General features: G+C 66.7%; 50 protein-coding genes and 1 pseudogene. 13 read left to right on the plus strand and 38 right to left on the minus strand.

Translation table 11 applies throughout. From position 1 onward, the window contains the following. Positions 1–906: pseudogene (locus tag ACP7AU_RS06445) on the plus strand (IS3 family transposase); the annotation flags it as partial. A 49-nt stretch (positions 907–955) separates the two neighbouring features. Here the strand turns inward: ACP7AU_RS06445 and ACP7AU_RS06450 are convergent. Next, positions 956–1,648, minus strand: a complete 693-nt coding sequence (locus ACP7AU_RS06450) for a hypothetical protein (protein WP_426050896.1) — start codon at positions 1,646–1,648, stop codon at positions 956–958. A 10-nt stretch (positions 1,649–1,658) separates the two neighbouring features. Further along, entirely contained in the window at positions 1,659–5,996 is a 4,338-nt protein-coding gene (locus ACP7AU_RS06455) for an RHS repeat domain-containing protein (protein WP_426050897.1), read from the minus strand. A gap of 58 nt (positions 5,997–6,054) precedes the next feature. Between ACP7AU_RS06455 and ACP7AU_RS06460 the strand changes: the two genes are divergently transcribed. The 5 genes from ACP7AU_RS06460 to trmB all read left to right on the plus strand — a co-directional run bounded on the left by ACP7AU_RS06460 (position 6,055) and on the right by trmB (position 10,739). Further along, positions 6,055–7,071: a hypothetical protein gene (locus ACP7AU_RS06460; RefSeq protein WP_426050898.1), complete on the plus strand. Its 1,017-nt coding sequence runs from the start codon at positions 6,055–6,057 to the stop codon at positions 7,069–7,071. A 418-nt stretch (positions 7,072–7,489) separates the two neighbouring features. Next, entirely contained in the window at positions 7,490–8,227 is a 738-nt protein-coding gene (locus ACP7AU_RS06465; RefSeq protein ID WP_426050899.1) for a carbonic anhydrase, read from the plus strand. Between the two features lie 99 nt (positions 8,228–8,326). After that, the gene (gene metK, locus ACP7AU_RS06470) at positions 8,327–9,526 is read left to right on the plus strand and encodes a methionine adenosyltransferase (protein WP_426038478.1); all 1,200 of its coding nucleotides are present in this window, start codon (positions 8,327–8,329) and stop codon (positions 9,524–9,526) included. A 99-nt stretch (positions 9,527–9,625) separates the two neighbouring features. After that, positions 9,626–9,991, plus strand: a complete 366-nt coding sequence (locus tag ACP7AU_RS06475; RefSeq protein ID WP_426038479.1) for a hypothetical protein — start codon at positions 9,626–9,628, stop codon at positions 9,989–9,991. Positions 9,992–10,037: 46 nt separating this feature from the next. Beyond that, complete coding sequence (gene trmB / locus ACP7AU_RS06480; RefSeq protein WP_426038480.1) at positions 10,038–10,739, plus strand: tRNA (guanosine(46)-N7)-methyltransferase TrmB; 702 nt, start codon at positions 10,038–10,040, stop codon at positions 10,737–10,739. 68 nt (positions 10,740–10,807) lie between these two features. Here trmB and dapB read toward each other — a convergent pair whose 3' ends face one another. From dapB to dnaK, 3 genes are all read right to left on the minus strand, one after another. Continuing rightward, positions 10,808–11,557, minus strand: a complete 750-nt coding sequence (gene dapB, locus ACP7AU_RS06485) for a 4-hydroxy-tetrahydrodipicolinate reductase (protein WP_426038481.1) — start codon at positions 11,555–11,557, stop codon at positions 10,808–10,810. Positions 11,558–11,579: 22 nt separating this feature from the next. After that, positions 11,580–12,773: a molecular chaperone DnaJ gene (dnaJ, locus tag ACP7AU_RS06490; protein WP_426050900.1), complete on the minus strand. Its 1,194-nt coding sequence runs from the start codon at positions 12,771–12,773 to the stop codon at positions 11,580–11,582. A gap of 162 nt (positions 12,774–12,935) precedes the next feature. Continuing rightward, positions 12,936–14,837: a molecular chaperone DnaK gene (gene dnaK, locus ACP7AU_RS06495; RefSeq protein ID WP_426050901.1), complete on the minus strand. Its 1,902-nt coding sequence runs from the start codon at positions 14,835–14,837 to the stop codon at positions 12,936–12,938. Between the two features lie 319 nt (positions 14,838–15,156). Between dnaK and ACP7AU_RS06500 the strand changes: the two genes are divergently transcribed. The 3 genes from ACP7AU_RS06500 to ACP7AU_RS06510 all read left to right on the plus strand — a co-directional run bounded on the left by ACP7AU_RS06500 (position 15,157) and on the right by ACP7AU_RS06510 (position 17,161). Then, positions 15,157–15,570, plus strand: coding sequence for a hypothetical protein (locus ACP7AU_RS06500; protein ID WP_426050902.1), 414 nt, complete (start codon positions 15,157–15,159; stop codon positions 15,568–15,570). Between the two features lie 9 nt (positions 15,571–15,579). Beyond that, positions 15,580–16,185, plus strand: coding sequence for an alpha-ketoglutarate-dependent dioxygenase AlkB family protein (locus tag ACP7AU_RS06505; RefSeq protein WP_426038485.1), 606 nt, complete (start codon positions 15,580–15,582; stop codon positions 16,183–16,185). Positions 16,186–16,261: 76 nt separating this feature from the next. Continuing rightward, positions 16,262–17,161 carry a dienelactone hydrolase family protein gene (locus tag ACP7AU_RS06510; protein WP_426050903.1) on the plus strand — a complete coding sequence of 300 codons (900 nt, stop codon included), beginning with the start codon at positions 16,262–16,264 and terminating at the stop codon, positions 17,159–17,161. Between the two features lie 133 nt (positions 17,162–17,294). Here ACP7AU_RS06510 and grpE read toward each other — a convergent pair whose 3' ends face one another. Together grpE and hrcA are read right to left on the minus strand one after the other, a co-directional pair. Beyond that, positions 17,295–17,924 carry a nucleotide exchange factor GrpE gene (grpE, locus tag ACP7AU_RS06515; RefSeq protein ID WP_426038487.1) on the minus strand — a complete coding sequence of 210 codons (630 nt, stop codon included), beginning with the start codon at positions 17,922–17,924 and terminating at the stop codon, positions 17,295–17,297. Next, positions 17,921–18,985, minus strand: coding sequence for a heat-inducible transcriptional repressor HrcA (gene hrcA, locus ACP7AU_RS06520; RefSeq protein ID WP_426050967.1), 1,065 nt, complete (start codon positions 18,983–18,985; stop codon positions 17,921–17,923). The genes grpE and hrcA overlap by 4 nt, the downstream gene beginning before the upstream one ends. Positions 18,986–19,119: 134 nt before the next feature. Here hrcA and rph point away from each other — a divergent pair, with 134 nt between their 5' ends. Both rph and ACP7AU_RS06530 read left to right on the plus strand, forming a co-directional pair. Then, positions 19,120–19,854, plus strand: coding sequence for a ribonuclease PH (rph, locus tag ACP7AU_RS06525; RefSeq protein ID WP_426038488.1), 735 nt, complete (start codon positions 19,120–19,122; stop codon positions 19,852–19,854). A gap of 293 nt (positions 19,855–20,147) precedes the next feature. Beyond that, the gene (locus tag ACP7AU_RS06530; RefSeq protein ID WP_426050904.1) at positions 20,148–20,534 is read left to right on the plus strand and encodes a hypothetical protein; all 387 of its coding nucleotides are present in this window, start codon (positions 20,148–20,150) and stop codon (positions 20,532–20,534) included. 65 nt (positions 20,535–20,599) lie between these two features. On the opposite strand, the gene pnp is transcribed toward ACP7AU_RS06530, so the two are convergent. The 13 genes from pnp to coaBC form a co-directional block, all read right to left on the minus strand. Beyond that, on the minus strand, positions 20,600–22,837 hold the full coding sequence (pnp, locus tag ACP7AU_RS06535) for a polyribonucleotide nucleotidyltransferase (protein ID WP_426050905.1): 2,238 nt from the start codon (positions 22,835–22,837) through the stop codon (positions 20,600–20,602). A gap of 245 nt (positions 22,838–23,082) precedes the next feature. Continuing rightward, positions 23,083–23,352, minus strand: a complete 270-nt coding sequence (gene rpsO / locus ACP7AU_RS06540; protein ID WP_077353982.1) for a 30S ribosomal protein S15 — start codon at positions 23,350–23,352, stop codon at positions 23,083–23,085. A 15-nt stretch (positions 23,353–23,367) separates the two neighbouring features. Next, the gene (gene truB / locus ACP7AU_RS06545; protein ID WP_426038491.1) at positions 23,368–24,297 is read right to left on the minus strand and encodes a tRNA pseudouridine(55) synthase TruB; all 930 of its coding nucleotides are present in this window, start codon (positions 24,295–24,297) and stop codon (positions 23,368–23,370) included. 43 nt (positions 24,298–24,340) lie between these two features. Further along, a complete protein-coding gene (gene rbfA / locus ACP7AU_RS06550; RefSeq protein WP_426038492.1) occupies positions 24,341–24,799 on the minus strand; it encodes a 30S ribosome-binding factor RbfA in 459 nt (152 codons plus the stop codon). Between the two features lie 96 nt (positions 24,800–24,895). After that, positions 24,896–25,582, minus strand: coding sequence for a DUF2459 domain-containing protein (locus ACP7AU_RS06555; RefSeq protein WP_426050906.1), 687 nt, complete (start codon positions 25,580–25,582; stop codon positions 24,896–24,898). Continuing rightward, positions 25,582–26,079: a hypothetical protein gene (locus ACP7AU_RS06560; protein ID WP_426050907.1), complete on the minus strand. Its 498-nt coding sequence runs from the start codon at positions 26,077–26,079 to the stop codon at positions 25,582–25,584. Before ACP7AU_RS06560 ends, ACP7AU_RS06555 begins: the two co-directional genes overlap by 1 nt. A 116-nt stretch (positions 26,080–26,195) precedes the next feature. After that, positions 26,196–29,234 (minus strand): translation initiation factor IF-2, encoded by a 3,039-nt coding sequence (gene infB / locus ACP7AU_RS06565; protein WP_426050908.1) that lies wholly within the window; start codon positions 29,232–29,234, stop codon positions 26,196–26,198. 128 nt (positions 29,235–29,362) lie between these two features. Further along, positions 29,363–30,043 (minus strand): RNA-binding protein, encoded by a 681-nt coding sequence (locus tag ACP7AU_RS06570; RefSeq protein WP_303696144.1) that lies wholly within the window; start codon positions 30,041–30,043, stop codon positions 29,363–29,365. Between the two features lie 15 nt (positions 30,044–30,058). Continuing rightward, entirely contained in the window at positions 30,059–31,813 is a 1,755-nt protein-coding gene (nusA, locus tag ACP7AU_RS06575) for a transcription termination factor NusA (RefSeq protein WP_426050909.1), read from the minus strand. Further along, a complete protein-coding gene (gene rimP / locus ACP7AU_RS06580) occupies positions 31,813–32,406 on the minus strand; it encodes a ribosome maturation factor RimP (RefSeq protein ID WP_425990419.1) in 594 nt (197 codons plus the stop codon). Before rimP ends, nusA begins: the two co-directional genes overlap by 1 nt. Positions 32,407–32,559: 153 nt before the next feature. Next, on the minus strand, positions 32,560–32,922 hold the full coding sequence (locus tag ACP7AU_RS06585; RefSeq protein ID WP_426050910.1) for a hypothetical protein: 363 nt from the start codon (positions 32,920–32,922) through the stop codon (positions 32,560–32,562). Between the two features lie 79 nt (positions 32,923–33,001). Then, entirely contained in the window at positions 33,002–33,451 is a 450-nt protein-coding gene (gene dut, locus ACP7AU_RS06590; protein WP_426050911.1) for a dUTP diphosphatase, read from the minus strand. A 9-nt stretch (positions 33,452–33,460) separates the two neighbouring features. Next, complete coding sequence (coaBC, locus tag ACP7AU_RS06595; RefSeq protein WP_426050912.1) at positions 33,461–34,690, minus strand: bifunctional phosphopantothenoylcysteine decarboxylase/phosphopantothenate--cysteine ligase CoaBC; 1,230 nt, start codon at positions 34,688–34,690, stop codon at positions 33,461–33,463. Positions 34,691–34,801: 111 nt separating this feature from the next. Between coaBC and ACP7AU_RS06600 the strand changes: the two genes are divergently transcribed. Further along, positions 34,802–35,311, plus strand: coding sequence for an S-type pyocin family protein (locus ACP7AU_RS06600; RefSeq protein WP_426050913.1), 510 nt, complete (start codon positions 34,802–34,804; stop codon positions 35,309–35,311). A gap of 48 nt (positions 35,312–35,359) precedes the next feature. Here ACP7AU_RS06600 and ACP7AU_RS06605 read toward each other — a convergent pair whose 3' ends face one another. The 15 genes from ACP7AU_RS06605 to ACP7AU_RS06675 all read right to left on the minus strand — a co-directional run bounded on the left by ACP7AU_RS06605 (position 35,360) and on the right by ACP7AU_RS06675 (position 52,356). Next, the gene (locus ACP7AU_RS06605; protein WP_425990409.1) at positions 35,360–35,773 is read right to left on the minus strand and encodes a helix-turn-helix domain-containing protein; all 414 of its coding nucleotides are present in this window, start codon (positions 35,771–35,773) and stop codon (positions 35,360–35,362) included. 264 nt (positions 35,774–36,037) lie between these two features. Beyond that, the gene (gene lnt / locus ACP7AU_RS06610; protein WP_426038501.1) at positions 36,038–37,642 is read right to left on the minus strand and encodes an apolipoprotein N-acyltransferase; all 1,605 of its coding nucleotides are present in this window, start codon (positions 37,640–37,642) and stop codon (positions 36,038–36,040) included. Further along, positions 37,632–38,099 carry an rRNA maturation RNase YbeY gene (gene ybeY / locus ACP7AU_RS06615; protein WP_426050914.1) on the minus strand — a complete coding sequence of 156 codons (468 nt, stop codon included), beginning with the start codon at positions 38,097–38,099 and terminating at the stop codon, positions 37,632–37,634. Before ybeY ends, lnt begins: the two co-directional genes overlap by 11 nt. After that, a complete protein-coding gene (locus ACP7AU_RS06620; protein WP_426050915.1) occupies positions 38,096–39,085 on the minus strand; it encodes a PhoH family protein in 990 nt (329 codons plus the stop codon). Before ACP7AU_RS06620 ends, ybeY begins: the two co-directional genes overlap by 4 nt. Beyond that, entirely contained in the window at positions 39,075–40,481 is a 1,407-nt protein-coding gene (miaB, locus tag ACP7AU_RS06625; RefSeq protein ID WP_426050916.1) for a tRNA (N6-isopentenyl adenosine(37)-C2)-methylthiotransferase MiaB, read from the minus strand. Before miaB ends, ACP7AU_RS06620 begins: the two co-directional genes overlap by 11 nt. Before the next feature lie 55 nt (positions 40,482–40,536). Then, positions 40,537–41,016 carry a Fur family transcriptional regulator gene (locus tag ACP7AU_RS06630; protein WP_426038504.1) on the minus strand — a complete coding sequence of 160 codons (480 nt, stop codon included), beginning with the start codon at positions 41,014–41,016 and terminating at the stop codon, positions 40,537–40,539. A 42-nt stretch (positions 41,017–41,058) separates the two neighbouring features. Next, positions 41,059–41,490, minus strand: a complete 432-nt coding sequence (rimI, locus tag ACP7AU_RS06635) for a ribosomal protein S18-alanine N-acetyltransferase (RefSeq protein ID WP_426038505.1) — start codon at positions 41,488–41,490, stop codon at positions 41,059–41,061. Beyond that, on the minus strand, positions 41,487–42,143 hold the full coding sequence (gene tsaB / locus ACP7AU_RS06640) for a tRNA (adenosine(37)-N6)-threonylcarbamoyltransferase complex dimerization subunit type 1 TsaB (RefSeq protein WP_426038506.1): 657 nt from the start codon (positions 42,141–42,143) through the stop codon (positions 41,487–41,489). Before tsaB ends, rimI begins: the two co-directional genes overlap by 4 nt. A gap of 13 nt (positions 42,144–42,156) precedes the next feature. After that, positions 42,157–42,528, minus strand: coding sequence for a helix-turn-helix domain-containing protein (locus tag ACP7AU_RS06645; RefSeq protein ID WP_426038507.1), 372 nt, complete (start codon positions 42,526–42,528; stop codon positions 42,157–42,159). 69 nt (positions 42,529–42,597) lie between these two features. After that, positions 42,598–43,191: a helix-turn-helix domain-containing protein gene (locus tag ACP7AU_RS06650; RefSeq protein ID WP_426038508.1), complete on the minus strand. Its 594-nt coding sequence runs from the start codon at positions 43,189–43,191 to the stop codon at positions 42,598–42,600. Between the two features lie 116 nt (positions 43,192–43,307). Then, positions 43,308–43,865 carry a NifU family protein gene (locus ACP7AU_RS06655; RefSeq protein WP_426038509.1) on the minus strand — a complete coding sequence of 186 codons (558 nt, stop codon included), beginning with the start codon at positions 43,863–43,865 and terminating at the stop codon, positions 43,308–43,310. A gap of 578 nt (positions 43,866–44,443) precedes the next feature. Then, the gene (locus tag ACP7AU_RS06660) at positions 44,444–44,911 is read right to left on the minus strand and encodes a universal stress protein (protein WP_426038510.1); all 468 of its coding nucleotides are present in this window, start codon (positions 44,909–44,911) and stop codon (positions 44,444–44,446) included. Further along, positions 44,911–49,818, minus strand: coding sequence for an NAD-glutamate dehydrogenase (locus ACP7AU_RS06665; protein ID WP_426050917.1), 4,908 nt, complete (start codon positions 49,816–49,818; stop codon positions 44,911–44,913). The genes ACP7AU_RS06660 and ACP7AU_RS06665 overlap by 1 nt, the downstream gene beginning before the upstream one ends. A gap of 211 nt (positions 49,819–50,029) precedes the next feature. Further along, positions 50,030–50,890: an outer membrane protein gene (locus tag ACP7AU_RS06670; protein WP_426038512.1), complete on the minus strand. Its 861-nt coding sequence runs from the start codon at positions 50,888–50,890 to the stop codon at positions 50,030–50,032. 317 nt (positions 50,891–51,207) lie between these two features. Next, positions 51,208–52,356 (minus strand): AI-2E family transporter, encoded by a 1,149-nt coding sequence (locus ACP7AU_RS06675; RefSeq protein ID WP_426038513.1) that lies wholly within the window; start codon positions 52,354–52,356, stop codon positions 51,208–51,210. A gap of 230 nt (positions 52,357–52,586) precedes the next feature. Between ACP7AU_RS06675 and ACP7AU_RS06680 the strand changes: the two genes are divergently transcribed. Continuing rightward, a complete protein-coding gene (locus tag ACP7AU_RS06680) occupies positions 52,587–54,110 on the plus strand; it encodes a helicase HerA-like domain-containing protein (RefSeq protein WP_426050918.1) in 1,524 nt (507 codons plus the stop codon). A 1-nt stretch (position 54,111) separates the two neighbouring features. On the opposite strand, the gene ACP7AU_RS06685 is transcribed toward ACP7AU_RS06680, so the two are convergent. The 3 genes from ACP7AU_RS06685 to timA form a co-directional block, all read right to left on the minus strand. Continuing rightward, positions 54,112–54,516 (minus strand): BLUF domain-containing protein, encoded by a 405-nt coding sequence (locus tag ACP7AU_RS06685; RefSeq protein WP_426050919.1) that lies wholly within the window; start codon positions 54,514–54,516, stop codon positions 54,112–54,114. A 131-nt stretch (positions 54,517–54,647) separates the two neighbouring features. Continuing rightward, complete coding sequence (locus tag ACP7AU_RS06690) at positions 54,648–55,712, minus strand: MltA domain-containing protein (RefSeq protein WP_426038516.1); 1,065 nt, start codon at positions 55,710–55,712, stop codon at positions 54,648–54,650. 37 nt (positions 55,713–55,749) lie between these two features. Further along, positions 55,750–56,400, minus strand: a complete 651-nt coding sequence (gene timA / locus ACP7AU_RS06695) for a TIM44-related membrane protein TimA (protein ID WP_426038517.1) — start codon at positions 56,398–56,400, stop codon at positions 55,750–55,752. Between the last annotated feature and the right edge of the window lie 197 nt (positions 56,401–56,597).

Consider the following 56,597-nt stretch of genomic DNA (forward strand, 5'->3'; position numbering starts at 1 on the left):
AGGCGGCGGCGCACTTGCAGTCGGTCTACGAGATGAGCGAGCGGCGGGCGTGCCGCGTGCTGGGCGTGGATCGGACGAGCGTGCGCTACCAGGCGACACGACCGGACGACGGCGCCTTGTGCGATCGGTTGAAGGCCCTGGCTCAGGAGCGTCGGCGGTTCGGCTATCGACGCCTGCACGTGATGCTCCGGCGCGAGGGGCATGCGGTCAACAGGAAGCGGGTCCAGCGGATCTACCGTGAGGAGAAGCTGGCGGTGCGCCGGCGCGGCGGGCGTAAACGGGCCATGGGCACGCGGCGTCCGCTTGAGAACCCTCTGGTCGCGAACCAGCGCTGGTCGCTGGACTTCGTGTCCGACCAGCTCACCGATGGCCGCCGCTTCCGCATCCTGACCGTGATCGACAACTGCACCCGCGAATGCCTGGCGCTGGTGGCCGATACCTCGCTGTCGGGCGCACGGGTCGCGCGCCGAGCTGGACCTCGTTATCCAGCAGCGCGGGCGTCCGGAGACAATCGTCAGCGACAACGGCACGGAGTTGACCTCGAACGCCATCCTGGCCTGGGCTGACGATGCGGCGGTCGGCTGACATTACATCGCGCCGGGCAAGCCTCAGCAGAACGGCTTCAACGAGAGCTTCAACGGCCGCCTACGCGACGAGCTGTTGAACGAGACGCTGTTCCGATCCCTACCGCACGCCCGGCTCGTGCTCGAAGCCTGGCGGCGCGACTACAACAAAACCCGGCCGCACTCGAAGCTGGGATGGCTGACGCCCGAGGCCTACGCCGAGGCGCTCACCGGACACATCGGCCGGCCTGCTGCGCGGGTTGATGGCTGCGCAGACCTGCCTCTTGCCACCCCAGCCAATCACGGCTCAGATCAACCTAGGACTCTCGTTATGGCTGGATGAGAGACGGGGGTCACGTCAGGGGCACTAAAATCGATGGCGAAGCAAGAGGTTACGGCGCCGCTTTTATGTTGCCCTCCGACGATCCCATGTCAGGTTTACAACCCTCAGCGAGCCTAAACGAGGCGTCACAAATTAAATGAGCTGCTTCGTTAGAAGTCCAGAACACCTCGTCCAATGTTCCATACCCAAGCTTGGATATGTATCGGTCGATTATTTCAGGTGTAAGGCGATCTCGCTTTCTCCGCGCCTTGTAAAAATCGATCTGCTCGAATGGTAAAATTCGTCCTTTTTCGAAGAATTCCCAAGAACTTGCATCTTTCATCGAGTAAACAACCCTGACCGCTTCCTGGCTTTTAATGGCCGTCAGTGCATTGCGGGGATACTCGATAGACAATCTGGAAATCTGTACTGACAGATGGAGGCCAGGCAGATTTCCCGAGATCGTATAGACCATTGATGAATAGCCGTCGGCTACGCTGCTAACAAAGAGCGTTTTCACTCCCTCGGGCCCGACCACCTCGCTTAACAAAATGGCTTTTCGCACCGCCGGTGGGTGAGCCGGGCCGTCCGGTGAGTCAAAAATCGGTCGAACATCCCGCACCGTTGCGCGATCGACTGCAAGAGGTTTCCCCCAAGCTGCCGATTGAGCGAGAATCGCGTCGCGGGCAACCCCCAGAGAGCAAGGAAGTATTGAGAAGGAAAAACGTTCGTAAAGCGATAGTATAGTCATCGCGGCAAGCACGTGCCTGTGGTTACGCAGCTAGGATCGTTCTGCCGGGCGCGATCCCCTTGGGCTTCCACTCGACCTTGATTGCGCCCCCCTCCTCGTTGTGTCGAACACCGTTAGAGTCCGTGTATCCGAGGTCGGGTCTGTTGTCACCAACGCGGTTTCCTTGAGCGTCGACCTGAGTTTGGTTCTTTCGAATGTCATCAGCGCCCTGACCCCGAACTTCGTCCGCGCGGTCATCGATGGCCTGATCGTGGTCTGGAGCGCCATGGGGTCGGGAAACACCATCATTGGCAGGAGGGGCCGGGCGAGGCTCTCCCGGTGCATCTGCGTCGTTATGAAGTGGTGCGGTCAGCCAGTCCCAAACAGCACCGGCCTTATCGCGGCAGCTCTGCGACTGCGTACAAGCGCCTACCGCAACGGTTGCGACGGTGCTTACGGTTACGCCAACCCCACAGCCTACCGGACCACCAAATGGTGCCCCGGCCAAGCAAGCCGCACCTTGGATCTGTCTACCATCCGGATCCGTCCCATTCACCGGATCATTCCCGACATAGGCATACAGATTGAGCCCCTGCCCATACCCGACCGGGTCGGTCTGCAGGAACCGTCCGAGATCCGGCCGGTAGGCGCGGGCCTTGTAGTGGTAGGCCGCGAAGTCCGGCATCCACATCTGGCCCGTGTACATGAACCGGCCTGCGTTGCCCGGCCGGGGCGCGCCGTAGTCGTCGTAGGCCAGGGTGTAGGGCGCCGTCCCGGCCGGGTCTGTGATGGCGATGCTGGACGACTGGTGGTCCTGCAGTGTCCACAGCGGAGAGGCCGCCGTCGTGCCGGCGTAGGAGACCGCCAGCTCGTCCGGCCAGGGGCCCCGGATCAATCGATCGCTGATCGTGCCGGACCCGGTCGCATAGACGGCCGCCACGCCCACACCATCGTATTGATAACGGGCGCCGAGCGTGCCGGTCATTTCGGCCAGCCGGTCCAGCGGGTCGTAGGTCAGGGTGGACGACCCCATGCCGGTCAGGCGGTTGGCGGCGTCGTAGCTGTAGCTGCGCGTCCCGTCTCCGGTCAGATTGCCCTGGGCGCTCCAGGTCAGGGTGGCGCCGCCCGCCGAGATCGACTGGTTCAGGCCGTTGACGCCATAGCCCACCGTGACCGGCGGAGGTGAGTAGAAATAGGTCGCGTTCGACCGCCCCAGGGTCTGGATCTGACTGGCCGGGGTGTAGCCGTAGCTGAACGTCACGTCCGAGGCCGTGCCGCCGAGATCGTGGCTGAGGCTCGTCAGGCGCGAGGCAGCGTCATAGCCATAGGTCGTGGACACGGCGTTTCCGCGTCCTACGGCCGTCCGTCGACCCAGGTCGTCGTAGGCATAGGCGACGATCGTGGTGACCCCGGCCTGCCTGATCGACCGCATCTGGTCGTCGAGGTCATAGGCATAGGTCACGGAGAACAGATCGGGCCATTTCAGCTCGATGCGCCGCCCGGCGATGTCCCAGGCGCTGGTCATCGTGCCCAGCGCCGTCGTCTCGGTCGTCTGCCGGCTCAGCCCGTCCCAGGTCGAGCAGACAGCCGTCGTCGAGCAACCCGGCGCGCCCGGGGCGTGCGACGCGGACAGGCGGCGGCCGAGATTGTCGTAGCTGTACCAGACGTCGTTGGAGCCGGACGGCGCATCGATGGAGGCGATGCGGTTGAGGGTGTCGAACGCCGTCGTGAACAGAAGGCCCGACCGCGTACGCTTGGTGGTTGGATTGTCGTTGGCGTCGTAGCCGTATTCCTCAAAATCGACGCTGTTGGCGGTATGAGAGCCGACCGTCGTGACCGGGAAGTAGAGGCGGTAAAGACGGTCCATGTCGTCATAGACATAGTCCGAGCGGTTGCCGGCTCCGTCTTCGATCCAGTCGACCTTGCCGTTCGCTGTCCAGCCTTGCACCCGCTCAGGGAGAGCGGCCGAAGTGCCGTAGTCGGTCTGGACCTGGATTAGACGACTGGCCAGATCGTAGCTGTTGAGGCTGATACGGTCCGGACCGAAGCGGCCGACGGTCGTTTGAGCGCACGCGTTCGTCGGCGGCGATGCGAAGTTGTCGGGATTCATCCGCTGGGCCGTGCACGTCAGACGACCCATGACGTCATAGGCATAGTCGGTCAGACTGGCGGCTGGCGTTCCCGGAGCCAACTGCTCCCGGAAGAGACGTCCCTGGCCGTTGTAGGAGGAAGTCGATGTCTGCAGCGCCGAGAAGGCGGCCCAGTCCAGGTTGGATTGACCCAGGGTCGTGCCGCGCTCGACGACCGTGACTTGACCGTCCGGGTTGTAGGTCGTCCGGCTGGCAGGGAACAGGCGCGCGCCGCCGGCATCAGGATCCGGACCTATAACGCCGACCTGTTGACGCATGGCGTCGTAGACATGGCGAGTGGTGTCCGCCGTGCCTGGCAGCGGGCCATCGACCGTAAGGGGATTGCCGACAGGGTCGTAGGTTGTCGTGACGGTGGCGACCAGACTGTTGTCACCTGCTTGGGTCGACATCGAGACAGGCAGGAGATTGGACGCTGCCGTACTACTGCCGATCTGGTAGGTCGCGGTCGTACGGATTTCATCGGCCGTTCCAATACAGGCCGCTGGAGTCGAGCCCGTCTGGCCCGCGAGCGTGGCGCATTGCGACTGTGTGACCTGAACCCAGATCGGGTTGGGATTCTGGGTGATCGAGGTCGAGCCGTTCTGGTGATACCAGGCGTTCTGCTGCTGATAGCTGAACCGGGTTTGAGGGCGGACGGCGCCCGCGACCGGAACCGGTGACGTTGCTGTCAGCACATTGCCGGCCGCATCATAAGTGTAGGTTGTCGCATTAAGACGCGGGTTGGTAACGACCGTCGCGCGACGGCAAGCCACAGGGTTCGACGTGCAGGCGGGGTATGTGTACTCGGTCACGGCAAGTGGACCGCTCGGCCCCGACTTGCCAAACTCCGTCACGGATTCGACGACGCCGGTCAGATAGTTTCGCGTGATCGTAACGCCGTTGTTGTCCGGATAGGTGGCTCCTTGAAAGCCTGCCCCCGTGATCCCCACGCCCGTCGTCTGGCTGAGCGCATTGGTCACGGACACGAGCTCGGACATCATGTGTCCGTTGCTGAAAGGCCTTTCGTACCAGTTGAATTTGTAGACCTTTGTAGCGCGTGGCGTTGATGGCGCGACCGGCGGCGAAGTGATCGTCGTCGTCAGGTCGTAGTCGTAGCCGGGCGGCGGGCAATCAGCGGGATCCGGGCTTGGAGTAAAACCGCAAGGGCGCGGTTGATACGCATAGGTCCAGGTACCTGCGCCGTCAGAGGCCCCGGTGACTCTCAAACCGAACGGGAATATCCGTTCGTTCACGTACGTCACCGAAGACCCCGAGGTGGTCGTCGGCGGCGCAACTCCAACGACATTGGCCAGTAGCGGATCGGCACTGTCAAAGATGATCCGCGTCGTTCGGTTCAGCGAGTCCGTGACATGCCGCTCCAGCCCGGATGCAGCCGTCGTGAACGTCAGGCTCGGCCAGGTTTGCGTGAAGGAGCAGATCGCGGCGGTCGGAGCGCACGGATCCACCGCATTGTTCAGCGCAGTAACTTTGTAGAGACTGCCGCCCGTGTAATCGAAGTGAATTTGATAGCCATAATTGTTGGTGACCGACGCTGGGCTCACACCGCCCAAGGCGTAGCTGATGATTTCGCCATTAGGCCTCGTGATTGTCTGAATGCGGGTCTGATCGACCAGCGCGCCGTTCACTACGACCCGCGACGTGCCCTGATAGACGGCCACACTTGCGTCTGGTGCTGTGTAGGTCCAGGTCCCCGACGCCTCCGTCAGCGTGCCGAGCCCATCGATCAGCTCATATCCGCCAGCGCACGTGTCGCGCTGAAAGAGGTTGGATTGGCCCATGTAAACAAGGGTTAAGTAGTTGTAGCAGTTGGGGTCTGAGCCGACCGGCTTGTTGATCGCGCCCCAGCTGCTGTATCGCCAGTCGCGGACGCTTGCGTCCCAGTTCGCGGTGAAACTCAGCCCGCCATTTGCGGGGTCTCCGACGCTGATGGTCGGCGAAGAGACCTGGACTGAGCCCGATGACAGCTCGACGCCGAATTGATCAACCGCTTCGACGGGGGATGGCGGCACGAGCGCGCTCTGGGCGCTGGCAGCGCTGGTCCAGGAGACCACCAGCATTGCGCAAACCACCAAAAGTGCAGCGCCGTGGCCCTGCGAGACGTTCATCATGCCGGAAGGCAGCGAACTGGACTGCACACGATCCCCCTTTGCCTCAAACGAATGTGCCCCCAGAGTGGAGCAATCTGCAACCTTCGCGATATTTTCACACCACAGGGTTGTTCGAAAGAGCATCTGCGGTCAAGCTTGTCGTCGAAAAGTTTGAGCAGGGTTGGGGGAAGCGATGCGATCGATGCGCAGCGATGTCGTTCGTCAGCGGCGAGGACTTGGTCATTGGTTTGGCGTCGCAAGCGCATTTGCAGCACTGGCAAGCGTCCAGCCAAGCCAGGCCCAGGTCACCGAGACTTTCATCTACGACGTCCACGGGCGACTGACCGGTACCACCGACGTAAACGCCGCTGGCGTTGCGGGGTGGTCCGGCTACAGCATCGATCCTGCAGACAATATCTCGACCAAATCGATCGCGGCCGTCGCATTTCCGAGCACTCCGTCGCGCCTGCTGGAAAACGAGTCTATCACTCTCCAACAGACGATCTATTCGCCGAACAACGCGGTCACCCTGGCCCTGCAGTCGGACGGAAATGTCGTTCTGCGCTGCGGAACGGCGGTAAAGTGGTCATCAGGGACAGCCGGCACCCAGGCTCAGTTTCTCGTCCTGCAAGGCGACGGCCACCTGGTTCTCTACGGCCCCAACTACACACCGGTCTGGTGGAACGGCGCCTATGGATTTACCGGCGCGTTCTTGCAGGCCCAGAATGACGGGAATCTCGTCGTTTACAGCGCGGGTGGCGTACCACGCTGGGCGACTGGAACCTCGTGTGGGGGTGGAGGCACAGAGGTTGTCCCGGTCAGCTTCTCCACCACGTCGAACTACGGAGGCTACACGGGTCTGACGACGTCGGGGGGAATGAGGGACGGCAATTTCAACAGTTCGAACTCGATCCATGGCACGAACTGGGGAGCCACTGAGATCATTCAGGCGAACCTCGGCACCAGCCAGTCCATCAGCCGCATCGACATCGCCTCGGCCGATGCCGGCGCGCCCGGCGGATGGGGCGCCTTCTACACAAACGGCGTGGTCGTCGAGTACTCCAACGACGGCTTCAACTGGACTTCCGCTGGCACGGTCAGCGGCTTCGTTGATGGTTCCTACACGTCGATAAGCCTTGGCGGCGCGACCATGCTCTACATCCGCCTCATTAGGACTTCCGGTTTCCTCGGGATGGGTGATTTCCGAATCTATCAGTAGCCCATTCGTCTTGCTCGCCATGCCTGCAAGGTTGAACCAACCCCCTGAAAAATCGGACGCTTATAGGCCCGAGACGAACATGGAGACACAGGCCGAAACGCGACCCTAAGGGACCGGGTTACTGATCCGCTTTGCAGGTATGGTGCAGGTCGGATTTCAGGTCGTTCCCACCGGAAGGCGCCTTAGCTTGGGAACGTCGAAATCACTCGCTTCGGCCCAGACTGGGAAGGGGTTGGGTCGGCCAACTTTCAATGCCGCAGGCGGCGCTCCAAACCCATGCAGGCACTTGGTTTGACCGGTCGGCTTGACTGGATTTCGTAATATGGGGGTCAGGTGTTCGATGCCCCTAAGCGCACCATTCTCTCGCTGTATCGCCGTTCGACCTGTAGGGTTCGGCGCGAACAGCGGGGGCTTGATCATGCGGTTTCACATCATCCTGACGGCGGCGCTTGCGCTCGCCGGTACGGCGTCGGCGCAGGAACACCCGCCCCATGCCCAGGCCTGGACCTACGGCGGGGCGACCGGTCCCGAGCGCTGGTCCGAACTGGAGCCGGCCAACGCCGCCTGCGCCACAGGACAACAGGAAAGCCCCATTGATCTGACCGGGGCGATCACGGCTGATCTGGGCGTGCTGGACATCGACTGGTCGCCCATGCCCGCCGCCGCTCGCGATACCGGCCACGCCATCCAGCTGGACGCCCCCGAGGGGTCGACCATGGCAGTGGGCGGACAGACCTATCGCCTGTTGCAGTTCCATGTGCACCAGCCGGCGGAGCACCTGCTGGACGGTCGCCGCTTCCCGCTGGAGATCCATTTCGTTCACGCCGGACCGGACGGCGTTCTCGGCGTGCTGGGCGTCTTCGCCGGGGTCGGCGCCACCAGCGCCCCGCTTCAGGCCGTCATCGACAGCCTGGGCGCCCCGACGGCCGGACCCGCGCTGGACCCGAACGGCTTGCTGCCCGCCGGCCGCGACTTCTTCCGATATGAAGGCTCACTCACCACCCCGCCGTGCAGCGAGACGGTGGACTGGGTCGTGCTGAGCGCTCCCATCACTGTGTCGCAAGACCAGGTCGATGCTTTCGAGCGACTGCATCCTGGCAATACCCGCCCGATGCAGCCGCTGCACCGCCGCTTCCTGCTACGTTCCGGACACTGAGCGACGCGACCGCCAGCCGTCCTCACTTGATCATATAAGCATATCTTTATATGTCTCCGGCCAACCCCGCCCGCACAGGGCTGCTCGGAGCGATCCCCTTTGTCCCGTTCTTCCTTCCTCTTCACCTCGGAAAGCGTTTCCGAGGGCCACCCCGACAAGGTCGCCGACCGTATCTCGGACACCGTCGTGGACCTGTTCCTGTCCAAGGATCCCTATGCCCGCGTGGCGTGCGAGACCCTGACGACGACGAACCTGGTGGTGCTGGCCGGCGAGATCCGCGGCCAGGGCATTATGGACACGGACGGAAACTGGGCCCCGGGCGTCGAGGCCGAGATCGAGGCCGCCGTGCGCGCCGCAGTCAAGGACATCGGCTATGAGCAGGCTGGCTTCCACTGGGAGAAGTTCGAGTTCATCAACCGCCTGCATGGCCAGTCGGCCGACATCGCCGTCGGCGTCGACGCCGCCGGCAACAAGGATGAGGGCGCGGGCGACCAGGGCATCATGTTCGGCTACGCCTCGAACGAGACGCCGGAGCTGATGCCGGCCACCCTGCAGTACAGCCACAACATCCTGAAGCGCCTCGCCGAGGTCCGCCATGGCGGCGACACCCGCCTGGAGCCCGACGCCAAGTCGCAGGTCACCATCCAGTATGTGGACGGTGTGCCCGTCCGCGCCACCTCCATCGTCCTGTCGACCCAACACGCCGCCGGCCTGTCGTCCGAACAGGTGGCCGAGATCGTCAAGCCCTACATCCTCGAAGTGCTGCCCGAAGGCTTCGCCGACGAGAACACCGTCTGGCACATCAATCCGACCGGCATCTTCGAGATCGGCGGCCCGGACGGCGACGCGGGCGTGACCGGCCGCAAGATCATCGTCGACACCTACGGCGGCGCGGCGCCGCACGGCGGCGGCGCCTTCTCCGGCAAGGACCCGACCAAGGTCGACCGGTCGGCCGCCTACGCCTGCCGCTACCTGGCCAAGAACGTCGTGGCCGCCGGCCTCGCCGACCGCTGCACGATCCAGATCTCCTACGCCATCGGCGTGGCCAAGCCCCAGTCGATCCACGTGGACCTGCACGGCACCGGCAAGGGTTCGGTCACGGAGGCCGTGCTGGAAGACAAGATCCTGGGCCTGATCGGCGGCGCCACGCCCCGTGCGATCCGCGAGCACCTGGGCCTGAACAAGCCGATCTACGCGCGCACCTCCGCCTACGGCCACTTCGGCCGCACGCCGGACGCGGACGGCGGCTTCAGCTGGGAAAAGACCGACCTGGTCGACCAGTTGAAGGCCCTGGCCTGATCCTATCTGACCGATCCCTTTCGGGATGTTGACGTGGTCCGGGCCTTGCACGCATTTCGCGCAAGGCCCGGCGATGTCCGCCTGGTCGGGGGAATGACTATGAAATCCATAATGATGGGCGCGTTCGCCGCCCTCGCTCTGCTCTGCGGCGCCGCTCCGGCCTCGGCTGCTCCGGTTCAGGACGGCGACTACTACACCTTCGACCTGGTCAACGGCACGCCATGGACCATCCTGACCTTCCAGACCGGCGAGCCGAACGGCACCTACAGCCAGGACTGGATGCCGAGCCGCATCCTGGCGTCTGGCGACACCGTCAACATGCGCTTCTACGATTCCGAAGACGCCTGCGAATATTACGTCAAGATCGTCTTCGAGGACGGCGACGCCTGGCAGCAGAAACTGAACTTCTGCGAGCTGGAATACGTCGTGGTCAATGAAGACGGCACCATCGAAGGCATCGAATAGGCCTCCGCGCCTTTCAACGGTCGTCGTCGCAGGCTACAGGCGCGCGATGACGACCGATCCTTCCGCCCGCTCGCCTGACGCCCCGCTCCGTTCCTTCGGACGGATCAAGTCGCGGGCGATCAAGCCGCGCCAGGCGGCTCTGTTCGATACATTGATGCCCTCGGTGACGCTTCCGGATCCAGCGGCGGGACCGATCGACGTTTCCGCTCTGATGCCAGGTGCCAAAGAGGTGTGGCTTGAGATCGGGTTTGGCGGTGGCGAGCACCTCGCCGCCCAGGCCGCGCGCAACCCGTCCGCCCTGATGATCGGCTGCGAGCCCTTCCTCAACGGCGTCGCCTCGGCGCTTCGGCATATCGAGGAAGGGGGCCTCAAGAACATTCGCCTGCATGCCGATGACGCGCGAGCCGTGGTCCAGGCCTTGCCGGACGGATCGCTGGACCGGATCATGATCCTGTTCCCTGACCCCTGGCACAAGGCGCGGCACAACAAGCGCCGCCTGATCCAGCCGGCCTTCGCCGCCGAACTCGGGCGCAAGCTCAAGCCCGGCGGTCGCCTGCGTTTCGTCACGGACTGGAAGGACTACGCCGGCTGGGCGCTGGAGCGGTTCCTGGCCACGCCAGGCCTGGTCTGGCTGGCCGACGAGACGGCAGACTGGAAGGTCGCGCCGGAGGATCACGTGGTGACCCGCTATGAGGAAAAACGCCTCGGCGACACCGACCCTCTGTTCCTGGAATTCGAGCGGGTCTGACCCGCCCGACCGCGCACCGACCGCGCTCAAGCAGCGAGCCGCCGCGCGGCGAGCGGTAGCGCCCTAAATCATGCCTGCCTGAAGCCCAGCACATCCTGCATGTCGTAGAGTCCCGGCCCGCGCGTCCGCACCCAGGCGGCGGCGGCGACCGCGCCCTTGGCGAACAGGGACCGGTCGATGGCCGAGTGGCTCAGGGTCAGGACCTCGTCGTCCGAGGCGAACAGCACCGTGTGTTCCCCGACGAGGCCGCCCGCGCGGATCGAGGAGAAGCCGATGGTCCCGGTCTTCCGTTCCTCGGAGATGCCGTCGTAGGGCGCGCTGCGCAACTCCGACAGGTCATGACCGCGACCGCGCGCGGCAGCCTCGCCCAGCATCAGTGCGGTACCGGACGGGGCGTCGATCTTCTTCCTGTGATGGGCCTCGGCGACCTCGATGTCCCAGTCGCGGGCGTCCAGCCGAAGGGCCGCATGCTCGACCAGGCCGATCAGGATGTTGACGCCGAGCGAGAAGTTGCCGCTGCGCACGATGGCGAATTTTTCAGCCGCAGCCTGGATGGCCGCGTCCTGCTCGGGAGTGAAGCCGGTCGAACCGATGACGAGGGCTGGACCGCCGCGCTCGGCGCAGGTCTGTGTCAGGGCGACCGAGGCCTCGGCGGTGGAGAAGTCGATGACCACGTCGCAAAGGCTCAGGTCCGGCGTCTCGCCCCAGTCGAAACGGACCGAAACCATGACGTCCTCGCGCGCGTCCAGGGCCTGGGACACGGCCCGACCCATCCGGCCGCGCGCGCCGGAAATCCCGACGTGAAACAGTTCGCTCAAGACGAGGCCCCTCCGGCGAAATTCACTGGGCGTTCTCGCGCGCCGACTTCGCGTCTTCTTCCGAGCCGAGGATGTCTGCCCAGAATCGCTTGGCCTTGCCGGCGAAGGACGAGTTTCGCGGATTCTGGCTGTCGCCGAACGAGGCGGCCAGTTCCTGCATCAACTCCTTCTGGCGGTGCGTCAGGTCGGTCGGTGTCTCGACGAACAGCTCGACCACCAGGTCGCCGCGCTGGCGGCCGTTCAGATGGGGCATGCCCTTGCCGCGGATGCGGACCGTCTTGCCGGTCTGGGCGCCGGCGGGAACGCTGACCGGAGCCTTGCACTTGCCGTCGCAGGCCTCGGATACCAGGCAGGGGGCATCGATCTCGCCGCCCAGGGCCGCGACCGTCATCGACACCGGCACGGTGCACAGCAGATCCAGGTTGTCGCGCTCGAACAGATCGTGCGGTGTCACCGACAGGAAGACATAGAGGTCGCCGCGCGGGCCGCCGCGCGTTCCGGCATCACCCTCGCCCGACAGGCGGATGCGCGAGCCGTCATCCACGCCGGCCGGAACCTTCAGCGACAGTTTGCGCGTCTTCCGCACCTGGCCGTGGCCGTGGCAGGTCCCGCAGGTGTCGGCCGCCGACAGCCGCTGTCCCTGACCGCCGCAGGAGGGGCAGGTGCGTTCGACCTGGAAAAAACCGTTGGCCTGACGCACGCGTCCCGCACCCTGGCAGGTAGAGCAGGTCGTCGGCTTGGCGCCGTTCCTGGCGCCCGAACCCTCGCAGGTCTCGCACGCCGCAGTCGTCGGCACGGAGATTTCCACCTCGGCGCCCTGATAGGCCTGCTCCAGGGTGATCTCGAGGTCGTAGCGCAGGTCCGAACCGCGACGCGGGCCGTTCGACTGGCGCCGCCCGCCACCGCCGAAAACGTCGCCGAACGCGTCGCCGAAGACCTGGGAAAAGATGTCGTTGACGTCGTGGAAGCCCTGCTGACCCCCGCCGCCTCCGCCGTTCACGCCCGCATGGCCGAACCGGTCATAGGCGGCGCGCTTCTGGTCGTCCGACAGGACCGTATAGGCCTCGGAGACTTCCTTGAACCTGGCCATGGACTCTTCGGAACCGCCGTTGCGGTCCGGGTGGTGCTCCATCGCCAGCTTGCGATAGGCGGACTTCAGGCCGGCGGCGTCGATGGTCCGCTCGACCGACAGCACCTCGTAATAATCACGCGCCATGCGCAGACGTCCTCAAACCAACCCCTGACAATCCGATCACGTCGCTTTTTCGAGCGTGCAAGCGGAATGGCGGCCCACGCAAGACATGGGCGCCGGGTGCGGTGATGCAAGTTTCATGAAAGCCACGGTCCTCCCCTGGGTCGCAGGGGAGGACCACGACGCTTAGGCGCTCTTCTTCTCTTCGTCGTCGCCCGAGACTTCCTCGAACTCCGCATCGACCACGCCGTCGTCGACGGGCGCGTCGTCACCGGACTGACCGGCGCTCTGGGCGTACATCGCCTCGCCCAGCTTCATCGAAGCCTGAACGAGCGTGTTCGTCTTGGTCCGGATATCTTCCGAATCGGCGCCGTCGCGAGCCGTCTTCAGTTCCGCCAGACCAGTCTCGATCGCCGCCTTTTCGTCGGCGCCGACCTTGTCGCCGTGTTCGGCCATGGCCTTCTCGGTCGAGTTGATCAGGCTGTCAGCGGCGTTTTGGGCCTCGACCAAGTCCTTGCGGATCTTGTCGGTGGCGGCGTTGGCCTCGGCTTCCTTGACCATCTTGTCGATGTCGGCGTCCGACAGGCCGCCGTTCGCCTGGATGCGGATCGACTGTTCCTTGTTCGTCGCCTTGTCCTTGGCCGAGACGTTGACGATGCCGTTGGCGTCGATGTCGAAGGCGACCTCGATCTGCGGCATGCCGCGCGGCGAAGGCGGAATCCCCATCAGGTCGAACTGGCCCAGCATCTTGTTGTCCTGGGCCATCGGACGCTCGCCCTGGAAGACCCGGATGGTCACGGCCGACTGGTTGTCGTCGGCGGTGGAGAACACCTGGCTCTTCTTGGTCGGGATGGTCGTATTGCGCTCAATCAGCGGGGTGAAGACGCCGCCCAGGGTCTCGATGCCCAGGGTCAGCGGGGTCACGTCCAACAGCAGCACGTCCTTGACGTCGCCTTGCAGAACACCGGCCTGAACGGCGGCGCCCAGGGCGACAACCTCGTCAGGGTTCACACCCTTGTGCGGCTCCTTGCCGAAGAAGGCCTTCACGGCCTCCTGCACCTTGGGCATGCGGGTCATGCCGCCGACCAGGACGACTTCGTCGATGTCGGAAGCCTTGAGGCCCGCGTCCTTCAGCGCCTTGGCGCAGGGTTCGATCGTGCGCTGGATCAGGTCGTCGACCAAGGCTTCCAGCTTGGCGCGCGACAGCTTGATGTTCAGGTGCAGAGGGCCCGACGCGTTCATGGTGATGAACGGCAGGTTGACCTCGTACTGGGTCACCGAGCTCAGTTCCTTCTTGGCCTTCTCGGCCTCTTCGCGCAGGCGCTGCAGGGCCAGCTTGTCCTGGCGCAGGTCGACGCCCTGCTCCTTCTTGAACTCGTCGGCCAAATAGTCGGCCAGACGGACGTCGAAGTCCTCGCCGCCCAGGAACGTGTCGCCGTTGGTCGACTTCACCTCGAAGACGCCGTCGCCGATCTCCAGGATCGAGACGTCGAAGGTGCCGCCGCCGAGGTCATAGACGGCGATCTTCTGGCCGTCGTTCTTGTCCAGGCCATAGGCCAGAGCGGCCGCGGTCGGCTCATTGATGATGCGCAGCACTTCCAGTCCGGCGATCTTGCCGGCGTCCTTGGTCGCCTGACGCTGGCTGTCGTTGAAATAGGCGGGCACGGTGATGACGGCCTGGGTGACTTTCTCGCCCAGATAGGCCTCGGCGGCCTCCTTCATCTTGATCAGGGTGAAGGCCGAGATTTGCTGCGGCGAGTAATCCTTTCCGTTGGCGCGCACCCAGGCGTCGCCGGTCGGACCCTTGACGATCTCATAGGGCACCATGGCCTTGTCCTTGGCCACGACGGGATCGTCGAAACTGCGGCCGATCAGGCGCTTGATGGCGAAGAAGGTGTTGGCGGGGTTGGTCACAGCCTGACGACGGGCGGGCTGGCCGACCAGGGTCTCGCCGCCGTCCTGGATCGCGACCACCGACGGGGTGGTGCGGTTGCCTTCGGCGTTTTCGATCACCTTGGGGTTCTTGCCGTCCATGACGGCCACGCACGAATTGGTGGTGCCGAGGTCGATACCGATAATCTTGGCCATGAGCCTGTCTTTTCTCCGTCTGGCGGGCGATGCGGCGGCCTTGTCAGAAAGCGCCGCGCGTGACCGCCCCCGTTTTGGTTGCGCCGCCTCTCGGGGGCGAGAGCGCGGCAGGTTGTCTGTTTTTCCGTGAAACCCCACGGATTGCGGGGTCTCTCGGGCTGGTCGGGATATGGGAAAGTCGTCATGCCCCGCAAGGCCTTGTTTCAGGACGAGGCCCGATTCAGGCGGAGTCAGGGGTCATCAGGTGCGTTCAGGCTCCCGTTCGGGCACTGTTGGACCTGGTTGCGGGTCACGGGCCCGCCAGTTGCAGGTCCCGATGATGCGCTCCCCGCCTCGCAAGCCCCGCCGGTTCACACCAGCCCTGATCCTGGGCCTGACACTGCTTGGCCTGTCGGGGGCCCAGGCGATGGCGGAATCGGCGTCAAAGCGGGTCGTGGCGGTCCATGCGGTCACTCCGGCGCATCCATCGCAGGACGCCTACAATCGCGATGTCCGCATCCATAACCAGACCGGCTGGTCGATGACCTATCTCTACGCCTCCAGCGGCGGGGACTGGGGCGACGACCTCCTGGGTTCGGGCACCCTGTCGCCGGGCCAGAGTGTGGTGGTGACCATCGACGACGGCTCCGGCGCCTGCCGCTACTCGCTGCGCGCAGAGTTCGACAACGGCCAGAGCCTGCAACGCAGCGGCATCAACGCCTGCCAGGTCGCGGACTATTATTTCACGCGCTAGACGAAGGCGATGGAGCCCTTCCCCGACCTTCCCGGATTTCACTACTGGCCCGGCCGATTGCAGGAGGCCGCGCAGGCCTCCCTTCTGGCCGAAATCGACACAGCCCTGGCCATCGCGCCCCTCTATCGACCGGTGACCCCGGGCGGGAAGCCGTTCTCGGTCAGGATGAGCAATCTTGGCGCGCTCGGCTGGGTCTCGGACCGTGCGGGCTACCGCTACCAGCCGACCCATCCCGAGACCGGCGCGCCCTGGCCGCCGATCCCGCCCGTCCTTCTGAACCTGTGGGCCGAGCTGACCGGCTGGCCCGGGCCGCCCGACGCCTGCCTTATCAATCTCTACCGTGAGGACGCCCGCATGGGGCTGCATCAGGACAGGGACGAGGCCGACCTCTGCGCCCCGGTCCTGTCGGTGTCGCTGGGCGACACCGCCGTCTTCCGCATCGGCCCGGCGGGCAAGGGGCCGACCCGGTCGTTGAAACTGGCGTCAGGCGACGTCTGCGCCCTGACCGGCCCCGCTCGACTGGCGCGCCATGGGATCGATCGACTGGTGGCCGGCTCGTCGCGGCTGATGCCCGGCGGCGGGCGGATCAACCTGACCCTTCGCCGGGCGGCGTAAGGTCACAGGGCGGTGACTCGACGGAACCGCGCGGTCTCGTCACAGTCCGCCACGGAAAATCCCGGAGGAAGCGCCCATGACCATCCTGATCCGCCCCGAAGGCCAGAACGCCGACGATTTCCGGTTCTCGCGCCGATCCCTCGGCGGGCTGACGGCGGGAGCCATGTTCACCGGCTATGCGGTCGCCGCCCTGGCCCAGGAAGCCCAGCCGATCACGACCGATTCCGAGGGCCTGGCGACGGCGATGGTCTCCTATCCCTCCGCCGACGACTTCGACCTGCCGGCCTATGTCGCCCGCCCCGAAGGCGATGGGCCCTTCCCCGTTGTGATCGTCGTGTCGGAAATCTTCGGCCTGCACGCCTATATCCAGGACGTCTGCCGCCGTCTGGCCAAGGCCGGTTACGTCGCCATCGCCCCGGCCTTCTTCGTCCGCGTCGAGGATCCGGCCCCGCTCGCCGACATGCAGCGCATCCAGGCCATCGTCGGCGCCGCTGGCTACGAACAGGTCATGGGCGACATCAACGCCACCCTGGAATGGGCCTCGGGCCAGCTGTGGGCCAATGTCGACAAGGTCGGGATCACCGGCTTCTGCTGGGGCGGCAAGGTCGTATGGCAGGCCGCCGCCCGCTTCGCCGCGATCGACGCCGGCGTCGCATGGTACGGCCGTCTGGCCCCCTCGCCGACCGCCACGCCCGAACAGGTCGCCGCGGGCCAGCCCTTCCCGGTCGATCTGGCCGACGACCTGAAGGGCGTCGTCATCGGCAACTACGGCGGCCAGGACCAGGGCATCCCCAACGATTCCATCGCCGCCATGCAGGCGGCGCTGGAGGCCGCGGGCGCCACCGAGAGCGGTATCAAACTCTACCCCGACGCCCCCCACGGATTCCACGCCGACTACCGGGCTTCCTATCGCGCGACCGAGGCCGCCGACGGTTGGGCCCGACTGCTGGCCTTGTTCGAGGCGAAGCTTAAGTAGAATTCCTCCCCGTTGGGGGAGGGGGACCGCGGAGCGGTGGAGGGGGCCGGCCGCAGACTCCGCATCTGAACCGGGGCCCCTCCGTCTCTACGCTTCGCTTCGAGCCACCTCCCCCATTGGGGGAGGATCGGGACTACGCCTTGCCGTCGAAGGACCCGCCGTTGGCCCCGGGCGCTGCGCCATAGGGATTGCCGCCTTGCGGACCCGACCCCTTGGCCGCCACCACGACCATGGCCGGACGCACGGTGCGGCCGAACAGTTCGTAGCCGGCCTGCATGGTCACGAGGATGCTGCCGCCCGGAACCTCGGCCGAGGGCTGTTCCATCATGGCCTGGTGCAGGTGCGGGTCGAAAGCCTCGCCCGGCCCCGGGGCGACGCGCTTCAGCCCGTTGGTCTCGAAGGCCTGCAACAGGGACTTCTGCGTCAGCTCCAGACCGGTCACCAGACCGGCCTCGCCGGCGTCGGCGTCCTTGGGCGCAGCCATCAGGGCGCGCTCCAGATTGTCGGCCACGCCCAGCAGGTCCTTGGCGAAGCGCTGGATCGCGAAGGCGCGGGCGTCGTTCATCTGGGTCTCGGTGCGGCGCTTGACGTTGTCCGCCTCAGCCGCCGCCCGCATGGCGCGATCCTTCCACTGGTCGCGCTCGGCGATCATGGCGTCCAGCGGGCCGAGATCGTCCGCCGGGCCAGAGTCCAGACCTGCCTCGGCGTTGGCCAGGGCTTCGTCCAGCTCGGCATCGTAGTTCGGGTCTTGGGTATCGGTCACGTGTCTTGTCCGTCCAGGATGCGCCCCAGCACCCGCGCGGTGTAGTCCACCAACGGGATGATGCGGGCATAGTTCAGTCTTGCGGGTCCGATCACGCCGATGGCGCCCAGAACCCGTTGTCGGCCCGTCATATAGGGCGCCGCGACGACGGCGGAACCCGAAAGCGAAAACAGTCGCGTTTCCGCCCCGATAAAAATCCGCACTCCCTGCGCCGCATCGACCCCGTCGAGCAGGCCGATCAGCTGTTCCTTCTGCTCCAGATCGTCGAACAGGACCCGGACCTTTTCCAGATCCTCAGCGGCGCCAGCGTCCTGCAACAGGTTGGCGCGCCCCCGCACGATCAGCGACCGCTGACGATCCGCCCCGCCCGACCAGGCCGCCAGCCCGTCCTCGACCAGACGGGCGGCGGTGGCGTCCAGTTCGCTGCGCGCGGCGGCCAGTTCCGCCCCCATCTCCAGACGCGCCTCGGACAGGAGCCTGCCCTTCATGCGGGCCGAAAGGAAGTTCGAGGCCTCTTGGAGGATCGACGGCGTCACGCCGGCGGCCAGCGGCATAAGCCGGTTCTCGACCGTCCCGTCATCGGCAACCAGTACCGCCAGCGCCTGACCCGAGCCCAGGGCCACGAACTCCACATGTTTGACGCCCGAGTCCCGCACCGGACTGGCGACGATGCCGGCCCCGCCCGCCAGACCCGACAGCAGGGCCGTGGCCTCGTTCAGCGCCTCCTCGAAGCCCTTGCCGCGCCCGAGCAGACGGGCGTCGATTTCGCGTCGCTCCTCGGTCCCGACGTCGCCGATCTCCAGCAGGCCCTCCACGAACAGGCGCAGGCCGGCATGGGTCGGGATTCGCCCCGCCGAGGTGTGCGGCGCCGCCAGCAACCCCGCCAGAGTGAGATCCTGCATCGTGTTGCGGATCGAGGCGGGCGACAGATGCACCCCGCCTTTCGACACAGTTCGCGACCCCACCGGCTCCCCGGTCTCGAGATAGGTCTCCACCACGCTCCTGAAGATATCCCGCGCCCGCTGGTCCAGCGCGGCCAAGCCGGCGTAGTGGGGCGTCATCAGGGGGCTGAGCGGCGGCCTCACGGGCGGCGACCCGATCGCACGGGGAGGTTGGGGGGATACAGGCTCACCCTTTCAGGATAAGCACCGCCGCTCGATACGCCAATGCAATACCGACCTTCAGGATACCCGTCATGCGACCCTCCGAACGCACCCCAGACCAGCTCCGCGCCGTGACGCTGGAGACCGGCGTAAACCGTTACGCCGAGGGCTCCTGCCTGGTCTCGTTCGGCCATACCAAGGTCCTGGTCACCGCCTCGATCGAGGAAAAAGTGCCCGGCTGGATGCGCAACACTGGTCAGGGCTGGGTCACCGCCGAATACGGCATGCTGCCTCGCGCCACCCACACGCGCGGCAAGCGTGAGGCCGCCGCCGGCAAGCAGTCGGGCCGCACGCAGGAAATCCAGCGGCTGATCGGCCGCTCCCTGCGCGCCGTCGTCGACCTCAAGGCGCTGGGCGAGCGTCAGGTGCTGATCGACTGCGACGTCATCCAGGCCGACGGCGGCACCCGCACCGCCTCGATCACCGGTGCCTGGGTCGCGATGGCCTCGGCGCTGGGCTACCTGCGGGCCGAAGGCGTGCTGAAGGCCGATCCGATTCTCGATCAGGTCGCGGCCATTTCCTGCGGCATCTTCGCTGATACGCCCGTGGCCGACCTCGACTACGAGGAGGATTCCAACGCCGAAGCCGACGGCAACTTCGTCCTGACCGGCTCGGGAACCATCGTCGAGATCCAGGCGACCGGCGAGAAGCGCGGCTTCTCACGCCCCGAATTCGACCGTCTTTTCGAACTGGCCGAGGCGGGCTGCAACGACCTGTTCAAGCTGCAGAAGGCCGCGGTGGACGAGGCGCTCGCCCGCCAGCGCTGAGCTTCCACCCCGGGTGTGAATTTATTCTTGTCCACGCCTTGCGGATGCGCGGTCGTATCCCAGATCTGAGGGGGGTCTTTGACGATCCAGCGCCGTTTCGTCCGCCCTGTCGGAGAACCCTCCGGGGAGTGACAAGGCTCGAAACAGCAACCTTCTGATTCTGTTGAGAAAGACCAAAGGTTTCGTCCGTTAGGTCCGTTTCGTCAGGGTGTTTTTCGCGGACGAGAACGGGCTTTCCAGCAACGGAGAACAGCGTCATCGTCGCGCCTTCCAGATCGCCCGGAGACGCCGCCATGGTTCGTGTGCCCGCCGCCCTTGCCCTTGCGTTCGGCCTGTCGCTCGCCGCCTGCGGCTCGCCCGAGACGGCTCCGGCCGCAGAAGAGACCGCGACCGCGGAAGCCACCGTCGAACAGACGCCGGTCATGCCAGACGACGCTCCGCCCCAGGAAGAAGCCTCGTCGCCCGAGGGCGAGCTGTTGGGCGCCGCCGATCGGACCTGCGCGGACAGCATCGGCGAGGCCGCCGCTGTCAGGCTGGCGGAGCGCTGCACCATGGTCAGCCCGGCCAGCCACCCGCCATGCAATCCCGCCAACTCCTGCACCCTGATCCAGGACGAGATCGACCGCTCCTGCGGCCAATACGGTCCGGGCGAGGCCCGGCCCGCCGAGTGCTCGGCCTGACCCCATAGAAAAAGGCCCCGCCGTTGCCAGCGGGGCCTCGTTCATTTCAGGGCTAACGCCGACGTTTAGTCGCGACGCGGACGGCTGCGACCGCGATCGCCTCCACCGCCTTCACGCTTCTTGCCGCCGCCGCCGGTGTCCTCGGTCAGGGCAGGCTCGCCGCGTTCGGCGCGTTCGGCATTGATCTTGTCCGTCAGGTCTTCACCCGTCGACTGGTCGACGACCTTCATCGAGAGCTTGGTCTTGCCGCGATCGTCGAAGCCGAGGAACTTGACCTTGACCTCTTGACCCTCGGACAGGACGTCGGCCGGGTTGGCGACGCGTTCCAGCGAGATCTGGGACACGTGGACCAGGCCGTCCTTGGCGCCGAAGAAGTTCACGAAGGCGCCGAAGTCGACGACCTTCACGACCTTGCCGGAGTAGATCATGCCGGGCTCGGGCTCGGACACGATCGACGAGATCCAGTTCTTGGCGGCGTCGATCTTCTCTTGATCCGAGGCAGCGATCTTCACCGTGCCGTCGTCCTCGATGTTGATCTTGGCGCCGGTCTTTTCGACGATCTCGCGGATGATCTTGCCGCCGGTGCCGATGATGTCGCGGATCTTGTCGACCGGAACCTTGATGGATTCGATCTTCGGCGCGTATTCGCCCAGTTCGGTGCGGGCGCCGTCGATGGCCTTGTCCATCTCATCGAGGATGTGAAGACGACCGGCCGACGCCTGGGCGATGGCCTTCTTCATGATCTCTTCGGTGATGCCGGCGACCTTGATGTCCATCTGCAGCGAGGTGATGCCGTCACGCGTGCCGGCGACCTTGAAGTCCATGTCGCCCAGGTGATCTTCGTCACCCAGGATGTCCGACAGGATGGCGAACTCGCCCGACGGCTCCAGGATCAGGCCCATGGCGATGCCCGAGACGGGCTTCTTCAGGGGTACGCCCGCGTCCATCAGCGCCAGCGAGGCGCCGCAGACCGAAGCCATGGAGGACGAACCGTTGGACTCGGTGATCTCCGACACGATGCGGATCGTATAGGGGAACTCTTCCGCGGTCGGCAGCATCGGACGGATCGCCCGCCAGGCCAGCTTGCCGTGACCGATTTCCCGACGGCCCGCGCCGCCCATACGTCCGGTCTCGCCGACCGAATAGGGAGGGAAGTTGTAGTGCAGGAGGAACTTCTCCTTGTAGGTGCCGGCCAGCGAGTCGACGTATTGCTCGTCTTCGCCGGTGCCCAGGGTGGCGACCACGATGGCCTGGGTCTCACCGCGGGTGAACAGGGCCGAACCGTGGGTGCGCGGGAAGATGCCGACTTCTGAAACGATGTCGCGGACCTTGTCGAGTGCACGCCCGTCGACGCGGTGGGCGTTGTCGATGATGTCGCGACGCAGGACGTGGGCTTCGCATTCCTTCCAGGCGACGCCGAACTTGGCGGAATCGACGCCGTCCGGGTTCTCGGCGGTCTTCACCAGAGCGGCCGAGGCCTTCTTCTTGGCGGCGCCGACGGCTTCATGACGGGCATGCTTGCCGGGATGGGTGTAGGCGGCCTTGATGTCCTCGCCGACCAGCGACTGGATCTGGGTGACGACGCCCGAGTGGTCCTCAGGCGAGAAGTCGAACGGATCCTTGGCGGCGTGCTCAGCCATCTCGATGATGGCGTCGATGACCGGCTGCATGCCGCGATGGGCGAACATCAGGGCGTCCAGCATGATCTGCTCGGACAGTTCCTTGGCTTCGGACTCGACCATCATCAGGGCGTCCTTGGTGCCGGCAACGACAAGGTCCAGCTGCGAGTCGGGCAGTTGGTCCAGCGTCGGGTTCAGCACGAACTCGCCGTCGATATAGCCGACGCGCGCGGCGCCGATCGGGCCCATGAAGGGCACGCCCGACAGGGTCAGGGCGGCGGAGGTGGCGACCATGCCGACGATGTCGGGATCGTTCTCGAGATCGTGCTGCAGCACGGTGATGACGACCTGGGTCTCGTTCTTGAAGCCCTTGACGAACAGCGGGCGGATCGGACGGTCGATCAGGCGAGAGACCAGGGTCTCCTTCTCGGTCGGACGGCCTTCACGCTTGAAATAGCCGCCCGGGATCTTGCCGGCGGCGAAGGTCTTTTCCTGGTAGTTGACGGTCAGCGGGAAGAAATCCAGGCCCGGCTTGGGCGCGCGACCGTAGACGACAGTGGCGAGGACGATGGTCTCGCCATAGGTGGCCAGAACGGCGCCGTCGGCCTGGCGGGCGATACGGCCCGTTTCCAGGGTCAGCGGGCGGCCGGCCCAGTCGATCGTCTTGCGTTTGATATCGAACATGTTTCGTCTTTCGTAGCCCGGGCGGCGTATTCCGCGCGGGTTCCCATCAGTGGGGCTGGATGCGTCGGGCGTTCAGTCCTTCGATCCATGGACCGCCGCGCCATCGCGATCGATCCGGGAGTTAAAGAGGACCGCTCTGGCCCTCGCGTCTGCACCAGTAAAAACCGTGGTGCGCGGCTGGTCTCTGGATGCGGAAAGAGGCGCGGACGTGGCCCGCGCCTCGAAACTGTTCCGCAGAACTGCGCTTAGCGGCGCAGGTTCAGCTTGGTGATCAGGGCGGTGTAACGCTCCTTATCGACCTTGGTCAGGTGGTCCAGAAGGCGACGACGCTGCGAGACCATCTTGAGCAGGCCGCGGCGCGAGTGGTTGTCCTTCTTGTGCGTCTTGAAGTGCTCGGTGAGGTTGGCGATGCGTTCCGAAAGGATCGCGACCTGGACCTCGGCCGAACCGGTATCGCCTGCAGTGCGGGCGTTCTCGGCGATGACTTCGTTCTTACGCTCTGGCGTAATCGACATCGTGTTTCTCCAGAATTAGAGATTGAATACGCGGTCGGGTTCTAGCCGGCCGGCCCGCATCTGACCGAGAGCGACGAGGGTCTGGCCCTGAAAGGCGGAAACGGTGCGAGAGCCGTCCCGGAGGCGGCTCTTGAGCGTCTCGACCTGTCGGGGGAGCAGAACGATCGGTCGTCCCTGACGAAGCGAGAAGGCGTCCTGTTCCGTGACGGCCAGTTCCGGGATGTCGTCCAGGGCGGTCGAAACGGGCAGTAGGCCTTCCAAGGCGGCGTCCCTATGCACCAGATCGGTCAGGAAATCCAGCGTGACGCTGTTCTCGACTGAAAACGGCCCTACCCGCTCGCGTCGGAGGGCCGAGACATGCCCCTCGGCGCCCAGCATGACCGCCAGATCGCGGGCCAGCGAGCGGACGTAGACGCCCTTGCCGGTGCGAATGGTCAGTTCGACATGGTCGGCGTCTGGCGCATCAGTGACCTCGGCCTCGTGGATGGTGACCCGGCGGCTCTCCAGCTCGAAGTCCGCGCCCTCGCGGGCCAGGTCATAGGCTCGCTGGCCGTCGACCTTGATGGCGCTGAACCGGGGCGGGGTCTGGTCGATCTCGCCGACGATGGTCGGCAAAACCGCGCGGACCGCCTCGGCTGTCGGGCGCACATCGGAACGGGCAACGATCTCGCCCTCGCGGTCCACACTATCGGTCGATACGCCCCAGTTGATGGTGAAGCGATAGACCTTCTCCGCCTCCATCATGAAGGGCACTGTCTTGGTCGCCTCGCCCAGGGCGATCGGCAGGATACCGTTGGCAAGAGGGTCCAGCGTCCCGGCATGCCCGGCCTTCTGGGCATCGAACAGGCGGCGGACCTTCGACACGGCGTCGGTCGAGCCCATCTCGAACGGCTTGTCCAGACACACCCAGCCGTTGACGACCAGGCCCTTTTTGCGCCGGCCCATCAGGCCTGGCCTGCCGCGCCTTGCGCTGCTTGACGCCGGACCATCAATCCTCGTCCTCGTCTTCAACAGGCGGCACAAAGGAGTCGGCGCGGACGCGGGGGTCGTCCAGCAGCCGGTTCAGGCGTTCGGCGGCGGCGAAGCTCTCGTCGTGGCGGAAGCGCAGGTCCGGCGTGAAACGCATGTCGATATGGCGGCCCAGGGCGCCGCGCAAGAATTTAGCGTGTTCGTTCAACGCCTTGATGATCTCGTCGATGTGGCCGGCGGTGTCCGATGTCTCGATCCCGGCGCCCAGCGGCTCGACGAAACAGGTGGCGTGCTTCAAGTCCGGCGACAGACGCACCTCGGTGACCGTCACGGAGACGCCGATCAGGGCGGGATCGCGGATCTCGTTCTCGCGCATCACCTCGACGAGGGCGTGGCGGATCATTTCCGAGGCGCGCAGCTGGCGCTGGCTCACGGTTCCGGCCTTGGCGGCGGGTTTGGAGGATTTTCGGTTGCTCATGGCGTTCGTCCTGTTCGCCGCCGGGGATCGGACCCGGCCGGGAAGCGACGCCGCGTCGGAGCCTTCTGACAGCGGCGAAACAAAAAGAGGCGCGGTCTAGTCCCGTCTGGCGCCGGTGTCCAATTCAGCGCGATCCACGGCGGCGATGACCTCTCCCGCCGTCACTGAACGCAATGGACGGACGGGCAGTCCCGCCGCATTCAACACCCGCACCGTCCAGTTGTTGCACAAGTAGCCGATCGAGAAATGCTCCCGGCTGGCGAAGAAATGCGCGCCGTCGCCGTCCCGCGCCGTGGACAGGCGGGGGTGGCCCTCGACGAGCGTCAGCGAATCCTGGACCCGCCCGCGCAATCCGGCGAAGGCCTCAGGCGACAGGACAAGCGTGCGGCGGTTGTCGGGCGTGAAACGCCCTGCGGGGTTGCCCTTCTCCGGGTCCAGCATGACGACCGAGGCATTGCCAGGCCAGAAAAAGGCCCGCAGGCCGTCGGGGAGCCGCTCTTCCATCGGAGACGTGTCGACGAAGAATTTCGCGTCGCCCCAGCCGATCAGTATCCAGTCGCCCGGTCCGATCGAGCGGGACGCCTCGGCCAGGGGCCCGCCGCCGGCCTCCAGCACCGCCCGGGGCACGGCGAGATCAGTGTGGAACCCATTGTTGAGAACGTGGACGGTGACGCCGGCTTCGGTATGGGAGAGCAAGGCCGGATCACCCGGACGGGTCCAGGTCCACAGGGCGAAGGCCAGTCCCAGCGCTCCAGCCAGGAGCATCGCCCCCACGATCCGCATCAGTCCGTCTCGGCTGCCGAGGCGCGGGGCGGCAGGCTCCATTCGCCCCGGTAGTCGTAGGACAGGGTTACGCAGTGCCGGAACGCCCCGTCCGGCCAGCGTCCTGCACCGTGCATGACGATCGGCCGCCCGGCGCGCACGCGCCCGAGCACGAGGAAGGCGGCGTCGGCCCCGGGGCAAAGGGCACGGGCCAGGCCTCGCCCGTCGCCTTCCTGTGCAAGAGAATAGACTGTACTCTCGGAGGCACCCTCGGGCAGGACCCGTCTCGCCTCATCCGGGCCGCCGCGCGCGACGGTCGCGGAACCGCGCGCCGTTGTGGAGATGATCCGCCGGACGCTGACTGCGCCGAACCAGCCGCGCTCCACCTCCAGCGTCACGCCGCGCGTCAGGGCGGTCGTGACCCGGTCGGACGGGTCGAAAGCGAGATAGCGAGTATCTGCCGCCGCCGGCGTAGCGATGGCGACGAGCGTCAGAACGGCGAGCATACGGTGTAGCATGGCATCACTTCAAACCGCGACTTGCGGCGGAAGGGAGGCCGACGCTGTCGACCTCCCAATCACACCAACCTCGCGCTCAAGCAGCGAGCAACCGCGTCGCGAGCGGTAGTGCCCTGCTAGAGAGTGCGCTGGATCTCTTCGACGGTGAAGCACTCGATGTAGTCGCCGACCTTGATGTCGTGGAAGCCCTGGAAATGCATGCCGCACTCCTGGCCCGACGGCACTTCGTTGACCTCATCCTTGAAGCGCTTGAGCGTGGCGAGCGTGCCCAGTTCCAGCACGACGATGTCGTCGCGGATAATTCGGACCTTGGCGCCCTTGCGGACGACGCCCTCGGACACCCGGCAACCGGCGATTTTGCCAGTCTTGGAGATGTCGAACACCTGCAGCACGGCTGCGTTGCCCAGGAAGGTTTCGCGTTGCAGCGGGGCCAGCATCCCCGAGAGCACGCCCTTCATGTCGTCCAGCAGGTCGTAGATGATCGCATAGTAGCGGATCTCCACGCCTTCACGCTCGGCAAGATCCTTGGCCTGTTTCGAGGCACGGACGTTGAAGCCCAGGATCGGCGCGCCGGCCGACTTGGCCAACTGCACGTCCGACTCGGTGATGCCGCCGGCGCCGGAATAGATGACCCGGGCGCGGACTTCGTCGTTGCCCATCTTCTCGAGCGAGCCCTGAATGGCCTCGCCCGAGCCCTGGACGTCCGACTTGATGAGGACCGGCAGCTCCGAAATCTTCTTGGATCCCAGCTTGGCCATCATATCGACCAGGCTGACCTGGTTGATGCCGCCGGTCGCCTTCTCGCGTTTGATGCGGGCGCGGTACTCGGTCAGCTCGCGAGCGCGGGCCTCGTTCTCGACCACGGCCAGGGGTTCGCCGGGGCTCGGAGCCTCGTCCAGACCCAGGATCGCGACCGGCACGGACGGACCGGCCTCGGTCAGCTGTTCCCCGCGCTCGTTGAGCAGGGCGCGGACGCGGCCGAAGCTGGAACCGGCGACAACCAGGTCGCCCTTCCTCAGCGTGCCGCGCTTGACGAGGATAGTCGCGACCGGGCCACGACCCTTGTCCAGCTTGGCCTCGATGACCACGCCTTCGGCCGAGCGTTCCGGATCTGCCTTGAGGTCCATGACCTCGGCCTGCAGCAGGATGGCCTCGAGCAGGCCGTCCAGATTGGTGCGCGCCTTGGCCGAGATCTCGACGATCTGGGTGTCGCCGCCCAGAGCTTCGCCGATGATCTCGTACTGCAGCAGTTCGTTGATGACCTTCTGGGGATCGGCGTCCGGCTTGTCGATCTTGTTGACAGCCACGATGATCGGAGCACCGGCGGCTTTCGCGTGCTGGATGCTCTCGATCGTCTGCGGCATGACGCCGTCATCGGCCGCCACCACCAGGATGACGATGTCGGTGACGTTGGCGCCGCGTGTACGCATGGCGCTGAACGCCGCGTGGCCCGGGGTGTCCAGGAAGGTCACAGCGTCGCCGTTCGGCGTCTTCACCTGGTAGGCGCCGATGTGCTGGGTGATGCCGCCGGCCTCGCCCGCCGCCACATCGGTGGTGCGCAGCGCGTCCAGAAGCGATGTCTTGCCGTGGTCCACGTGGCCCATGATGGCCACGACCGGCGCGCGGGGCGTCGTCGCCTCGTCGTCGATGTCGTCGGACAGGAAGCCGGCCTCGACGTCCGACTCGGACACGCGACGCACGGTCATGCCGAATTCGTCGGCCACCAGTTCGGCGGTGTCGGTATCGATGACGTCGTTGATCTTCATCATCAGGCCCTGCTTCATCAGGAACTTGATGATGTCGACGCCGCGCACAGCCATCCGGTTGGACAGCTCCTGTACGGTGATGACATCAGGAATGATGACTTCGCGCGGGCGGTTCGGCGCGTCGGTGGACCCGCCCTTGCGCTTCTCTTTCTCACGTTCGCGGGCGCGGCGGACCGACGCCAGCGAACGCATGCGCTCGGCCGTATCGCCGTCGCCGGCCACGGACTGGATGGTCAGACGGCCTTCACGGCGCTTGGGCTCGCCACGCGTGCGGCTTACAGCCTTGCCGGCGTCGGAGAAACGCTTGTCGCGATCGTCCTCGGGCTTCAACGGTTTGGCGAAACCGCCGCCGGGCGCGCGGGCCGGGCGCAGAACATTGGCCTCTGCCGGAGGCGCGTTCGGGGCGGGACGACCGCCGGGACCGGTGCGCGGACCTCCCGGTCGGGCGGCGCCGGGGGCCGGACGCGGGTTCAGCGCAGAATAGCGAACGGGCTCGGCCGGACGCGCGGGGGCCCCGGTCGGACGGGCATTGGCCGGACGGTCGGAGTAGGATTTCTCACCACCCCCCATGGCTTCTTCGCGCGCCGAGCGAGCGCCGAAGGCAGGACGGTCGATGGGCGCTCGGGCCGGGTTCGGGGCCTTGGGTACACGCTGGCCGAAATTGACCACAGGACGCGCCGGCGGGGCCGGGCGAGCGGGGGCAACCGGCGCCGGAGCGGCCGGAGCCGGTTCGGGCGCGGCGGTGACCGGAGCGACGGGCTCCGGGGCCGGCGGCGGCGGCGCGGCGGCGGGCTTGGGAGCCAGCGGCGCACGAGCGGCAGGCTTGCCAGTCGGGGCGGGTGCGGCGGCGGTCAGCTTGGAGGCTTCGGCGCGTGCAGCCTCCGCGGCGGCGCGGGCGGCGGCGGCCTCGGCCTGGGCGGCGCTGGCGGCGGCGGCCGTAGCGGCGGCCTGATCACGAGCGGCGGCGTCGCGACGCGCCTGTTCGGCGGCCTGCGCGGCGGCGCGTTCGGCCTGGGCCTGGGTCGCCGTCTCGATGGCGCGACGACGGGCTTCCTGTTCCTCGTTGGACAGTCGGCCGCCAGCGGGCTGTTGCATTTGCGGACGCGGCGCGGAGGTCTGCGGAGCGGGAGCGTCGGAACGCGGACGCGCGACGTCGAAGCCCTGCGGGCGCTGATGCCCGCCGACCGGAGCGCCTGGACGACGTTTGATTTCGACCGCCACCGTCTTGGTGCGGCCATGGCTGAAGCTCTGGCGCACGGTGCCGGTCGGGACCGATCCCACGGCACGCGGCTTCAGGCTCAGAGGCGCCCGTGGTCCCGTCGTCGACGGGGTTCCGGTGGGGGCCTGCGGAGTCTGGCCGTCGTTGGTCTTGTCGTTCTCGTCGCTCATCCGGTCGCTTTACTCGAGGGCGGAGAATTCCGCCGCGTCTTAGTCAAAAGTCGTCTCGTCACGCCAAAACCTGGAAACGCAAAAAGCCGTGCGGCGTCCGCCTCTCGAAAGAGGCATGACCCCGCCCGTCAATCCGCCCGTTCAGGCTCGTCCTTCGGGTCCTCGTTCGACCCGTTCCCGCTTGAGGAACCCGGATGGTCCGTGTCCCAGGCCGCAGGCCGAAGCGATCGAAATCCCGCCAGTCGTTCGACCTCGATGGTCCAGCGATCGGCTCTGCCGCCATGCAGCAGGACGGCGTGTATCGCATTTTCCAGCCCGAGGGCCAAACTCAAATCGTCCGCACTGAAAGCGCCGCAGACCTTGGTCGTCTGATGTCGTGCCAGGGCGACGAGCTTTCCGCGCCCGTCGGACGATCCGTCGGCGGCCTCGATCAGCCACGCGGCCTTGCCCGAGCGGATCGCTGCGGCGGATTTCTCGAAGCCGGAGATAAGCACGCCTTCGCGCCGGGCAAGACCCAGCTGATCCAGACAGCGCCGGATCAGCAGGGTTTCGACCGTGTCGGCGAGATCGGCCGACGGCTTCAGTTGGGCCTTGGCCGAGCGTGAGAACAAATTTTTCTTCACGGCGGCGTCAATCGAGGCCCGCGAGGCCTCCACCCACATGCCGCGACCGGGAAGTTTCCTTCCAAGGTCGGGGGCGACGGCGCCGTCCGGTCCGGCGACGAAACGGATCAGTCGAGATTCATCCATGGCCTGGTGGGTCACCAGGTCCCGGCGCTCTCTATCGATCGTCGCGTCGCGAAGGCTCATGAACGGCGCACCCCATCACGCGTCTGGGGTCGGCGCGAGGTCGTCTTCGACCTCGGCGTCATCAGCGGTGACCTCGGCTTCGGCGTCGTCCTCCGGGGCGGAGTCGAACACGGCTTCAGGATCGAAGTCGCCTTCGGCGTACTCGCCGCCTTCCTGGTACTCAGGCTCCGGCGGCTGCGGCAGTTCCGAGGCATCGATCCAGCCGGCGGCCACGCGGGCCTGGAGGATCAGCAGTTCTGCGTCTTCCTGGGCCAGGTTGAAGCTCTCCAGAACACCGGCGACCTTGGTTCGCTCGCCGTTCTTCATCTCGTAGCCGCCGCGGATTTCGTCGGTGGCCAGATCGGCCAGGTCCTCGACCGTCTTGACGCCGCCCTCGCCCAGGGCGACGGCGATCGGCAGGGTCACACCCGGAACGGCCATGACCTCGTCCAGCACGCCCAGGGCGACGCGTTTGGCGTCCAGAATGGCGGATTGCTTCTCGAGATAGTCGCGGGCGCGGGCCTGCAGTTCCTCGGCGGTATCCTCGTCGAAGCCTTCGATCTCGGCGACTTCGTAGTTCTCGACGAAAGCCAGGTCCTCGACCGTGGCGAAGCCTTCGGTGACCAGCAGCTGGGCGATGACCTCGTCAACATCCAGGGCTTCCTGGAACAGCAGGGTGCGTTCCGAGAACTCGCGCTGGCGACGCTCTGAGTCCTGCGACTCGGTGATGATGTCGATCTGCCAGCCGGTCAGCTGGGAGGCCAGACGGACGTTCTGGCCGCGACGGCCGATGGCCAGCGACAGCTGCTCGTCGGGCACAACCACCTCGACGCGGTCGGCTTCTTCGTCGAGCACGACCTTGGAGACTTCGGCGGGAGCGAGCGCGTTCACGATGAAGGTCGGCTCGTCCGGGTTCCACTGGATGATGTCGATCTTCTCGCCCTGCAGCTCGGCCACGACGGCCTGGACCCGCGAGCCGCGCATGCCAACGCAGGCGCCGACGGGGTCGATGGAGCTGTCATTGGACAGCACGGCCATCTTGGCGCGCGAGCCGGCGTCGCGGGCGGCGGCGCGGATCTCGATCACGCCGTCGTACACTTCCGGCACTTCCTGGGCGAACAGCTTGGCCATGAAGCCCGGGTGCGCGCGCGACAGCATGATCTGCGGACCCTTGGCCTCCGGGCGGACGTCGTAGATGTAGGTCCGGATCCGGTCGCCGATGTTAAACACCTCGCGCGGGATCGACTGGTCGCGGCGCATGATGCCCTCGCCCCGGCCGAGATCGACGATCGTGTTGCCGTATTCGACGCGCTTGACGGTGCCGTTGACGATCTCGCCGACGCGGTCCTTGAACTCTTCGTACTGGTTGGCGCGCTCGGCCTCGCGAACCTTTCCGGTGATGACCTGGCGGGCCATCTGGGTCTGCACGCGGCCGAATTCGAACGGCGGCAGGTCCTCGACATATTCCTTGCCGACGACGGCTTCCGGATCGCGCTTGGACGCATCGGTCAGCCGGACCATGGCGCTATCGTTGAACTCCTCCAGCTCGTCTTCCGGCATCCAGTCGTCCTCGACGATGGTCACGTGACGGGTCAGGGCCAGTTCGCCGGTCTTCGGGTCGATCTTGGCGCGGATGTCGTGATGGGCACCGTAGCGCGACTTGGCGCCCTTCTGGATGGCTTCTTCCAGAGCCTCGATCACGATCTCGCGGTCGATGTTCTTTTCCTGCGCGACCGCATTGGCGATCTGCAGAAGTTCCAGGCGATTGGCGGAAATACCGGTCACGGCCATCAGGCGTCGTCCTCAGAAGTCTTTGCGTTGTTTTGGTCTTCAGGCGCGCCTTCTGGCAGGCCGTCGTCTTCGGGTTCGCCCCGCGCGGCGCGGATAGCGGCCCCGCGCTTCAAAAGGGCGTCGTTCATGACAAGCTTGGCGTCCACCAGCCAGTCAAAGGGGATCAGGGCGGTTTCTTCCTCGCCGTCCAGATCGATGGCGATGTTGTCGCCATCCGTGCCGGCGACGATGCCCTTGAAGCGCTTGCGGCCCTCGATCATCCGGTCGGATTCCAGTCGCGCCTCGAAACCCTCGTACAGGTCGAAATCCTTGAGCCGGGTCAGCGGCCGGTCGATGCCGGGCGACGAGACTTCCAGCAGATACTCGCCGGCGATCGGATCGGCGGCGTCCAGAACCTCGGACATGGCGCGGCTCAGACGGGCGCATTCGCCGACGTCGATGTCATTGTCGATCGGGCGCTCGGCCATGACCTGAAGGCGGCGACGCAGGGTGCCGCCCATCAGACGCACGCGCACGATGTCCAGCCCGATCGATTCCGCGACGGGATCGATCAGCTCCAGGATCTGGCGGTCTTCGACGGTCTTGGCGCGCAAGCAGGGAAATCCGGGCAAAAGAAAAAGCGGTCGGCCATCCAAGGCCGCCGCTTTGAACGACGCCGTTGGACGCCGGTCTAACGATGTGGGAGTCCCTATAGCTCCGTCCCGTCGAAAGGGAAAGGGCGGACGCGAACGTCCGCCTTCCGGTTCCTAGTGGGCATGGGCCCGATGGCGATGTCCGCCGCCCACCAGGCTCCTGAGGAAGAAGAATACGGCGATGATCACCGAGAACGCCAGGAACAGGGCCAGGACGGTCATCCAGAAGGTCATGCTCATCAGATCCGGCAGGGCGAACGCGCCCCCGTCCAGCATCGGCCTCAGCAAGCCCACGATGATATAGACCAGGGTCGCGCCCAGGGCGGTGCTGAACAGGCTGCGCCACGCCGGCATCATGAAGGCGGCGATCAGAGCGATGACCAGGCCCACCACCTGGTTGACGCTGTCGAACCCGGTTTGGGTGAGGGCGAACAACCCCTGCAGCAGGTTGCCCAGCTGGGCGAGGACCTCTTCCATCACGCGACGCTCCGGATTGGCTAGGGCCCAGCTTGGCCGTCGGCAGGGTTAACGCCGGTCTGCGGGAATGGATGCGACCTTATCGGCCGGTGGAGCCGAAACCACCGGAGCCGCGCGCCGTGTCGTCCAGGGTCTCCACCTCGACCACGGTCGCCTGGGCCACCGCCGCGATGACCATCTGGGCGATGCGCTCACCGCGTTTGATGACGAACGGCTCCTGGCCCAGGTTGATCAGGATGACCCCCACCTCGCCGCGATAGTCGCTGTCGATGGTCCCCGGGGTGTTGAGCGCGCTGATCCCATGTTTCAATGCGAGGCCCGAGCGCGGCCGGATCTGCGCCTCCCAGCCCTGTTCCAGCGCGATCCTGAGCCCCGTGGGCACAAGAGCCCGCGCGCCCGGCTCCAGCGTCATCGGCGCGTCCTCGGGCACCGCGGCCCTCAGATCCACGCCCGCGGACCCGGCGGTCTCATAGGCGGGCAGGGCCAGGCCCTCGGCATGGGGCAGGCGCAGGATCCGAAGGGTGCTCAAGGCAGACTCTCAGGCTTTGGGAGAAAAATGATTGGCGATGCGGTCGGCCAGGCGGGTAGCCACTTCGGTCTTGGAAAGGCGCGGCCAGGCATCGGCCCCCTCCCTGGTCACCAGGAGGACCGTATTGCCGTCGGCGCCGAAGACATCGGCCGAGACGTCGTTGCCGACGATCCAGTCGCAGCCCTTGCGCGACAGTTTCGACCGGGCGTTGGCCTCCAGGTCTGTGGTCTCGGCGGCGAAGCCGATCACCAGCCTTGGCCGGTTCACTCCGGGCGCGGCGATGCCCGCCAGAATATCCGGGTTCTCGATCAGGCTCAGCGTCGGCGGCCCGCCCGGCGCCTTCTTGATCTTGCCGCCGGCGACCGTGTCCACGCGCCAGTCCGCGACGGCGGCCGAAAGCACCGCGATGTCGGCTGGAAGCGCCGCCTCAGTCGCCGCCTTCATTTCCATCGCCGTTTCGACGTCGATCCGGGTGACGCCGACTGGAACCGCCAGACCCGTCGGCCCTGAAACCAGGGTCACCTCGGCGCCTCGCACGGCCAGGGCGGCGGCGATGGCGTAGCCCTGTTTGCCGCTGGACCGATTGGTCAGGCCCCGCACCGGATCGATCGGCTCGAACGTCGGACCCGCCGTCACCACCGCCCGCCGCCCCGCCAGCGCCCGTCGGTCGGGACCGGTCAGCAGATCGGTGATCGCGGCCAGGATCGCCGCCGGCTCGGCCATCCGCCCCTGGCCGAACTCGCCGCAGGCCATCTCGCCGTCGTCCGGCCCGACGACCGCCACGCCGTGGAAACCGTCAAACCCCTTCAACCGCGTGACATTGGCCTGCACCGCTGGATGCAGCCACATCCGCACATTCATCGCCGGCGCAAGCAGCACCCGCTTGTCCGTCGCCAGAAGCGTGGTCGAAGCGAGGTCGTCGGCCATGCCGTTCGCCGCCTTGGCGATCAGCCCCGCCGTCGCCGGCGCCACGACCACCAGGTCGGCCCAGCGCGACAGCTCGATATGACTCATTGTCGTCTCTTCGTCGGGCAGGAAGAGGCCCATCCGAACGGGATTTCCGGTCAAGGCCGCCAGCGACAAGGGGGTGACGAACTCCGATCCGCTCGCGGTCAGCACGGCCTGCACCTCGCAGCCGGCCTTCTTCAGCAGTCGCACCAACTCCAGCGCCTTGTAGGCCGCTATCCCGCCCCCAACGATCAGCAGGATTTTTCGGGTCGTCAGAGCCGTGCTGGACATGACGCCGGTCTAGCCTCCGCGGGGCACGCCGTCGAGACGGTGAAAAAGAACATTGCAAGAACAAACAACCTGTGGCTAAGTCTCTTCTGCGGGTTTCAAATGGAGGGTGTGATGAGAGTTTGGATGACAACAGGCGTCGCCTTCGCAGCGTTGCTGACCTTGACGGCTTGCGGCAACGGGGATTCAGCGGTCGAAACGCGGGATCGAACGACAGAGGGGGCCGACGTTAGCCTGACATCGGGCGCGGGGTCTTCGACCGGAACAAGCTCGTCGGACACGGACGGGGCCGAGACGACGGTCCTGACCGCAAACCGCCGCGAGACGGTCGATGAGAAGATCCAGCGCCTCTACGACCGCAACGGCGCGGACTTTGGCTCGCGGTCGGCCGAAGACTTTCTGGACAAGATCACCGCTTTCACGTCGCGGCCGCCTGCCGGTACGGACACGGCGACGCGTCCAAACGGTGACACCCTGCTTTATCAGGCCTCGACCAACACCTTCGCCGTCGTGGCGCGGGACGGCACGGCGCGCACCATGTTCAAGCCCGACGACGGCCCGACCTATTGGGCTGTCCAGAAGGCTGCGGCCCCAACCTTCGGCCAGCGGCGATCCCAAAACTGACGGCCGGGGCGTCGGGACGCATCGGGCGATGGCGGCCTGAACGGAAGCCTAGGCCTCTTCGGGCTTGCCGGTCATCTCGCGGATCATGTCCAGAGCCAACTTCTGCTGACGGCTGGACAGTTGCGGGGCCAACCGCGCGATCTCGATGGTGTATCGGGTCGAGGGGAAGTCGTGATCGAAGGCGGCCGCGCCAGCCTCGCCCTCCGCCATTCCCGGTTGAGCACTCAACCCCTGGAAGAAGTATCCGACGTCCACCTTGAAGAAGCGAGCGATGTCCCACAGCTTGGACGCCGAGATGCGATTGGCGCCCTTCTCGTATTTCTGGATCTGCTGGAAGGTCAGTCCCAGCGCCCGACCCAGGTCGCTTTGATTATAACCCAGGCTGATGCGCTTCTCGCACACCCGTCTGCCCACATGGCGGTCCACCGGGTGGGGACCATCCTCGCCGACACCTCTAACCATTGCTCGTCATACGCCTTGATTGAAACCGGCGACCTCATGCGCTCGTCCGGCCAAGCTGTCATCTGATTTCTGGGAAATGAAGATTACACCGACGCCACGCCCGCGACTGCGATTGTAGGTCACAACGAGACATCCCCTGACCTCAACGCCTTGATCGATTCGACGGCTCTCTCAGCACGGTCTTCGGGCGGCTTTGAAGCAGCGCGCGCAGGGACTGTGACCTTGCGGCCCAACCCGTCTTCTCTGGTCAAGCTGGAGCGCTTCTCATCTGTGGACCGCCCGGCGCGCCCTGACGAACAAGATCGCCGCCGGCGCCACCCCGCCAAGCACCAGCAGCCAGAAAAACAGGTCGCCGACCCGGCCGTAGGGGGTGATCCCCACCGGTTGCGGCAACAGGGCGTCGATGACCCCGCTCTCGCCGGGGTCCAGTCGCCGTCCGTCGATGACCCGGCCCCAGGGATCGATCATGGCCGAAACCCCCGTGGGCGTCGCCCGCACCACCGGAAGACCTGTTTCGATGGCGCGATAGCTGGCGAGGTTGAGGTGCTGGATCGGTCCCGAGGTCGCGCCGAACCAGGCGTCGTTGGACACGTTGACGATCCATTCAGGCCTGCCGCCCGCGCCCGGCGTGAACCCCGGATACAGACTTTCATAGCAGATCAGAGGCTGGACCCTGGGCGCGTTCGGCAGGTCGATCGGCGTCGGGAGGGGGCCCGGGCTGAAGTCGGCGGGCATATGCACCAGGCTGCGCACGCCGATCGCGCCCATCAAACCGCCCAGCGGCAGGAACTCGCCGAACGGGACCAGCCGGTATTTGTCATAGACGGCGGTGACTCTCAGCCCGGCGGCGCCTTCATCGGCCATGGCGAACAGGCTGTTGTAGTACCGCGCTCGGCCATCGGGCCCTACCTCGCCCCGGGGCAATCCCATCAGCAGGGTCTGGCCCGGCTGGACGGCCCGCGCGATGGCCGAGCCGTCAGGTGAGTTGGGTGCGAAGACGTCGTTGAAACTGGCCGGCAAGGCCCCTTCAGGCCAGACGATCACATCGGGTTCGGCCGCGCCCGCGCGAGCGGTCAGATTGACGTAACGATCGACGATGGAGCGGTAGGTCTCCGGCGACCATTTGGACTCCTGCTGCACGTCGGCCTGGACGATGCGGACCAGGGTGTCGGTGTCGCGCACCTGCGCTCCGGCCAGCCGGACTGTACCGCCGATGACCAGGGCGGAGAGGATGACGATGCCGGTCAGGGCGACGCCCGCCCGCGCCTTGCGGGACCCTGGCGAGAACAGGGGGGCAAACGCGCAGGTCGCCGCGACCGTCACGAACCCCAGCCCGTAGACCCCGACCACTGCCGCAAACTGGGAGCCCGCCGAACCGGCGGCCCAACTGGCCCCCGCCGGGTTCCACGGGAAGCCCGTCAACACATGGCCGCGCAGCCATTCCAGCAGGGCGAAACAGGCAGCGAAAAACAGGACGCGGAGCAAGCCATCCGGCGCGAACCGGCGATATAGGGCCGTCGCCATCCCCCAGAACAGGCCGATACCGGCAGGTAACAGGCTGGCGGCGAACGGCGCCATCCAGGCCTGGGCCGGGTCGACAAGGAAGGCCTCGGCGACCCACCAACAGCCGACGCCGAAATAGCCGAACCCGGCCAGCCAGCCCATCCAGAAGGCGCCGCGCACCGACCCCGACCGTTCGGCGAGCAGCATCAGAAGCGGATAGCCCAACAGGCCGGGCAAGATACCGAATGGGGGATGCGCCAGGGCCGCCCCGATGCCGGCGATCAGCGCCAGGCCGATACGGGCCAGACGCCCATCCAGGGCCCGGTTCAGGGCGTCGCTGGATTTCTGGAGAAGCTCAGTCGTCATGCGGGAGCGTGTATGGGTCGGATACGCCAAGGCTGGCAAGGATCACGCGCTCCTCTCCCTCCATGACCTCGGCCTCCGCGTCGACCTCATGGTCGCGCCCCAGCAAGTGCAGAACGCCGTGCACCACCAGATGGGTCAAATGATTGCGCAGGGTCTTGGACTGTTCCCCGGCCTCAGCCGCGCAGACGCCGTAGGCCAGGACGATGTCGCCAAGCGGCGTCGGACCGGCGACGCCGGGCATTTCGGCGGCCGGGAAGGACAGGACGTTGGTCGGCCTGTCCTTGCCCCGGAACCGGTCGTTCAGGTCGCGCACCGTTTCGTCGTCGGTCAGCAGGATAACGATGCCACCCTCTCTATCGCCCAGAGCCGCCACCGCCGCCCGTTCGACCACGGCCTCGACCTCGTCGATGGCGTCGGTCCAGTCCCCGGCCTCGACCTCGACCTCGACCTCGATCATCGCGCCGGGTCTTCCAAGTCGGGCGCCGAGCGACCCGTCGCCGCGTCGGCGTCATAGGCGCGCACTATCCGCTCGACCATGGCATGACGCACCACGTCCTGGGCCTCGAATTCCAGAACCCCCACCCCCTTCACGTCGCGCAGGATGCGCAGCGCATGGGCGAGGCCCGAGTCACGCGGGTTCAGGAGGTCGATCTGCGAGGGGTCGCCGGTGACCACCATCCGCGCCCCCTCCCCAAGACGGGTCAGGACCATCTTCATCTGCAGACGACTGGTGTTCTGCGCCTCGTCGACGATGACGAAGGCATGGCTGAGGGTGCGGCCTCGCATGAAGGCGATCGGGGCGGCCTCGATCTCGCCCTTGTCGCGCCGACGCTGCACATCCTCGGCGCCGAGAATGTCGTTCAGCGCCTCCCAGATCGGAGCCAGATAGGGATCGACCTTTTCGTTCAGGTCGCCGGGCAGGAAGCCCAGCTTTTCGCCCGCCTCGACCGCTGGCCGGGTGATGACCAGCCGGTCCACCTGTCCCCGACGCAGAAGCGACGCCCCGTACGCGGCCGCGAGGAAGGTTTTGCCTGTCCCCGCCGGACCGACGCCGAAACTCAATTCGTGGTTGGCCAGGGTGTCCAGATAGCGCGCCTGAGCGTCCGTCTTGGGGACGATGGCGCCGCGCTTGCCGATAGGCAGTGCCATGGGATCGACGCGGCGCCCGCCGCCGGTCACCCCGGTGCGGGCCGAGCCGATGCCGGCGCGCACGTCCGCCTCGTTGACCTCGGCGCCCTTCGCTGCGCGTAGGGCCAGACCCTCGATCACCTGTTTGGCGCTGGCCCGGTCGCGAGCCCCGCCGTTGATCGAGATTCCGCCGCCGGGCGCCTCGATCAACACCTTGAAGGCATCCTCGATCAGGGCGACGTGGCGGCTGTTCGGCCCGATGACCGCCCGCAGCGACTCGTCGTCCAACGCAAGAAACTCGGATTCACGCGCCAACAAGCACACCTTTCAGACTGTTCTGGCTACCCTGCTCGATCTTCACCGGAACGATCCGGCCGAGCAGATGATCCGCGCCGGAGACATGCACGGATTGCAGATATGGGGATCGCCCGACCGCCTGCCCAGGATGGCGGCCCTTGCGGTCGAACAAGACGTTCAGCGTCCGCCCCGTCTGCGCTTCGTTGAAGGCCACCTGCTGTTCGGTCAGGAGGTCCTGCAGCGCCTTTAGCCGGTCCTTCATCACCGCGGAGGGCACCTGGCCCGGCATGGTCGAGGCCGGAGTGCCCGGCCGGGCCGAATACATGAAAGAGAAACACGCCGCGTAGTTCACCTGACGCACCAGATCGAGGGTGTCCTCAAACTCCCGGTCTGTTTCGCTGGGAAAGCCGACGATCATTTCGCCGGCGAGCGCAAGGTCCGGCCGCGCCTCGCGGATGCGCCCGATCAGGTCGACGTATTTCTGGCGCCCGTGCTTCCGGTTCATCAACCGCAGGATCCGGTCCGACCCCGCCTGCACCGGCAGATGCAGATAGGGCATCAGGGCCTCGACCTCGGCGTGCGCGGCGATCAGGTCGTCGGACATGTCGTTGGGGTGGCTGGTCGTATAGCGGATGCGATCGAGGCCGGGGATGTCCGCCAGCGCCCGCGCCAGCTTCGCCAGGGTCCAGACCTTTCCGTCCGCGCCCTCCCCGTCATAGGCGTTGACGTTCTGGCCCAGCAGGGTGACCTCGCGTACGCCCTGGTCCGCCAGACCGCGCGCCTCAGCCAGAACGTCGGTGACCGGCCGCGACCATTCAGCGCCGCGCGTATAGGGGACGACGCAGAAGCTGCAGAACTTGTCGCACCCCTCCTGCACCGTCAGGAAGGCGGTGTAGCCCTTGACCCCGCGCATCGACGGGCCGCCCGCGTTCAGGGCGTCAAACTTTTCGTTGGGCGCGAAGTCCGCGCCGATCCGCTCGCCGCGCGACCGCGCCGTGCGCGTCAGCAGTTCCGGAAGCTGGTGATAGGCCTGGGGTCCGACGACGATGTCGACCGCCGGTTGGCGCAGCATGATCTCCTCACCCTCGGCCTGGGCGACGCAGCCGGCGACGGCGATCGTCATCCGCGCCTCGCCGCGTGCGATCTTGCGCTCACGCAGTTCCCGCATCTTGCCGAGCTCGGAATAGATCTTCTCGGCCGCCTTCTCGCGGATATGGCAGGTATTCAGGATGACGAAATCGGCGGCTTCGACCTCGTCGGTCGTGGCGTAGCCCAGCGGGCGCAGGACATCGGCCATTCGTTCCGAGTCATAGACGTTCATCTGGCAGCCGTAGGTCTTGATGAACAGCCGCTTGGGCCCCGGGATCGGGGCGGCGGAAGTGTCAACCTCCGGAGCAGTCAGGATCGCGGACATGACGCGCTCCTCGGTGTCGCGCCAAGGGCCTGCAAGATCACGAAGCCGGCAAGGATCAGGACAGCTGGCCGGGATCGACGCGAGCAGCGTTGCGCGTGTAGATCAGGCCCTCGCGCTTGGACGGCTCGGCGCCTTCAATGGCCTTGCCGTAAAGCTCCAGCTTGTGCCCGACCAGTTCGAAGCCGAGGCGTTCGGCGATCTCGGTCTTCAGCCGTTCGATCTCGGCGTCGAAGAACTCGATGACTTCGCCGGTTCTGGTGTCGATCAGGTGATCGTGGTGATCGTCGCCGGCCTCTTCATAGCGGCTGCGGCCGTCGCCGAAGTCGTGCTTCTCGACCACGCCCGCCTCTTCAAACAGTCGCACGGTGCGATAGACGGTGGCGATCGAGATGTGCGGATCGATGGCGGAGGCGCGGCGGTACAGCTCCTCCACGTCGGGGTGATCCTCGGCGCTGCCGAGAACGCGGGCGATCACCCGGCGCTGTTCGGTCATGCGCATGCCGCGCTCGGCGCAGAGTTTTTCAATCCGGTCCATGGGCTGTGAAGATAGAGGGGCGAACCCCCCGTGGGAAGCCGTTCAGACCAAGTTGAGAACCAGAAGCAGGGCATCTGCGGCCGGGCCGTCCGCACGCGGATAATAGCGCGGTCGTCGTCCCGCCGCCTCGAAGCCAAGCGCGCCGTAGAGGGAGCGGGCTGGAGCATTGTCCTCGGCCACTTCCAGGAACATCCGCGTCACGCCTATCGCGGCCGCGCGAACCGTCGCGTTACGGAGCAGACGGGCGCCCAAGCCCTTCCGGCGGGCGGCGGGCCGGACGGCCAGAGTTAGAATCTCCGCTTCGTCGGCGACGGTGCGGATCAGGACGAAACCGTCCGCGTCGCCTTCCAGAAAGACGCCGGCCTGACCCAGAAGTTCGGCGAAGGCCGTCGCGGGCCACGGCGTGTCGAACGCTGCCGCGTGCAGGCCAGCGAGCCCTCGGGCCAGATCGCCCGGATCGGCCACGGTCGTCATGCGCCCGAGACGACGGGGCGTGCCTGACCGGGCAGGCGCGTCGGCGGGGTCGCGTCGGGCGCGCGCAGATAGAGGGGGCTCGGCGGATGGTTCGCGGGGTCGAGCGCAACGGTCAGGGCGGCGAGTGCGGCCGGGTCGGGCGCGGTCACTGTCGAAACCTCGCCTCCGACCAGGGTCGCACCCGACCCTGTGATGCGCCAGGACCGGTCGGCGAGGCGCGCGATGGCGTCTTCCAGCGACACGGCCTCCGGCTCCGACGCCGGGTGACCTGTCTCAAACAGCTGCAGATAGACCTGCCCCCGGCGAGCATCGATCACAGCCGCCGTCGCTCCCTGTCCGCCATCGGCGGACCAGGCCAGGGCAGCCAGGGTCGATACGCCGACAACCGGCTGACCGAGCGCCGCGCCGAGTCCCTGGGCGAAGGCCAGTCCGACCCGCAGGCCGGTGAACGAACCAGGGCCGACGGTGACGCCGATCCGATCCAGCGCTTCGAACCCGCCGCCGGCCTCCGCCACCGCGTCGCGGACGAAACCGCCCAGCCGTTCGGAGTGACCGCGGGCCATGACCTCGGACCGCAGGCCCAGGGCGCGGCCCTCCTCGAACACTGCAGCGGTGCAGGCGTCCAGCGCCGTGTCGATGACCAGCACCCTCATCGGGCGCACCCGATCAGGACGCGGGCGCCAGGGCCTCGGTGATCCGCGCCAGGGCCTGTCTCAGGGTTCGATCGCGGATCAGCGGGAAGGCGGCGGCCACAGCTCGCCCTTCGGGCGTCGCGGTCATGACACGCAGACGTGACAGGTCGTCGCTCTCCGACGCGCGATCCGGAAACAGCGCGCCCGGCGCGACCCCCAGGGCGATTGCGATGTCGTTCAGACGCGACGCCGAGACCCGGTTGGCCCCCGACTCGTATTTCTGGACCTGTTGCGGGCTGACGCCGAGCCGTTGAGACAGGGCCGTCTGCGACAGACCCAAGGCCGCACGCCGCGCCGCAATGCGCTGTCCGACCAGGGCGTCGATGGCGGCGGGCGAACGGGGCATGCGGGCGGCTCCGGCTTTGCTGCTGACCGGATCGTTTCATGTCGCCGCGCAAAATGCAACCTTTTCGTTTCATTCCTCCAGCCTCGCGCGGACAGCCGCCACCCGGGATACCGAGTTGCGGTCCAGACTGGTCTCGGCCCCCAGTCCGGCCGGACCGCCCTTCACATACAGCCGGTCGCCGTCGGCGCTCTGGTACAGCCGGACCAGTCGCGTCCCGTCCGCCAGATCGATGACGCAGCCCTGGTCCCGGCGCGGCCAGCGGCCCGGATCGAACTCCAGCACCACCCCGGACGCGGCCCAGGGCGCGAGGTCGTCGTTTGAAAGCTGCATCCGTTCGGTCGCTTTGGCATGCCGCCCGGGCGGCGGACTGAAGGCACGGCCGAGGCTTTCGACGCCGGTCGCTGGCGGTGCAGGCGACGGACCTTCCCGCACCAGTATCAGGGCGAGATCCTCGGGTGTCGCGTCCAGGGCGCCCGTCAGGCGGCGCTGGACATCGGGGCGAAACAGGCCCGGCCGTTTGCCGCTTTCATAGAGACCCCAGCCCTGGCTGGTCATGCCGATGCGGGCGCCGGCCTCCGCCTGACTGAGGCCGACGGCGCGGCGCAGGGTCGCCAGTCCCTCGCCGAGGGCGGCGGCGTCCGAGTCGGATGCGAAGCGGGCCATGCCGGATTGTGCCTCAGACGCCAGTGTCAGGCGAGACGGAAACGTTTCACGTCGCTCAAGCAGCAGATGACCGTGTCGCAAGCGATTGCGGTCAGAAACGGGCGATCGGCGGGCCCCTAGATGACCTGTTCGACGCTGGTCACTTCGGGGACGTAGTGTTTCATCATCTGCTCGACCCCGGCCTTCAGCGTCATGGCCGAGGAGGGGCAACCGGCGCAGGCGCCGCGCATGCGCAAGCGCAGGATCCCGCTTTCCTCGTCGAAGGCGTCAAACAGGATGTCGCCGCCGTCCTGGGCCACGGCGGGGCGGATGCGGCTGTCGAGCAGAGCCTTGATCTCGGCCACGATCTCAGTGTCCTCGGCGCCGTCATCGACGCTCTTCTCGCCGTCGCGCAGCAGGGGCGCGCCGGAGACGAAATGATCCATGATCACAGACAGGATCTCCGGCTTCATCTCCGACCAGTCGCGGCCGTGTTCGACCTTCGTCACCGAGACATAGTCGGCGCCGAAGAAGACGCCGGAGACGTCCTCCAGGGTGAACAGAGCCTCGGCGAGCGGCGAGGCCGTCGCCTGATCGATCGACAGGAACTCGCGCGAACCGCCGGGGGCCACATCGCGACCGGGCAGGAACTTCAGTGCGTTCGGGTTCGGGGTCGGTTCGGTCTGGATGAACATGGGCTGGAGATGCGCTCGACTGGGGCGGTACGCAAGGGCGGCTCCGTGCGCGTCAGACTCGAACAACGGAGTGTGGATCGTTCGTAGAATCTGGTCGGTCCGCACTCCAAAACACCGTCCGAAGCGTCCGATGCGTCCGCCCATTGATCTTTCGCGCGAGGAAGGAGAGGGGGCCGCAACTCCAAAAAGAGAGTCGACAGAGTCGACAGACTCGACATCGGGCGGCTGGCTGGCTGGCTGGCGATGTCAAAGACCGGCAGCAGTGTCTCACGGTTTTCGACGGCGGCTGGAATAGAGCTCTATTTCAGGACCGGCCTTTGTTTTCAAAGATGCAATGCGGGCGTCCGTTGATGGGTATGGCGCCTTTTCCCTCCCACTCGGAGGAGGGTCGTCGCGGAGCGACGGGGTGGGCAGGGCAGGCCGATGCGGATGCAGGCCTGTGAGGTTTGCCTTGCCGGCCCCGCCCGGTCTCCGCTTCGCTTCAACCGCCCTCCGGGCAGGGGGAGGGAGAAGGTGTTGTGCTTGAACATGATCGTTTGCCGGACTCGCGAAGCGGTTCCTCCTCAGCCGATCAGGCTCTACGCCAGATCCTCGATCTCGGCGTCGGTCAGCTCTCCCGGCACGATGGTGACCGGTAGTTTGCGCCCGCCGAAGGCGGCGCCCTGTTTCAGCACCGCCGACACCAGAGGACCCGGACCCCGGCTGCCGGTCCCGGCGGCCAGGACCAGGATCTTGATCTCAGGATCGTCGCCGCAGACCTTGCGGATGGCCGCCTGGGGCTCGCCCTCCTCGATCAGGAAGACCGGCTGGGCCCCCGAGCGTTCCTGCGCCTCTTCGCCCAGCCGGTTCAGAAGCGCTTCGGCCTCGGCCCGCTGCTGGCGCTGGATTTCGTCGCGCACCCCGGCCCAGTGCTCGTCCGACCCCCCCGGAATGATCCGCAGAAGGGCCACCCTGCCGCCGGTCGACCGCGCCCGGCGCGAGGCATAGCGCAGGGCCGCCTCGAACTCGGGGCTGTCGTCAACGACGACGAGAAACTTCCGGGCCATCAAAGCGCGCCCACGACCTGGCGGATCTGGCCATTGGCGATGGTCAGTTTGGCGAAGGTCCAGCCCGTGCCCGAGGCCTCGATCTCGTCCACGGCGGCGCGAACGCCTTCGACCACGGCCTGACGCGGTCCGATCCAGGCGTCCACGGCCGCTTCGGCGGTCGACTCGGTGTCGCCCACCGCCGGTTCGGAGGCCAGAGCCACCGCGCGGGTGAGGGCGACCTGTTCGGCCATCAGGTCCTCGATCAGGCGACGCACGGCCAGGCGGTCGAAATGATCGCCCGACGGCACGGCGCCGGCCGCGGCGCGCAGGCGGTCGAAGTCGAAGGCCGCGCCCACCTGGTGATAGAGGCGCGCCATCCGGGGCTCGGACCAGCCGGCGTCCCTCGCCAGATCACCGACGTCGGCCGTGGCGACCAGGGGACGCAGCATGGAGATGGTCTGGGCAAGGGCCTCGCCCACCCCCATGCCGGCGAACAACTTCAGCCGATTGGCCAGACGCCCCTGTTCGAAGCGCGACAGGACATCACCGCCCGCGCCCCGCAGAGCATCGGCCGCCGGGCGATAGGCCTCGATCAGTCCCTGGACCGTCGCCCCCGCCTTGCCTGCGCGACGGGCCAGCCAGAAGGTCTGGCGCCGCAGGACGGTAGAGATTTCCAGATAGAGGGCCGTCTGGGTCTCGGCCGGGACCGTGAGGTCCAGCACACTGACCGCGTCCCAGGCCTCGTCGAGGCGGAAGACCCGCCGCGCGGCCTCGAAGGCGATGACCAGGGCCGTCGTGTCACACCCGGCCGCTGCCCGCACGCGATCGGGGAAGGTCGGACCCGTCATGTTGACGATCTCGTTGCACAGAACCGTGGCCACGATCTCGCGCCGCAGCCGGTGGCCGCGCATCTGCTCCTCGAACCGGGCCAGGGGTTCGGGGAAGTAGCGGACCAGGGTCTCCTCGAAGAACGGATCCTCCGGCGCCTTCGAGGCCACGATCTCATCGGCGAGTTCGAGCTTGGAGTAGGCCATCAGCACGGCCAACTCCGGCCGGGTCAGGGCCAGGCCCGCCAACTTCATCTCGCCGATGCGGACGTCACCCGGGAGACCCTCGACCTTGCGGTCCAGTTTGCCCCGCGCGGTCAACGCCTGCATGAAGCGCTGCTGGGTGTCGAGCGCGCCGGCCCCCTCAGCCTGCTGCAGGGTCAGGGCCAGGGTCTGGTCGTAGTTGTGGGCCAGGACCTTCAGCCCGACCTCTTCGGTCATCGAGGCCAGAAGGGGCACGCGCTCCGCCAGAGGCAGGACGCCGTTGGTGACCGCCGAGCCGATCAGGATCTTGATGTTGACCTCGTGGTCGGAGGTGTCGACCCCGGCCGAGTTGTCGATGGCGTCGGTATTGATGCGTCCGCCACCGGCCGCGAAGGCGATCCGCCCCGCCTGGGTGAAGCCGAGGTTGGCCCCCTCTCCCACCACCTTGACCCGCAGTTCGTCAGCGTTGATGCGCAGGGCGTCGGTGCCCTTGTCCCCGACCTGGGCATCCGTCTCGAGCGCGGACTTCACATAGGTGCCGATGCCGCCGAGATAGAGCAGCTCCGCCGGCGCCTTCAGGATGGCGCGGATCAGGCTGACGGGGTCCAGGGCCGTCTCGGTGATGTCGAGGGCGGCGCGGATCTCCGGGGTCAGTTCAATCGACTTGGCCGAGCGCGAGAAGACCCCGCCCCCGGTGGAAATCTTCGCCTTGTCATAGTCCTGCCAGGACGAGCGCGGCAGGGCGAACAGGCGGTTCCGCTCTTCCCACGACGGGGCCGGGTCCGGGGTCGGGTCGATGAAGATGTCGCGGTGGTCGAAGGCGGCGACCAGTTTCGAGGCCCTGGATAGCAGGAGGCCGTTGCCGAACACGTCGCCCGACATGTCGCCGACGCCGACCACGGTGAAGGGCTCGGTCTGGATGTCCTTGCCGATCTCGCGGAAGTGGCGCTTGACCGCCTCCCAGGCGCCCCGCGCCGTGATGCCCATGGCCTTGTGGTCGTAGCCGACCGACCCGCCCGAGGCGAAGGCGTCGTCGAGCCAGAAACCGTAGTCGGCCGAGACCCCGTTAGCGATGTCGGAGAAGGTCGCCGTCCCCTTGTCAGCGGCCACGACCAGATAGGGATCGTCCCCCTCGAAGGCGACGACGTTGGCGGGATGGATGACATTGCCGTCGGCGGCGATGTTGTCGGTGATGTCCAGCAGGCCCGACAGGAAGGTCTTGTAGGCGCGGATGGCCTCGGCCTGCTGGGCGTCGCGATCGCCGCCGGCGCGCACGATACCCGACAGGTATTTCGGGAAGAAGCCGCCCTTGGAGCCGACTGGCACGATGACGGCGTTCTTGACCTGCTGGGCCTTCACCAGACCCAGGACCTCGGTGCGGAAATCGTCGCGGCGGTCCGACCAGCGCAGGCCCCCGCGCGCGACCGGGCCGAAGCGCAGGTGGACGCCCTCGATGTGCGGCGCCCAGACGAAGATCTCGCGATAGGGTTTGGGCAGGGGCAGGTCGTCGAGTTCGCGCGAGGCGATCTTGATCGAGATGTGCGGCTTGAAGCCGCCATCGGCCGTCGCCTGGTAATAGTTGGTGCGCTTGATCGCCCCGACCAGGGCCATCATCCGGCGCAGCGCCCGGTCATGGTCCAGCGACTTCACGTCCATCAGCAGGGCGTTGATCTTGTCCGTCAGTTCGGTGCACGCCGACGCACGATCATCGGCCGGACCCCCGTGAGCCGGGTCGAATTTGCAGGCGAAGAAGGACAGAAGGGCGCGGGCGATGGCGGGATAGTCGCGCAGCGCCTCTTCCTGCAACGCCTGGGAGGGATCGAGACCCGTCTGCTGGCGATAACGGGCCAGGGTGCGGATCAGGGCGGCCTCGCGCCAGCCGACGCCGAGTTCGAGCACCAGACGGTTGAAACCGTCGCTCTCGGTCTGGCCGGACCAGACGGCCGAGAAGGCCACTTCGAACGGGCCCTTGATGTCGCCGAACTCGAGCGCTGCGCCGCGCGGATCCTCCAGCAGGAATTCGTGAACGTGGATTTCCTGGGCCGAGCCGGTCTGGCCGGCGGGCCGGATGGCGTGGCCGAATTCCTCCAGCGTCTTCAAACCCATATCGGCCAGGACCGGCAGAACGTCGGACAAGGGCACCGCCGCGCCGCGACGATAGAGTTTGAAACGGAATTGCAGCGGGCTGTCGTCGGCATGGCGGAAGGCGCGCACGGCGACAGGTTCGCCGACGGTCGTGTCGCCCGTCTCGTTCAGGCGATCGATTTCCTGCAGGTCATTGACCGCCTCTGCGGCGTCGTAGCGATCCCGGTAGCCCGGTCCGAAGGCTTCGGCCCAGCGGGCGCTCATGGAGCCGATCTGGCTGTCGTCGACCTCGGCGGCGCGGAGTGCGCCCTCGAAGCGATCGACCCAGCTGCGGCCGGTCTCGATGATCTCGGCGTCCAGAGCCCGCGCGTCCGGAGTCGGATGATCGCCGGGGGTCACGCCGATGATGTAGTGGATGCGCACCAGGGGCGCGTCCGACAGCTGCGGATACCAGGCCGACAGACGTCCGCCCCAGGCCCGGGCCAGGATGCGGCCGATCCGCTCGCGCACCCCGGCGTCGAACCGCTCGCGCGGCACGAAGGCGAGGACGGAAACAAACCGGTCGAACGGGTCTTTGCGGGTGAAGATCTTGATCCGGGGCCGGTCGAACAGGTGCAGGATGCCCAGAGCCGTCGTCAGCAGCTCGTCTTCCGAAATCTGGAAGAGTTCGTCCCGGGGATAATTCTCCAGGATGTTCTTCAACCGCTTCTCGTTGTGACTGCCGGGCGCCTTTCCGGCGCGGTCGAGGACCTTGGCGACCTTCCTGCGGATCAGCGGCACCTGTGACGGCGGTCGGTCATAGGCCTCGGCGGTGAACAGGCCGACGAAGCGGGTCTCGCCCGAAGGACGGCCGTCGTCGCCGTACCGTTTGACGCCGACGTAATCCATATAGGCGCGGCGATGGACGCGGCTGCGCAGATTGGCCTTGGCCACGGTGACCGGATCCGACAGGTCGATCTGGCGCTTCATCTGGGCGGTCAGGACGGCGGGCTCCGAGGTGCGCCTCAGAACCGTCCGCTCGGGATCGCGCAGGACGCCGACGCCGGCGGCGGACTGGTCCAGCGGGGCCTCGGCCGCATAGCCGCCGTCCGAGGTGCGCGGATAGTCGTAGTCGCGGGCGCCCAGGAAGACGAAGGCGTCGTCGTTGAGCGAGCGCAGGAACTCCAGGTTCTCGGCCACGATCTCCGGGTCGATGCCGCCTGGGCAGGCTTCCAGATGGGCGATCGAGCGCGCCATCAGTTCGTTCATGGCCGGGTAGTCGGCGACGGCGGTGTGCACGTCGGCCAGGGTCTGTTCGACGCCGGCCTTGAGCGCCTCGCGGCGTTCGGGCGGCAGGGGATCGATGACAAGGACGATCAGGGATTCCCGGGCGTCGGCGGCGGCCTTGCGCGTGCCGTCAGCCTGTCGGGCCAGATTCAGGACCGGGTGGAACAGGGCGCGGACCGAAACGCCGGTGTCCGCCAGTTCGCCCATGACGCTGTCGACCAGGAAGGGCCTGTCGTCCTGAACGATGCGAAGGACGTCATAGGGGGTCGCGCGGCCCCCGGCGGCGGACAACGGCTGGACCAGAACCCGGGATTCGCCTGGCGTCCTGCGTTCAGCCCAGCGCCAGGCGTCGGCCAGAACGGCGCCGACGTCTTCTCCCGCCAGCTCCGGCGTCTCGTCCTCGGCGTAGTCTTCCCAGGACTGGGTGACGAAAGACTGCTCCAGCCCGTCCAGGGTCCCTCCGCCTCCCAGAGCCTCCGCGAAGGCCCGTTGCAGCGCCTCCGGGCTGGAGGGCTGGGAGGAGGTGCGGAGGTCGCCGGGCATGGGCAGGGTCTCGAAAGGCGCGGCAGGGCCGCCAGGGTCTGGACCGGACGCTATCGATCGATTGTTACTGCGGTATCACCAAGACGACGCGTCCCGTCCCTGATGGCTGGATAGGCCGGTCCGCGCGGCCGGGGAAGGCCGGAAACGACAAACGCCGGGTCCTCTTTCGAGAACCCGGCGTCTGATCACCGTTCACTGATCGAGGGGAAGATCAGAAACGGTAGTTCATGCCGATCCGGACCGCATGCAGGCCGAAGCGGCCGTTGGAGCGTCGCATGTCCGTACCCGTGGTGTTGGGGGTCAGAACGAAGGGATTGGTTGCGATTGCATTGCCCCGCCCGACGCGGATGTCGAAGTCGGGCGCTTCCAGCGAGGTGTAGAGATACTCACCGGTCACGCTGAGGTTCGGAGCCAGCATGTATTCAACGCCGCCGCCGGCCTGGTAGCCGTCGGCCTGGTCGTCATCCGTAGTGGCGGTGAAGCTGTTCTGGGTGTTCGACGAGTAGAACTGGTTCGACATTTCGCCGGTCGCGCCGCCTGCCGTGCCATAGATCAAGGCCGGACCCAAGGCGTAGCCGACCCGGGCGCGCAGGGCGGCCAGGTTCTGCAGCTTGCGCTCGAAGGTGTAGGAGGCCGGCGTGGTCGAATAGGAGGTCACGCTGTCTTCAGCGCCCGCAAAGCCCGAGTATTCCGCCACGGCTCCGACCACGAAAGAGCCGAACTGGAAGTCCCAGCCTGCGCGAATGCCGCCTTCGGAGCCGCTGGCGTCGTCATCACAGCCGGCGGTCGGCACATTGCTGTTGGCCGAGCCGCCGCACGAACCGGCGCTGAAGGCGTCGGCGCCAGTCGTAGTGACGACCGTATCGCCGAAGTTTCCGTCCAGGTTTCGGTCGAACCGGAGACGCTCGTCGTCCTGGTCGTTGGCCTTTGTGGCGCTGCCGTAGACGCCGACATAGGGGCCCGACCAGTCGGGCGTGGCGGCCCCGTTCGGCATCCAGTTCTGGGCCATGGCCGGCGCGGCGACACCCATGAGAAGCAGCGCCGTGGCGGCCGTGGAGATGATTTTGATCATGTTTTTCCGTCCTTGGTCGAACGCGACGCAGAAGCGCGGCGAGGCAACCCTTCCGGCGAGCCTAACGACAGGGACGTCCGCGCGTTCCTCACAGATGCGGTGCGCGCGTGGATTTCAGGGAGGGCGGGGTGCTCAACGCATCACTGATTCGGCAAAGAAAAAGGCCGTCGGACGGGCGTCCGACGGCCTCTCTTGGACCGGCGCTGGAGGGGGGAACGGGCGCCGGTCGATGCCGCCGCGGCCTTGGGGAGGGGAGGGGGCCGCGACGTCTGGATGGCAGATGGGATCGACAGAACCGGGCCGCAAGGGGTCGGGTTTCAGGGTTCTGCGACTCCGGCGCGCGGCGGTTTGACGCGGGCCGGACGGCGGGCCGGCGGCTTGTGCGGCCGCTCTTCCTCCGCCTCGTCGGCAAAGGGCCTGCCGTTCCCCGACAGGAGGATCGCGATCCACATCGATCCCTTGAACTCGGCCAGGATCGCCATGGCCATGACCGCAAGGGGCGTCGACAGGAACATGCCGACCACGCCCCACATCTTGCCCCACAGGGCCAGGGCCAGAAGAACCGCGACCGGGTCGATGTTCTGGTTTTCGCCCTGCATGCGCGGCTGGATCGCGTTGCCGACCACGAACAGGATCAGCTGCAGCCCCACCAGCAGGATCAGGGCCGGCCAGTAGGTCGGGAATTGGACCAGGGCGAACAGGGGCGGCGCGAGACCGGCGATCGCTCCGCCCAGCACCGGAATGAAGCCGACCACGAAGATGACGAAGGTCCAGAACTCGGCGTTCTGCAGGCCCACCAGACGCATCAGGATCCAGGCGGCGACGCAGATGATGCCCCCGGTCACGGTCTGGACCCACAGATAGCCCTCGACCCCGCTGCGCACGCGCTCGAACACCTCGCTGGCCTCCTGGCGCGCCTCCCGGTTGGGGAACAGATTGACCAGCTTGCGCCGGAAGCCCGTCTGGGCCGCCAGCAGGAAGGCCAGGTAGACCATGACGAAGAAGGCGCCGGAGACAACCCCCTGCACCTGGAAGGCCAGGGTGGTCAGATAGCCGCGGATATCCAGCCCGGCGAACAGCTCATGGGCCGTCGGGGGCGTCGCCATGCCGAACAGCCGCCCGCCGTCAGCGATGATGGCGTCGATCCGGGGCCCGATGCCGCTGGACACCCCCGAGGCGTCGGTGAAGAACCCGGCCGCCCCGTTCACGATGAAGGCGATGGAGGCCAGGAAAGCCAGGACCACGACGGCCAGGGCCGCCGTCCCGGCCCAGTGACGGGGCAGACGCGTCCGGTCCTCGATGAACCGCTTCACCCCGTCGATCATGATCAACAGGAAGATCGCCATCGCCAGCGGCGTCAGGATGTCCCGCAGCCAGTAAAGCGCCGCGCCTCCAGCCACCACGGCCAGGGTCACCAGGGCATTGCGGGCCACAGTCGATGTCGGAACGGCGATCGGTGGTTTCATGACTGGTCTTTTCGGGGGCGTTGCAGCGCCGGTCAATCGTCGATTGGCTATGGCCCGCGCCACGGCTAATCATCAGCATCTAGAGCAGGATCGGCTGAGGAGGAATCGTTTCGCGAGTCCGCTGATACCGTGAATCCTGCTCCAGATATCAGCGAGAGCCTGATTCACGCTTTTGACAGAAGTGCAAAGTGCTTCCGTCTCAAACGATCAGGCTCCAGGGAGACCACCGCATGACCGATGCCGCCGCCAGCCCCGGCCTGTTCCTGGGCCAGTCCGCCGATGGGGCAACGACCAAGAGCGAGATCCTGCTGTGGAATCGGGCCAACCGGCACGGGGTGATCGCGGGTGCGACCGGCACCGGCAAGACCGTCACGCTGCAGATCATGGCCCAGGGCTTTTCCGAGATGGGCGTCCCGGTCTTCTGCGCCGACGTGAAGGGAGACCTTTCGGGCATCAGCCAGGTCGGAACCCCGAATGAGAAGCTGCTGGCCCGCGCCGCCGGGATGAACCTGACCCTGGCGCCGAAGGCCGCGCCGACGGTGTTCTGGGATCTGTACGGACAGAAGGGCCACCCCGTCCGGGCAACCGTATCGGAGATCGGGCCGCTGCTGATGGCGCGGATGCTGGACCTCAATGACGTGCAGGAAGGCGTCCTGACCGTCGCCTTCCACGTCGCCGACAAGGAGGGCCTGCTGCTGCTGGACCTCGACGACCTGCGCTCCATGCTGACCTATGTCGCCGAGAACGCCGCCCGCATCGGCCGCGAGGTCGGCAATGTCGCCCCCGCCTCGATCGCCTCGATCCAGCGCGCCCTGCTGCAGCTGGAACAGGACGGCGGCGACGCCTTCTTCGGCGAACCCGCTCTGAAACTGACCGACATGATGCGGACTTCGCTGGACGGCCAAGGACGTGTTTTGGGTCAGGTCAATGTGCTCGACTCGACGCGCCTGATGAACAGCCCGCGCCTGTATGGCGCCTTCCTGCTTTGGCTGATGTCCGAGCTGTTCGAACAGCTGCCCGAGATCGGCGACCCCGAGAAACCTCGTCTCGTCTTCTTCTTCGACGAGGCCCACCTGCTGTTCAGGGATGCGCCCAAGCCCCTGCTGGAAAAAGTCGAACAGGTCGTGCGCCTGATCCGGTCCAAGGGGGTCGGGATCTATTTCATCACCCAGAACCCTGCCGATATCCCGGACAGCGTCCTGGCCCAGCTCGGCAACCGCATCCAGCATGCGCTGCGGGCCTACACCCCGTCCGATCAGCGCGGACTGAAGGCGGCCTCGGACAGTTTCCGGGTCAATCAGGCCTTCGATACGGCCGACGCCATCCAGGCGCTGGGCACTGGCGAGGCCCTGGTCTCAACGCTGGACGAGAAGGGGGCGCCGCGCGTCGTCGCCCGCACCCTGATCCGTCCGCCGGACAGCCGCCTGGGGCCCGCCACCGATGCCGAACGCGCCGCCGTTATGGCGGCCGGCCCGGTGAACGGTGTCTATGACACCGTCGCGGACCGCGAGTCCGCCGAGGAAATCCTCGCCGCCCGCCGCGCGCAAACGGAGGCCGCGACCGCACCTGCCGCGAAGCCTGCGCCGCAAGGTCGTGCTCCCGCGGCTCCGAAGGCGCCGCCCGCGCCCAGGGCGCCGCGCAAATCGAACCGTCAGACTCCGATGGAGGCCCTGACCAAGTCGGTCCTGCGCACGGCAGGCTCTACCCTGACACGGGAACTGCTGCGCGGCATTCTGGGAGGCTTGCGCCGCTAGGCTAGACCATCGAGCCCAGACGGGCGTTGGCCAGTTCGGCGATGACGGTCGTAACCTGGGCGCCCGACCCCGTCTGGGACAGGAGTTTGGACAGATGGGGCGACAGTTTGCGGGTGTCGACCAGCACCATGGCCCAGCCGAGGAACAGCTGGGCCTGAACCGGCCAGCGAGCCAGGACGCGCACATTGCGGTGCCGCGGGTCGGCCTCGATGTCCGCCATCAGGGCGGTCAGCGCTTCGGGATCACCCTCCAGCACCTGGACGAAGGTTCCTGCCTGATAGGCCAGCGCGCCGGTGATCCGGCGTCGGCCATTGTTGCGCACCGAGGTCGCCACGATCTCTGACAGGTCCATCGGACCGTCGGCTGCGCCCACAGTATCGCTGCGATACACGAGGCGTTCGAGCACGCGCTCCGTGAGGGGCTGCGGCGTGCGAACGGTCGGGGATGTCATGGGAGGATGGCCAGGCGGCGAATCCGCCGCCCATCTAGGCGCTTTTCACCAGAAACCCTAACAGCGCGGGAATTCAGCGGGGAGAGTCAGGGTCTCGCAACCAGCCGCCACATGCGCAGGGGATGCCGCACAGCCCCGGCCTCTGCCCCCGCGGCCTCGCCCCGGCCCATGTAGAGATCGGCGCGCACCGGGCCGCGAATGGCCGAGCCGGTGTCCAGCGCCATGACCAGGCCGGTGTAGCCATGCCGCGCCCCGACCAGGTTTCCGGCGCCGGCCGAGATCCACACCAGATCACCATAGGTCCAACTGGCCGGATCCACCGCGATAGCCCGCCGCGCCTGCAGGGGAACGCCGGCCGCGCCCGCCGGATGTCCGCCGTCGTCGGGGTCCAGCGAGAAATAGATGTAGCGGGGGTTCAGGGCCGTGATCGCCCGCGCCTCCGGCCCGCGATGGGCCGCCAGCCAGGCGCGGATCGCGTCGCCCGAGGTTCCGTTCGTCGGCAGGAGGCCGCGCTCCGCCATCGGCCGGGCGATGCCGACGAAGCTCCGCCCGTTGTCAGCGGCATAGGCGGCGCGCGCCTTGGATCCGTCCTCGAACGTCAGATAACCGGACCCCTGGATCTGGAGGAAGAACAGGTCCTCGGCGCGCATCCAGGCCAGGGGCGGCGAGGGCGAGGGCCCGGCCTCGATCACGGCGCGCTCGTCCAGAACCTGGCCGCGCGACCAGCCGGAGGGGCGGCCGAGAACGGGGGTATCGAACTCCCGGTCCGGGGTGCGCCGGGCCGGGTACTCGGGAGCAAAATAGGCGGTCAGCAGGGGCGACCGGCTCTCGGCGGGTGGAGCTTCCACGATCCCGAAGCCGTCCTCGAAGAAGGCCCTGGCCATGGAAGGCGTCACCGGGCGTGATGTCCGCCTGATGTGCTGGGCTCGCTCGCACTGACGCACGGCAGCCGGCTCACGCGCGACGCGGCAGGTCTCGGCATAGGCCTGGAAGGCGGCGAGGTGGTCTTCATCGGCCCAGCCGGGAAGGCTCTGCGGGCCCGGCAGGCTGGAAACCTGCGGCGGAGCGGTGGGCGTGGGACCCGTCGGCGAGACCGGAGGCCCGGACCGGGGCGTCGCACACCCCGCCAGGAGCAGGAGCGCGCCCGCCATTACGAGCCTCAGGTCGAGTCCCAAGGCGCGGCCGTCCCTAGGCGTTGGCGGGTTCGACGCGGGCGAGGACCCAGTTGGGGTCTGCGGCCCCCAGGGACCGTTCGAAGGTCCAGTGCTCGGCCGTGCGACGCTCTTCGATGCGGGGCTCGGCCGGAGCGCCCGGAGTCGCCTCGGCCTCGGGCGGAATGACCTTGGAGCGGATCTCGGCCAGAAACCGGACCTTGGCGACAGCGCGGTCGCCCTCGGCCGAGGCCAGTTCCAGGTCGGCGCGCGGCGCATGCAGGAATTCGACCTGCTCGGTCTCGCCCCGGGTCTCGCGGGCGGCGATGCCGGTCTCGAACGAGGCGAGGACCGCGGGGGTCAAAAGCGGCTTCAGGGCCGCGCGATCGCCGGAGGCATAGCCCCGCACGATGGTTTCATAGGCCTGGCGGGCGCCGTCAATGAACTTGGCCGGATCGAAGGCCGGGTCGCGGGCGCGCAGCGAGGCGGCGGCAGCCAGGGTGGCGGCGTCAAGCGCGGGCACGCGGGCCTGGGCTTCGGGACCGGTCACGCCCGTAGCGGGCAGGGCTGGCGTCTTGGCGTCCTCCTGCGGCTGACGGCCGACCTTCTTGCCCAGCACATTGTAGAGCTGGAACAGGACGACCGCGGCGATTACGGCGAAGATGACGAGCTGGAACTGTACCGGCACGGGGTATCCCTGGGATGGCGTCCTGATCCCGACCATGAGGGCCGGGCGCGTCGGACAGGACGATTACGGTCTGATATGGGCGTGCGCAAGCCGCGACGCACCCCGGGCGAGTTGTGACATGCCGCCGCGACCCCTCAGCGCGCCCCGAACCCGCTCAGGCAGCGAGCCGCCGCGCGGCGGGCGGTAGCTTCCTGGAA

Source organism: Brevundimonas sp. SL161, from assembly GCF_049896985.1.
Taxonomy (GTDB): Bacteria; Pseudomonadota; Alphaproteobacteria; order Caulobacterales; family Caulobacteraceae; genus Brevundimonas.

Bases quoted from the DNA above. Each gene is read 5' to 3' on its own strand.
- ACP7AU_RS06455 (WP_426050897.1), bottom strand. From the start codon at position 5,996: ATGCTCTTTCGAACAACCCTGTGGTGTGAAAATATCGCGAAGGTTGCA.
- ACP7AU_RS06460 (WP_426050898.1), top strand. From the start codon at position 6,055: ATGCGCAGCGATGTCGTTCGTCAGCGGCGAGGACTTGGTCATTGGTTT.
- ACP7AU_RS06465 (WP_426050899.1), top strand. From the start codon at position 7,490: ATGCGGTTTCACATCATCCTGACGGCGGCGCTTGCGCTCGCCGGTACG.
- ACP7AU_RS06475 (WP_426038479.1), top strand. From the start codon at position 9,626: ATGAAATCCATAATGATGGGCGCGTTCGCCGCCCTCGCTCTGCTCTGC.
- trmB (WP_426038480.1), top strand. From the start codon at position 10,038: ATGACGACCGATCCTTCCGCCCGCTCGCCTGACGCCCCGCTCCGTTCC.
- dnaJ (WP_426050900.1), bottom strand. From the start codon at position 12,773: ATGGCGCGTGATTATTACGAGGTGCTGTCGGTCGAGCGGACCATCGAC.
- dnaK (WP_426050901.1), bottom strand. From the start codon at position 14,837: ATGGCCAAGATTATCGGTATCGACCTCGGCACCACCAATTCGTGCGTG.
- ACP7AU_RS06500 (WP_426050902.1), top strand. From the start codon at position 15,157: ATGCGCTCCCCGCCTCGCAAGCCCCGCCGGTTCACACCAGCCCTGATC.
- ACP7AU_RS06505 (WP_426038485.1), top strand. From the start codon at position 15,580: ATGGAGCCCTTCCCCGACCTTCCCGGATTTCACTACTGGCCCGGCCGA.
- ACP7AU_RS06510 (WP_426050903.1), top strand. From the start codon at position 16,262: ATGACCATCCTGATCCGCCCCGAAGGCCAGAACGCCGACGATTTCCGG.
- hrcA (WP_426050967.1), bottom strand. From the start codon at position 18,985: ATGACGCCCCACTACGCCGGCTTGGCCGCGCTGGACCAGCGGGCGCGG.
- rph (WP_426038488.1), top strand. From the start codon at position 19,120: ATGCGACCCTCCGAACGCACCCCAGACCAGCTCCGCGCCGTGACGCTG.
- ACP7AU_RS06530 (WP_426050904.1), top strand. From the start codon at position 20,148: ATGGTTCGTGTGCCCGCCGCCCTTGCCCTTGCGTTCGGCCTGTCGCTC.
- pnp (WP_426050905.1), bottom strand. From the start codon at position 22,837: ATGTTCGATATCAAACGCAAGACGATCGACTGGGCCGGCCGCCCGCTG.
- rpsO (WP_077353982.1), bottom strand. From the start codon at position 23,352: ATGTCGATTACGCCAGAGCGTAAGAACGAAGTCATCGCCGAGAACGCC.
- truB (WP_426038491.1), bottom strand. From the start codon at position 24,297: ATGGGCCGGCGCAAAAAGGGCCTGGTCGTCAACGGCTGGGTGTGTCTG.
- rbfA (WP_426038492.1), bottom strand. From the start codon at position 24,799: ATGAGCAACCGAAAATCCTCCAAACCCGCCGCCAAGGCCGGAACCGTG.
- ACP7AU_RS06555 (WP_426050906.1), bottom strand. From the start codon at position 25,582: ATGCGGATCGTGGGGGCGATGCTCCTGGCTGGAGCGCTGGGACTGGCC.
- ACP7AU_RS06560 (WP_426050907.1), bottom strand. From the start codon at position 26,079: ATGCTACACCGTATGCTCGCCGTTCTGACGCTCGTCGCCATCGCTACG.
- infB (WP_426050908.1), bottom strand. From the start codon at position 29,234: ATGAGCGACGAGAACGACAAGACCAACGACGGCCAGACTCCGCAGGCC.
- ACP7AU_RS06570 (WP_303696144.1), bottom strand. From the start codon at position 30,043: ATGAGCCTTCGCGACGCGACGATCGATAGAGAGCGCCGGGACCTGGTG.
- nusA (WP_426050909.1), bottom strand. From the start codon at position 31,813: ATGGCCGTGACCGGTATTTCCGCCAATCGCCTGGAACTTCTGCAGATC.
- ACP7AU_RS06585 (WP_426050910.1), bottom strand. From the start codon at position 32,922: ATGGAAGAGGTCCTCGCCCAGCTGGGCAACCTGCTGCAGGGGTTGTTC.
- coaBC (WP_426050912.1), bottom strand. From the start codon at position 34,690: ATGTCCAGCACGGCTCTGACGACCCGAAAAATCCTGCTGATCGTTGGG.
- ACP7AU_RS06600 (WP_426050913.1), top strand. From the start codon at position 34,802: ATGAGAGTTTGGATGACAACAGGCGTCGCCTTCGCAGCGTTGCTGACC.
- ACP7AU_RS06605 (WP_425990409.1), bottom strand. From the start codon at position 35,773: ATGGTTAGAGGTGTCGGCGAGGATGGTCCCCACCCGGTGGACCGCCAT.
- lnt (WP_426038501.1), bottom strand. From the start codon at position 37,642: ATGACGACTGAGCTTCTCCAGAAATCCAGCGACGCCCTGAACCGGGCC.
- ybeY (WP_426050914.1), bottom strand. From the start codon at position 38,099: ATGATCGAGGTCGAGGTCGAGGTCGAGGCCGGGGACTGGACCGACGCC.
- miaB (WP_426050916.1), bottom strand. From the start codon at position 40,481: ATGTCCGCGATCCTGACTGCTCCGGAGGTTGACACTTCCGCCGCCCCG.
- ACP7AU_RS06630 (WP_426038504.1), bottom strand. From the start codon at position 41,016: ATGGACCGGATTGAAAAACTCTGCGCCGAGCGCGGCATGCGCATGACC.
- rimI (WP_426038505.1), bottom strand. From the start codon at position 41,490: ATGACGACCGTGGCCGATCCGGGCGATCTGGCCCGAGGGCTCGCTGGC.
- tsaB (WP_426038506.1), bottom strand. From the start codon at position 42,143: ATGAGGGTGCTGGTCATCGACACGGCGCTGGACGCCTGCACCGCTGCA.
- ACP7AU_RS06645 (WP_426038507.1), bottom strand. From the start codon at position 42,528: ATGCCCCGTTCGCCCGCCGCCATCGACGCCCTGGTCGGACAGCGCATT.
- ACP7AU_RS06650 (WP_426038508.1), bottom strand. From the start codon at position 43,191: ATGGCCCGCTTCGCATCCGACTCGGACGCCGCCGCCCTCGGCGAGGGA.
- ACP7AU_RS06655 (WP_426038509.1), bottom strand. From the start codon at position 43,865: ATGTTCATCCAGACCGAACCGACCCCGAACCCGAACGCACTGAAGTTC.
- ACP7AU_RS06660 (WP_426038510.1), bottom strand. From the start codon at position 44,911: ATGGCCCGGAAGTTTCTCGTCGTCGTTGACGACAGCCCCGAGTTCGAG.
- ACP7AU_RS06665 (WP_426050917.1), bottom strand. From the start codon at position 49,818: ATGCCCGGCGACCTCCGCACCTCCTCCCAGCCCTCCAGCCCGGAGGCG.
- ACP7AU_RS06670 (WP_426038512.1), bottom strand. From the start codon at position 50,890: ATGATCAAAATCATCTCCACGGCCGCCACGGCGCTGCTTCTCATGGGT.
- ACP7AU_RS06675 (WP_426038513.1), bottom strand. From the start codon at position 52,356: ATGAAACCACCGATCGCCGTTCCGACATCGACTGTGGCCCGCAATGCC.
- ACP7AU_RS06680 (WP_426050918.1), top strand. From the start codon at position 52,587: ATGACCGATGCCGCCGCCAGCCCCGGCCTGTTCCTGGGCCAGTCCGCC.
- ACP7AU_RS06690 (WP_426038516.1), bottom strand. From the start codon at position 55,712: ATGGCGGGCGCGCTCCTGCTCCTGGCGGGGTGTGCGACGCCCCGGTCC.